This is a genomic window from Phyllobacterium sp. 628, assembly GCF_014189505.1.
In the GTDB taxonomy this organism is placed as follows: domain Bacteria; phylum Pseudomonadota; class Alphaproteobacteria; order Rhizobiales; family Rhizobiaceae; genus Phyllobacterium.
Map to the genome: position 1 here is coordinate 403,700 of NZ_CP050302.1, position 46,892 is coordinate 450,591.

At 56.4% G+C, this 46,892-nt stretch carries 32 protein-coding genes, 3 tRNA genes, 3 rRNA genes and 1 riboswitch; of the genes, 16 read left to right on the forward strand and 22 right to left on the reverse strand.

All coding sequences use genetic code 11. The features are described from left to right. Window positions 1-97 precede the first annotated feature (97 nt). From HB779_RS22475 to HB779_RS22485, 3 genes are all read left to right on the forward strand, one after another. A complete protein-coding gene (locus HB779_RS22475) occupies window positions 98-763 on the forward strand; it encodes a TetR family transcriptional regulator (RefSeq protein WP_188346418.1) in 666 nt (221 codons plus the stop codon). A gap of 158 nt (window positions 764-921) precedes the next feature. Next, window positions 922-1,101 (forward strand): hypothetical protein, encoded by a 180-nt coding sequence (locus HB779_RS22480; protein ID WP_188346183.1) that lies wholly within the window; start codon window positions 922-924, stop codon window positions 1,099-1,101. A 5-nt stretch (window positions 1,102-1,106) separates the two neighbouring features. Continuing rightward, window positions 1,107-1,403 (forward strand): YkgJ family cysteine cluster protein, encoded by a 297-nt coding sequence (locus HB779_RS22485; RefSeq protein ID WP_188346184.1) that lies wholly within the window; start codon window positions 1,107-1,109, stop codon window positions 1,401-1,403. A 13-nt stretch (window positions 1,404-1,416) separates the two neighbouring features. On the opposite strand, the gene HB779_RS22490 is transcribed toward HB779_RS22485, so the two are convergent. Then, complete coding sequence (locus tag HB779_RS22490) at window positions 1,417-2,490, reverse strand: tartrate dehydrogenase (protein ID WP_305848993.1); 1,074 nt, start codon at window positions 2,488-2,490, stop codon at window positions 1,417-1,419. 258 nt (window positions 2,491-2,748) lie between these two features. On the opposite strand from HB779_RS22490, the gene HB779_RS22495 reads away from it, so the two are divergent. Then, the gene (locus tag HB779_RS22495) at window positions 2,749-3,039 is read left to right on the forward strand and encodes a hypothetical protein (RefSeq protein WP_188346185.1); all 291 of its coding nucleotides are present in this window, start codon (window positions 2,749-2,751) and stop codon (window positions 3,037-3,039) included. Window positions 3,040-3,059: 20 nt separating this feature from the next. Here HB779_RS22495 and HB779_RS22500 read toward each other — a convergent pair whose 3' ends face one another. The 6 genes from HB779_RS22500 to HB779_RS22525 all read right to left on the reverse strand — a co-directional run bounded on the left by HB779_RS22500 (window position 3,060) and on the right by HB779_RS22525 (window position 12,645). Then, a complete protein-coding gene (locus HB779_RS22500; RefSeq protein ID WP_188346186.1) occupies window positions 3,060-4,349 on the reverse strand; it encodes an Hsp70 family protein in 1,290 nt (429 codons plus the stop codon). 213 nt (window positions 4,350-4,562) lie between these two features. Then, window positions 4,563-5,771, reverse strand: a complete 1,209-nt coding sequence (locus tag HB779_RS22505; protein WP_244642787.1) for a hypothetical protein — start codon at window positions 5,769-5,771, stop codon at window positions 4,563-4,565. Window positions 5,772-5,951: 180 nt separating this feature from the next. Then, a complete protein-coding gene (locus tag HB779_RS22510) occupies window positions 5,952-8,441 on the reverse strand; it encodes a DNA translocase FtsK (RefSeq protein WP_244642852.1) in 2,490 nt (829 codons plus the stop codon). A gap of 526 nt (window positions 8,442-8,967) precedes the next feature. Further along, window positions 8,968-10,185 carry a PLP-dependent aminotransferase family protein gene (locus tag HB779_RS22515; RefSeq protein ID WP_188346188.1) on the reverse strand — a complete coding sequence of 406 codons (1,218 nt, stop codon included), beginning with the start codon at window positions 10,183-10,185 and terminating at the stop codon, window positions 8,968-8,970. A gap of 143 nt (window positions 10,186-10,328) precedes the next feature. After that, a complete protein-coding gene (locus HB779_RS22520; RefSeq protein WP_244642855.1) occupies window positions 10,329-10,910 on the reverse strand; it encodes a hypothetical protein in 582 nt (193 codons plus the stop codon). 280 nt (window positions 10,911-11,190) lie between these two features. Further along, a complete protein-coding gene (locus tag HB779_RS22525; protein WP_371823949.1) occupies window positions 11,191-12,645 on the reverse strand; it encodes an MFS transporter in 1,455 nt (484 codons plus the stop codon). 383 nt (window positions 12,646-13,028) lie between these two features. On the opposite strand from HB779_RS22525, the gene HB779_RS22530 reads away from it, so the two are divergent. Next, on the forward strand, window positions 13,029-13,802 hold the full coding sequence (locus HB779_RS22530) for an SDR family oxidoreductase (protein ID WP_188346191.1): 774 nt from the start codon (window positions 13,029-13,031) through the stop codon (window positions 13,800-13,802). A 50-nt stretch (window positions 13,803-13,852) separates the two neighbouring features. On the opposite strand, the gene HB779_RS22535 is transcribed toward HB779_RS22530, so the two are convergent. After that, window positions 13,853-15,058: a S9 family peptidase gene (locus tag HB779_RS22535; RefSeq protein WP_188346192.1), complete on the reverse strand. Its 1,206-nt coding sequence runs from the start codon at window positions 15,056-15,058 to the stop codon at window positions 13,853-13,855. Between the two features lie 242 nt (window positions 15,059-15,300). Between HB779_RS22535 and HB779_RS22540 the strand changes: the two genes are divergently transcribed. Then, window positions 15,301-15,954 (forward strand): helix-turn-helix domain-containing protein, encoded by a 654-nt coding sequence (locus HB779_RS22540; RefSeq protein WP_188346193.1) that lies wholly within the window; start codon window positions 15,301-15,303, stop codon window positions 15,952-15,954. 335 nt (window positions 15,955-16,289) lie between these two features. On the opposite strand, the gene HB779_RS22545 is transcribed toward HB779_RS22540, so the two are convergent. Next, complete coding sequence (locus HB779_RS22545; protein WP_188346194.1) at window positions 16,290-17,579, reverse strand: amidohydrolase family protein; 1,290 nt, start codon at window positions 17,577-17,579, stop codon at window positions 16,290-16,292. A 208-nt stretch (window positions 17,580-17,787) separates the two neighbouring features. Here HB779_RS22545 and HB779_RS22550 point away from each other — a divergent pair, with 208 nt between their 5' ends. Then, on the forward strand, window positions 17,788-18,852 hold the full coding sequence (locus HB779_RS22550) for a nucleotidyltransferase domain-containing protein (RefSeq protein WP_188346195.1): 1,065 nt from the start codon (window positions 17,788-17,790) through the stop codon (window positions 18,850-18,852). Between the two features lie 41 nt (window positions 18,853-18,893). Here HB779_RS22550 and gcvP read toward each other — a convergent pair whose 3' ends face one another. The 4 genes from gcvP to HB779_RS22570 form a co-directional block, all read right to left on the reverse strand. Continuing rightward, the gene (gcvP, locus tag HB779_RS22555; protein WP_188346421.1) at window positions 18,894-21,692 is read right to left on the reverse strand and encodes an aminomethyl-transferring glycine dehydrogenase; all 2,799 of its coding nucleotides are present in this window, start codon (window positions 21,690-21,692) and stop codon (window positions 18,894-18,896) included. Between the two features lie 10 nt (window positions 21,693-21,702). Next, window positions 21,703-22,071, reverse strand: coding sequence for a glycine cleavage system protein GcvH (gcvH, locus tag HB779_RS22560; protein WP_188346196.1), 369 nt, complete (start codon window positions 22,069-22,071; stop codon window positions 21,703-21,705). Window positions 22,072-22,076: 5 nt separating this feature from the next. Next, entirely contained in the window at window positions 22,077-23,180 is a 1,104-nt protein-coding gene (gene gcvT / locus HB779_RS22565) for a glycine cleavage system aminomethyltransferase GcvT (protein ID WP_188346197.1), read from the reverse strand. A 150-nt stretch (window positions 23,181-23,330) separates the two neighbouring features. Beyond that, window positions 23,331-23,427, reverse strand: a riboswitch (glycine riboswitch). Between the two features lie 130 nt (window positions 23,428-23,557). Further along, on the reverse strand, window positions 23,558-24,751 hold the full coding sequence (locus tag HB779_RS22570; RefSeq protein WP_188346198.1) for an adenylate/guanylate cyclase domain-containing protein: 1,194 nt from the start codon (window positions 24,749-24,751) through the stop codon (window positions 23,558-23,560). A 480-nt stretch (window positions 24,752-25,231) separates the two neighbouring features. Between HB779_RS22570 and HB779_RS22575 the strand changes: the two genes are divergently transcribed. The 8 genes from HB779_RS22575 to HB779_RS22610 all read left to right on the forward strand — a co-directional run bounded on the left by HB779_RS22575 (window position 25,232) and on the right by HB779_RS22610 (window position 34,467). Further along, window positions 25,232-26,236, forward strand: coding sequence for an LLM class flavin-dependent oxidoreductase (locus HB779_RS22575; protein ID WP_188346199.1), 1,005 nt, complete (start codon window positions 25,232-25,234; stop codon window positions 26,234-26,236). 16 nt (window positions 26,237-26,252) lie between these two features. Next, window positions 26,253-27,605 carry an LLM class flavin-dependent oxidoreductase gene (locus HB779_RS22580; protein WP_188346200.1) on the forward strand — a complete coding sequence of 451 codons (1,353 nt, stop codon included), beginning with the start codon at window positions 26,253-26,255 and terminating at the stop codon, window positions 27,603-27,605. Further along, on the forward strand, window positions 27,605-28,798 hold the full coding sequence (locus HB779_RS22585; protein ID WP_188346201.1) for a M20 aminoacylase family protein: 1,194 nt from the start codon (window positions 27,605-27,607) through the stop codon (window positions 28,796-28,798). The genes HB779_RS22580 and HB779_RS22585 overlap by 1 nt, the downstream gene beginning before the upstream one ends. An 18-nt stretch (window positions 28,799-28,816) precedes the next feature. Then, the gene (locus HB779_RS22590; protein WP_188346202.1) at window positions 28,817-29,368 is read left to right on the forward strand and encodes a GNAT family N-acetyltransferase; all 552 of its coding nucleotides are present in this window, start codon (window positions 28,817-28,819) and stop codon (window positions 29,366-29,368) included. A 253-nt stretch (window positions 29,369-29,621) separates the two neighbouring features. Continuing rightward, window positions 29,622-31,427 (forward strand): amino acid ABC transporter permease/ATP-binding protein, encoded by a 1,806-nt coding sequence (locus HB779_RS25665; RefSeq protein ID WP_188346203.1) that lies wholly within the window; start codon window positions 29,622-29,624, stop codon window positions 31,425-31,427. Window positions 31,428-31,478: 51 nt separating this feature from the next. Continuing rightward, a complete protein-coding gene (locus HB779_RS22600; protein WP_188346204.1) occupies window positions 31,479-32,414 on the forward strand; it encodes an ABC transporter substrate-binding protein in 936 nt (311 codons plus the stop codon). A 35-nt stretch (window positions 32,415-32,449) separates the two neighbouring features. Next, on the forward strand, window positions 32,450-33,493 hold the full coding sequence (locus tag HB779_RS22605; RefSeq protein ID WP_188346205.1) for an LLM class flavin-dependent oxidoreductase: 1,044 nt from the start codon (window positions 32,450-32,452) through the stop codon (window positions 33,491-33,493). A gap of 38 nt (window positions 33,494-33,531) precedes the next feature. Next, on the forward strand, window positions 33,532-34,467 hold the full coding sequence (locus HB779_RS22610; RefSeq protein WP_188346206.1) for an ABC transporter substrate-binding protein: 936 nt from the start codon (window positions 33,532-33,534) through the stop codon (window positions 34,465-34,467). Between the two features lie 55 nt (window positions 34,468-34,522). Here the strand turns inward: HB779_RS22610 and HB779_RS22615 are convergent, their stop codons facing one another. From HB779_RS22615 to HB779_RS22625, 3 genes are read right to left on the reverse strand one after another with little or no spacing between them, the layout of a single operon-like run. Beyond that, window positions 34,523-36,922, reverse strand: coding sequence for an aldehyde dehydrogenase family protein (locus tag HB779_RS22615; protein ID WP_188346207.1), 2,400 nt, complete (start codon window positions 36,920-36,922; stop codon window positions 34,523-34,525). An 11-nt stretch (window positions 36,923-36,933) separates the two neighbouring features. After that, window positions 36,934-37,923, reverse strand: a complete 990-nt coding sequence (gene deoC / locus HB779_RS22620) for a deoxyribose-phosphate aldolase (RefSeq protein WP_244642827.1) — start codon at window positions 37,921-37,923, stop codon at window positions 36,934-36,936. A 52-nt stretch (window positions 37,924-37,975) separates the two neighbouring features. Then, a complete protein-coding gene (locus HB779_RS22625; protein WP_188346209.1) occupies window positions 37,976-38,971 on the reverse strand; it encodes a sugar-binding transcriptional regulator in 996 nt (331 codons plus the stop codon). A gap of 189 nt (window positions 38,972-39,160) precedes the next feature. Between HB779_RS22625 and HB779_RS22630 the strand changes: the two genes are divergently transcribed. Further along, a complete protein-coding gene (locus HB779_RS22630; protein WP_188346210.1) occupies window positions 39,161-40,093 on the forward strand; it encodes a threonine/serine dehydratase in 933 nt (310 codons plus the stop codon). Between the two features lie 116 nt (window positions 40,094-40,209). Here the strand turns inward: HB779_RS22630 and HB779_RS22635 are convergent. The 6 genes from HB779_RS22635 to HB779_RS22660 form a co-directional block, all read right to left on the reverse strand. Beyond that, window positions 40,210-40,286, reverse strand: a tRNA-Met gene (locus tag HB779_RS22635). 301 nt (window positions 40,287-40,587) lie between these two features. Next, window positions 40,588-40,702 (reverse strand): 5S ribosomal RNA (rrf, locus tag HB779_RS22640). Window positions 40,703-40,918: 216 nt separating this feature from the next. Further along, window positions 40,919-43,894: ribosomal RNA gene (locus tag HB779_RS22645) — 23S ribosomal RNA — on the reverse strand. A 419-nt stretch (window positions 43,895-44,313) separates the two neighbouring features. Continuing rightward, a tRNA-Ala gene (locus HB779_RS22650) sits at window positions 44,314-44,389 on the reverse strand. A gap of 109 nt (window positions 44,390-44,498) precedes the next feature. Then, a tRNA-Ile gene (locus tag HB779_RS22655) sits at window positions 44,499-44,575 on the reverse strand. Between the two features lie 290 nt (window positions 44,576-44,865). Further along, window positions 44,866-46,350 (reverse strand): 16S ribosomal RNA (locus HB779_RS22660). Together the 16S, 23S and 5S rRNA genes with 3 tRNA genes alongside form the textbook arrangement of a ribosomal RNA operon. Window positions 46,351-46,892 lie beyond the last annotated feature (542 nt).

Sequence of the window (46,892 nt, forward strand, 5' to 3'; positions counted from 1 at the left end):
TGGGTTATCGAACCAGCGGTACGACAAGCCGCAGCGCGACACCTGGCAGACGATGTTCCGGCACCCCAGGAGGGACCACCCGAGGGAAGGAAACGTGATGCGCAGGACAAAGGCGGAAGCCGGAGAAACGCGGGAAGCCATACTGGATTCCGCGGAGACAGTTTTTTTGGAACACGGTGTCAATCAATCGACACTTAACCAAATTGCCGAACATGCCGGCGTGACGCGCGGCGCAATCTATTTTCATTTCAAGGATAAGCTTCAGCTCTATCAGGACGTGGTGGAGCGGGTGCGGCTGCCACAGGATGATTTGCTGGCAAAAGCATTCCATTGCGAGAACAGCGACCCGCTTGATGTGGCGCTCGATGCGGGAATTTTTTGCCTCGAAAATTTCGCCGGTGATCAGCGCAAGCAGCGCGTCTTCACCATCATCACCCAGCGCTGCGAGTATGTCGGCGAGATGGCGCAAGTTCTGCAGCGCCTGAGCGCGCTTAATGAGGAAGTGCAGCAGATGCTGTTGCGGCTGACCAGGCTTGCGCGCAAGCGCGGCGTGCTTTCGCCGCAATGGGAGCCTGAAATTGCAGCGCGCGCGCTGCAAAGCACAATGAGCGGCCTTTTGTTCGAATGGATGCGGCTGGAAAAATCCTTTGATCTGGTCGCAGCCGGAAGTCAGACGATGACAGCCATTGTCGACTCCCTCCGCAAAAAGGCGATCCCGGTCCAAGTGCCGGTTGTCAGGCTGAAAAAGCAGCTGGTGGCGTAATTATAGATCGAAGGTTTGATACCATTTCAGCCAGATTTATGCGTTCGCGACCTAGTATCAAAGCACTGTACAGGATAAACAACAGCTCCCTTCCTGCGCTGTCGGCCTGCCCTTGCACTCCGTGTCGCTCATCAGGGCGAAAACGAGAGGATTGAACCATGGCGATCAAATTCACCACCAAGGAAGAGACCAGCACGGGTCCAGCGGCTGCCAAGAAGGCCGAGCCTGCCAAGCGCGAACCGGCTGCAGTTGACCTCAATGCCGATGGTGACACATCCGACAAAGACCTTTTCAATGCGGCACCCAAACTCCCGCCGCGCAAGCGCAAGGGCAAATAAGCCGCATGGCAGAATCCGGCGAAGTTTTCGATTGCCAGACCTGTGGTGCCTGCTGCTGCTATTCCTCGCAATGGCCGCGGTTTTCCACCGAGGATGACGAGCAACTCGCAAAGATTCCTGCCAAATATGTGGCCAGCGACGAAAGCGGCATGCGTTGCATTGGTGTTCGGTGCTCGGCACTGACAGGCGAGATTGGTAAATTCACAGCCTGCGGGATTTATGACGTGCGCCCGGATGTTTGCCATGCCTGCATGCCGGGGGACCCGGAATGCCTTATGGCCCGGGCCGCGCATAATCTTTGAGATTCCCCCTGATCTAGATTTCCGCTGCAACCGCGCGACCACACACTTCCGTGCTCGCCGTCCCGCCGAGATCGACCGTGCGTCCGGCCGGGCTGAGCAGCACGCGCTCCATCGCCGCTACGATGTGGCTGGCCGCATCGGAATGCCCAAGATGATCGAGCATCATGGCCGCCGACCAGATCTGACCAAGTGGATTGGCGATACCTTTCCCGGCAATATCGGGCGCCGAGCCATGCACGGGTTCAAACAGGGATGGAAACTCGCCCGTCGGATTGATATTGCCCGATGGTGCGATGCCGATTGTTCCGGTGCAAGCCGGACCGAGATCAGAGAGAATATCGCCGAACAGATTGGACGCCACCACCACATCGAAACGATCGGGGTTGAGCACGAAATGCGCCACCAGCGCATCGATATGGTACTTATCGCGGCGAATGTCCGGATAGTTGGCACCCATCGTCTCCACGCGTTCATCCCAATAGGGCATGGTAATTGATATGCCGTTGGATTTCGTTGCCGATGTCAGGTGTTTTTTGTCACGCTTTCGGGCAAGGTCAAAGGCATAGCGCAGGATGCGATCTATGCCGGTGCGGGTCATGATCGTTTCCTGAATCACAACCTCCCGCTCCGTCCCGGCAAAAGCCCGCCCGCCCATGGAGGAATATTCACCCTCGGTATTTTCGCGCACCACATAGAAATCGATGTCACCTGGCTTGCGGCCAACCAGAGGGCAGGGGACACCCGGCATCAACCGGACGGGGCGCAGGTTCACATATTGATCGAAAGCCCGGCGAAACTGGATCAGCGAGCCCCACAGCGAAATATGGTCAGGCACAAGCTCCGGCCAGCCAACGGCACCAAAGAAAATCGCATCATAGCGCGAAAGCGTTTCGAACCAGTCATCGGGGAGCATTTTCTTGTGCTTGACGTAATAATCGCAGGAGGCAAAATCGTGCCACTCGAGCTTAAGCCCGATGCCAAAACGCGCCGCTACCGCTTCCAGCACCCTGATGCCTTCTGGAACGACTTCCTTGCCAATTCCGTCACCGGGAATGACCGCAATACGGTAGGAATTCTGCAATACCATCGGACGCTCCATCCCTGTCGTTATACAAAAGCATAACACGCGGGCAGGGTCCGCATAGCCTGACACGGCGAATTATTAACGGCTTGATGTTTTCGCGAGCCCGGCAATCCATAGCGATTAAGACTTATCAAAAAGAAGTGATTCCGAAGTGTCCTTGCCGGACAAAAACTTGACCTTATTTGATCTGTAATTCGCTCAGCCTACGAATCCATTTATGCACCGACACTTTTTTAAAAATGCCACATCCGGAGATTTATCATGCCCGATATCGATCGAGAACCGGACTACGTGAAAGACCGCACTGAAGGCCCGCAGAACCTCGGTCGGATCTATCTGCTCAGCCTATCGCTTTGTGCCGGACTGGTTGCGACCACCGCCTTTGAGGCACAGTCGGAATGGCCGGATATAATGTCCGTGACATCATCCGTCACCAAGGCTCAAATGAACCAGCGCATCAATGACAAGTCATCCATCACATTCTGCAGCGATGGCGAAAAACCCGCGCATGACATCCGCAAGGCGTCACTCTGGCGCGAGTTCGATATTTGAATTCTGCGGCCTGAACTTTCTCAGGCAGTCCACTGGCCGATATCGTCGTGCTCGCCAATCAGCGCGAGACCATGGGCGATAGACAGCAATTCGCCGCCGCTCTCGATGCGGTCATGCGGGAAACGCTGGGTGAAGATACGCCGCACTGCCGGAACGAAGGATGTGCCACCGGTCAGGAATACCTTGTCGATATCACCGGCTGCTGTGTTGGTTTTTTCCAGCACGTCATCGAGTGCACCTTCAATGCGAGTGAGATCGCCGGCAATCCACCCCTCGAATTCGCTGCGCTTGATCATCGTGCGCCCACCGCGTCCCAGCGGTGAAAAATTGAATTCCGCTTCTTCGGCTGTGGAGAGCGCCAGCTTTGTTGCCGATACCGCCTGATAGAGCGGATAGCCCTCGTCGTGATCGACAAGATCAACAAACATCTCCAGCTTTTCCGGCTCCAAACTGGCGCGCACCAGCTTCTTCAGCTCGGAGAATTCCCGCGTCGTCTTGAAGATCGAAAGCTGGTTCCAGCGGCTGAAATTGGCGTAATAGGAAGACGGCACTTCAAGCGTTTTATCAAAACTCTTGAAAAAGCTCCCCTTTCCAATCTGCGGCGCTACAATGGCATCAACCATGCGGGAGTCAAAATGATCCCCGGCAATGCCAACACCGGAATGGCCGATCGGCGTAGCGCTGAGCTTGCCACCAATAGTTTCAAAACGGATCAACGAATAATCGGTGGTGCCCCCGCCGAAATCCGCCACCAGTACAGTCGCATCCGCTTTCAGATTTTGGGCGAAATAGAATGCCGCCGCGACAGGCTCATAGACATAATGAATTTCGGGGAAACCGAAACGCGTGAGGGCTTCATTGTAACGCGCGGTGGCCAAATCCGGATCGGGATTTGCACCGGCGAAATGCACAGGCCGGCCAGTCACCACGCGCTTGATGTCGGCAGGCCAGCCATCCCCGGCATAAGTCTTGAGGCGGCGCACAAAGATTTCCATCAAATCTTCAAACGAATGGCGCTTGGCATAAATCAGTGTGCCCTGGAACAGAGCGCTGGCGGCAAAGGTCTTGATGGATTGCAGGAAGCGGCAATCGCCGGGATTGTCGATGAACTGGCGGATCGCCGCATGTCCGGCTTCGACCTTGAGCGCCGATGCGCCGACAATCGGATCCTTCATGAACGACAGAGCCGTACGCATGCTATCGGCCGTTCCAGTTGCATTGGTGAAGGCCAGCGAGCGCGTCACCGATCCATCCGCCAATGCCAGAACCGTATTGGTTGTGCCAAAGTCGAAACCCAGCGCCTGAGCCATGTGCCGCGCTCCTTATGTCATCAATGTCAGAAATCGGGACAAGCCCGCGAACGGGCCACGCACCGTCCAAAATCAGGGACGCGCCTCATGACATGGCTGCGCGGCCGATGCAAGACCAGCCGCGCGATTTAGTGGAATGGTCCTGTAAAAGGAAGCGCCGATCAATGGGTGCCGACCTTCTTGATGTCATCGGCTTTTAAAATGAACGGCCTGCTACTGGCTCGATCCCAGAACTACATCTCTCCAGCCATCGATCAAACGTGAATTCTCGGCTATAACGCGGCATGCCTTGACGCTCTCTTTCTGGCAGTAAGCCAACACTTCTTGTCGTGCTTCCTCGATTGTCCGAGCGCCGTAATGCCAATACATAACCTTGGTCTCATCGGCTATTGCCAAGGCTTTTTCGGTCGTATTTTTAATGTAAAGCTCGGCATTCGCACGGCCACTCGCCGTGAGACTGGAAAGGAGCGGTGCCAATTCATCTTCATTCATCGCGGGGAGGTGATTACGCCGCAAGAAATCATCAAGCCGTGGTTTGATAAGCACCGTTGCCTCTGACTTGAACAATGTATGTCCATTCTTTTCGAAAGGCGGCAATCCGGCGAAATCGACTTGACCACCCTGCGAGCGGTACCCAGCCAACATGCGTTGAACGAGCTTGGGGCCGAAATACGGATCATTTTCCGCATAGACCCAAAGTGTGGGTGTCGGGTTGTTTCTACCAAAATTGGTGAAATTTCGCACAAGATCATTCTGATACAACGAGCAGTTTGAAGCCGGTACAATCACCGTGTTGGAATGATAAACACCGCCAGATAGATTGATGACCGCGGTCAAAGGCCTGTTCGAGCGTCCCGCAAGATCGAGCATTGATGCCCCACCAATGGATATGCCGAGGCCCAACGTTACGGATGGGTCAACGTCCTCGCGGGCATGCAATGCATTCAATGCTGCTTCAAGCTGATTTCCGCGCGTATCGAGAAATTTTGAAACGGTGGGTTTTGAGCAATTGCCTCCATTTTCGACAAAGGTTCCAGTAGAATGACCGTATCCAAGCCATACGACAGAGGCAGCAATATAACCTCGATGCGCAAAGTCATGGGCGATCGATGCCAACCAATCGGCGTGCATCTTTGACGGGGTAGATCCGGCCGACCCGTTAACAATAAGGACAAGTGGAAACTTTTCCCCGTCGACTGGTCGCACGATCAACGTTTCCATCTGTTCTGTTTTGGAACCCATGCGAATAGGTAGGGAAAGCTTTTCTTCTCTAACCGAAATATCCGCCATGCCTTGTTCGGCAAAACAGATCAGGCCAAAAGAAACGAGCAGAAATTGCCAGAAGAATTTCATTCCACCATCACCCTGAAGCAGCCCGTTTTCGTTGATTTCGACACGATCAGCATGATCGTTGAGACGCAATCTCGAAGGCCTTATCCATCAAATATAACGGCAGATTTGTGATTGTGTCATTACATTCTCGCAGCAATTCCAGAGAAGAACAGCGAGCCATTAATGGATTTTATGGGAGCTGTCATCGCCCGTTCAATTCTCAACAGAAATGAACAACGGCGACCACAATAACCAAACGATCAATCTGGATCAGTCCGGCATATCACCGTTGCTGTGCGGGGCATTGTCCCGGCTGTGCGACAGGATCTCCCGCTTGCCAACGTGGTTGGACGGTCCGACAAGCCCTTCCTTTTCCATCCGCTCCACCAGCGAAGCAGCGCGGTTATAGCCAATGCCAAGCCGGCGCTGGATATAGGAGGTTGAGCACTTCTTGTCGCGCAGCACAACTTTGACCGCCTGATCGTAGAGTTCGTTGCCGTCTTCAGACGCCATTGCACTCTTGTCGAATACGGCACCGCCGGTGTCCGCCTCCGGTTCTTCATCTTCGGTCTCGTCAGCCGTAACCGTATCGAGATAATCCGGACGGCCCTGTGCCTTCAGATGGGCGACAACGCGTTCGACTTCCTCATCGGAAACGAATGGCCCATGCACGCGGGAGATGCGCCCGCCGCCGACCATATGCAGCATGTCACCTTGACCCAGCAGCTGCTCGGCACCCTGTTCACCCAGAATGGTGCGGCTGTCGATCTTCGACGTCACCTGAAACGAGATACGGGTGGGGAAGTTCGCCTTGATCGTACCGGTGATGACATCGACCGATGGACGCTGAGTTGCCATGATCAGATGGATACCGGCAGCACGCGCCATCTGCGCCAGCCGCTGAATGGCGCCTTCGATGTCCTTGCCGGCCACCATCATCAGGTCGGCCATCTCGTCGACAATAACGACGATGTAGGGCATCGGCGTCAGGTCCATGACTTCCTGTTCATAGATGGCTTCGCCAGTTCCCTTGTCGAAGCCGGTCTGAACGGTGCTCATCACCGTCTCGCCTTTTTCCTTGGCAAGGGCAGCGCGGGCATTGAACCCGTCAATGTTGCGCACGCCGAGTTTCGACATCTTACGGTAGCGGTCTTCCATCTCGCGGACCGCCCATTTCAGCGCCATCACAGCCTTCTTCGGATCTGTCACGACAGGCGTCAGCAGGTGCGGGATGCCGTCATAGATCGACAATTCCAGCATCTTCGGATCGACCATGATCAGGCGGCACTCCTCGGGGGTAAGCCGGTAGAGCAGCGACAGGATCATTGTGTTGATCGCTACGGATTTGCCCGAACCGGTAGTTCCGGCAACGAGCAGATGGGGCATTTTCGCCAGTTCGGCAATGACAGGTTCGCCGCCAATGGTCTTGCCGAGGCACAGTGCCAGCTTGAGTTTCGTGCTCTCAAAATCAGTCGAAGCAATCATCTCGCGGAAATACACGGTCTCACGGGTCTGGTTCGGCAGCTCGATGCCGATAACATTGCGTCCGGGGACCACGGCAACACGGGCCGACAAGGCCGACATCGAACGCGCGATATCGTCAGCAAGACCAATGACGCGGGATGATTTGATGCCAGGTGCAGGCTCAAACTCGTAGAGTGTAACGACCGGACCCGGCCGTACGTGAATGATCTCGCCGCGGATGCCGAAATCTTCGAGCACGGCCTCAAGAAGCCCGGCATTCTGTTCTAGCGCTTCCTGCGTGATCACCACTTCAGTGCGTTCCGCCGGCTCCTGCAACAGCGACAAAGGCGGGCGTTCATAGGTCTCGCCGTAGGATTGAACCGGCTGCGCCATAAGGCGCCGCGTCGGGACCAGCGACTGTTCCTTGCGCACCGTCACCTGCAGCCGCGAGGGCTTGTCCTCGACGGCGGTGTCGGGCTTCGGTGTTTCGGCAACAGCAACGTTTTCGGCCTGCTCACGCACACTGACAACAGCTGGCGTTACCACGGGCTTTGCCGCGACAGGCGCCGCAACAACCGGTGCCGGTACAGCTCTGATCTCGGCAAGCGGCGTGGGTTCGAGTACAATCGGCGCTGGTTTCGGCACCGCCACGGGAGCAGAAACAAATGCGACTGGCACAGGCGAGGGTACGGGTGCTTCCGTCATCGCAATGGACGCTGCGAACTGGCCTGGCTGGCGCAGTTCGACAACCCGGAACAACGCAGTGATCGCATCCGGCGCTATCTTGCGCACGGTCTTTGGAGTTGCAACGGTTTGAACCGGGACGAGACCACCGCCGAATTCCATTGATTCCCAGAATGCATAATCCGAGAGATGATCAACAGGGGTGTAGGTGCCGGCAGTTATCTGAATACCGGACGGAGCACTGACAGCAGCGGATGTGCCGGTGACAACCGGCGCGGCATAGCTTGCCGGGAACATCGTTCCGCGAAGCAAACTGGTTTCAATCTCCGTGTGCATTTTCTGTATCGGCGTTTCCGGCACAACGGCTTTCTTTTCTGCGACGGGCGCACCCATACGGGCTTTCACCACTGGCGGAGCAGGCGGTGCGGCCGGGGTCTTGACCGATACGGCCAATTTGTCCGGCTTGGAGACGGCGGGTGCAATCTCATTTTCGGTTTCGCCGCGATCCTTGCGCAGGACAGCATCCGGCGTGCGGGTAAACCGCACATTGGCGGAAAGAGAAAACATGCGCTTCGAGATTGGTGCCGTCGGATCTGTATCCGGCTCAAGCATCACAGGTGTACGCACCTGCGGACGCTTTGCAGCGGCAGATGGCTCAGTCGCAACCGGAGCTTCCATCGAACGCCGTGTCGAGATGCCTTCATAGGGCGAGGCTGCGGGCTGAAGCGGGCTGTTTTGCACAGGCTGGCTCTGGACAGGCGGGAGCATGGGCTCCGATTGGCGTGGATTTGCCGCCAAAGGCACCTGGACCGGCACTGGCGATTCGTCAAAATCGCCAAATTCTTCCGCATAATCATCTGATTTCATTGAGAAATTTGTTCTTGGAATACGCATGATACCTGCAAGCGGAATGGTGTGATTGTGCTCTTGGACGTACCCAATTGAATAGAAAATGAAGGTTAACAAGTTGCTACGGATGGCTGCAAACATGCCGCCTTTTGCCTGTCTGCTGACAATCATTCTGCGGGTGTTGCGAAACCAGCGCAGACCTTGCGGACAAGCGGCGTGAAATAACTTGTCTAAACGCAAACGGGAGCCTGTTTTGAAACCAGGCTCCCGTCAGAATAAATTTATTGGTTCAGGCCATTTCATCAGCAATGAGTTTGCCGAGGCGGGAAATGCCGGTTTCAATCGCTTCCTTGTTCGGCAGCGAGTAATTCAGCCGAATCGTATTCTTGCCGGATCCATCCGCGTGGAAAGCCGCGCCGGGGACAAAGGCCACCCGTACTGTCTTCAGCGCCTGCGCGAGCAGCGCTGCTCCATCCATGCCTTCAGGCAGCGTCACCCAGACAAACATGCCGCCTTCCGGCTTGGTCCATGTCACACCCGCAGGCATGAAGCGGGCGAGGGCATCCAGCATATAATCGCGGCGCTGGCGGTAGCTGCCGCGGACTTTCTCGACCTGCTTGGTAAAATCGCGCTCGGCGACATGATGAATGGCCATCTGGTTGATCGTCGGGCTGTGCAGATCCGCCGCCTGTTTGATCAGAACCAGCTTGGCAACCACTGGCTGCGCCGCGCAAATCCAGCCGACCCGCAGGCCCGGCGTCAGCGTCTTGGAGAAACTGCCGGAATAGATCACGCGTGTGTTGTTGATGTCACCGGAGCGTTCGCAGTCGAGCGCCAGCATCGAGGCCGTCGGCTCGCCATCAAACCGCAGCGCCTGATAGGCGGCATCCTCAATCAGCGGAATATCAAGCTCATGCGCCAGTTCAATCAGACGGATACGGCCATCGTGGCTGACCGTTTCGCCGGTCGGGTTGCTGAAATCAGCGGTCAGATAGGCCATCTGAACCTCGCCACCCGCCGCTTCGGCCGCCTCGCGATAGGCAGCCGGTGTCATGTTGCCCTGTTCAGGGTTAAGCCGGTCATAGCGGGGCTCATAGGCGTTGAATGCCTGCAAGGCGCCGAGATAGGTCGGCCATGTCGTCAAAACCGTATCGCCCGGCGAGATGAACAGCTTGCCGAGATAGTCAAGCGCCTGCTGCGAACCGGTGGTGATGATGATGTTATCGATGCTGCAGGCAACACCAAGTCCCGCCATGTGCTGGACCAGCCACTCGCGCAGTGGACGATAGCCTTCGCTGACGGAATATTGCAACGCCGCATCGGCGTTCTTGGTCAGAACCGCGTCGTAAGCTGCCTTGATGGCGTCTTTGGGAAACAGCGCAGGGTCTGGAATACCACCGGCAAAAGAAATTATGTCAGGCTGATCGAGCAGCTTCAGCAGCTCACGTATTTCCGACGCACGCATATTTTTGGTACGTGTAGCGTAAAGAGCATCCCAATCGCCCATTGTCTTTCCTCCGCGATTATTTTGTTGGCGGCATAGCACCGTAAAATACCCGATATGTCAACAATGCTGACATATCGGGCCATGCTATTTTTCAAGACAGCTCTTTGGGGACCGATGCGATGCTTTAAAGGCGAAATGCCGCGTCACATGGGTGGAACGACGCCATTTGTACCCACAACAACACGGCTCGACGAAATGGTGCCGTCTTTGGCTTTTTCCGATGGAACGAAGACGACTGCGCCGGGCGTCAGGTCAGCAGTTGTTGCCGGAGCGAACGTGACAATGGGCGTGCCGTCGGTGATGGAAATTTTCTTTTCCTTGCCCTGATATTTGACCGTTACCGTGCGGCCATCAACCGATTTGACCGCATCGGCAACGGTGGCATTGGTCATGGAGCTGTTGGGCTTCAGATCCCAGGCATAGCTGCCTTCACCCGTGCCTTTCATGGCCGCCGGGAAAAGCACAACTTCCAGCGCGCCGTCGCCGCCATCGGCTTTGGGAAGCGACGCAATGCCAACGAAATCGCCAGGCTTGATGTCATCCACGGACGCCTTGGCAACGCTGGATACCTGCCAGCCCTCCTTGAGCGCAACGGTGGCGGTTTCGCCCTCCCTTGTCTTGACCGTCAATGTCGTTCCATCAAGTGAGCCAACCGTTCCACGCACCCTTATGCGCTGGACCCCGTCCGCCGCTGTTTGCGCCTGTACCGGAAGTGACACCACCATCGCGCCCAGCGCTATGGCAACGGCCAGCGACGTCCGTTTAAAAGCACGTTTGAACTGCATCTGCGTGTTCCTTTGTTTGATAACACTGGCGCAACGATCCATGCGAACGAGCGCATCCCATCACGTACCGGCTGCAATACCAGGACGCGTCAGCTTTAAACCAACCGTATTGTGACGAACCTTCGACGCATGGTCATGACCTTGCCGACCAGTGGCCCCAATCTTTACCGGATGGGAACCGGATCAACCAATCAAGTTGCGGTGAGGCATAGTTGTACGCTCACCGCTTGTGACCGCTGATATCTGCCCCTGCAGACTGCGAAAACCGGATGTTCCAGATGGTTGCTGTCAGTGAAATCGCCGTCACAACCAGAAATGCCGCCGAGAAATCGGTAATGACAGGCGTGGCGTGGTCGCGCGCCAGCATGGAACCGGACAATGCCAATGCACCGGTGCAAATTCCGAGGGACAACATGAGCTGCTGGAAAGTTGTATAAAAGCTGGTGGCGGAACTCATACGCTCGCGCCCGATCTCATCATAGGCAACGGTGTTATACGCCGTGAACTGGAACGACATGAAGAAACCGCAGCACATCAGGATAGCGAAGATCAACGGCAGCGGCCAATCCGGCCGAAACGCCGCGCACACCGCATAACCGAATGTTGCGATCAGACCATTGACGATCAGGCTGGCGCGGAAGCCGAAGCGCCGGAGAATTTTCGGCGCAACAGTTTTCATCAGCATCGAGCCCAGCGCTGTCGCCACCATGATGCCGCCAGCACGAGCGGCCGATAGGCCAAAGCCGAGTTGCAGCATGAGCGGCAGCAGAAAGGGCTGCGCGCCTTGCGTAATACGGGTCAACGAACCGGCAATCACCGATGTACTGAAGCTACTGACGCGCATAAGCGAAAAATCCAGAATAGGCGAGGGGTGGCGCTTGGCATGGGCGAGATAGCCGAGCCCGAATACGACACCAACGATGACAAGAATGCCCGCCAGCATGCCTTCATCAGGACGGCTTGCCATTTCAAAGCCAAACAGCAGCGAGCCCAGTGAAATGCCTGACAGAACCAGCCCGAGAAAATCAAACGGACCATCCGCTTCACCTTTGAATTCCGCGATGAAGCGTCTCACCAGAATAAAACCCAGACAGCCGATGGGCACATTGATATAGAAAATCCAGCGCCAGTCGAAATAGGTTACGATCAGACCACCGACAGGCGGACCGAGAATGGGGCCAACGAGGGCAGGGACCAGCAGCCACGACGTGGCAGCCACCAGATCCTTGCGCGCCACACTGCGCAAAAGCACCAGACGGCCGACCGGCAGCATCATGGCGCCGCCAAGGCCCTGGATCATCCGGGCGAAAACGAGAAAGCGCAAATCCGGCGCCTGCGCGCACAGGATCGAACCGAAGACGAACACAATGATCGCCAAACTGAAGACCGTCCGCGAACCAAAGCGGTCGGCGATCTTGCCGCTCGCGGGAATGAAAATGGCAAGACTCAGGAGATAGGATGTCAGCGCGAGGCTCATCGCCGGCGGATTGACACCGAAATCGCGCGCCATGGTGGGCAGGGCCGTGGCAAGCACCGTGGCATCCAGTTGTTCCATGAACATGGCGCTGGCGATGATAACGGCAATGGTGCGGAAGTTGGGACCTGTGGTTTGATTTTCAGGCGCTTGGGTCATAATTGGCCCAGCCGGAGAGGCCGGGTAAGTTTGGTCCGACATGGTCGGGTTCGCTCTCGGTAGCGCGTACATATCGGAAAGAAAATGACGCGGATTGGCAAACGGTGGTTGGCCGTGGGGAAACGACGACCGATATAAACCTGTGATTGCGCGATATCCATATACATTCTCGTGATATTTTGTACCGGTTACAAAATAATTCCCGCTGAATACACCGATTTTGCCGCGCCTACCGAGAGCCACGCGGACCGCAGGCTAGTTCCCTCCGCCGAAGCCGCCAACGCGATATTCCTCTTGGTTATTGCATAGATAACCAAATGTCATTTCCTCGGCACATCCGTATGTGGCTATTGAACGGTTCGTTGACGGCGTTCACGTTTAGAACCGTATTTCTTATTTTGTCTATTGCAGAGAGGAGAATTGAAATGGTTGACCACAGCATCAACGGAAAGATCGTGCTTATCGGCGGCGGCGCCAAAAACCTCGGCGGTCTGATTGCCAGGGACATGGCCGCACAGGGCGCAAAGGCCGTCGCCATTCACTATAACAGTGCCGCAACACAGGCGGCTGCGGAAGAGACTGTTGCCGCAGTCAAGGCCGCTGGTGCCGATGCGATTGCCTTTCAGAGTGATCTGACGACGGCTGCTGCCGTTGAAAAACTGTTTGAAGATACGAAGGCGAAATTCGGCGCCATCGATATCGCGATCAATACAACCGGCAAGGTATTGAAGAAGCCGTTTGTCGAGATCACCGAGGCCGAATATGACGAGATGTTCGCGGTCAACTCCAAAGCGGCATTCTTCTTCATCAAGGAAGCTGGCAAACACCTTAGCGACAATGGCAAACTGGTGACATTGGTCACATCACTGCTTGGCGCATTTACGCCCTTCTATGCGGCCTATGCGGGTGCGAAAGCACCGATCGAACATTTTACCCGGGCGGCTTCAAAGGAATATGGCGCACGCGGCATTTCCGTCAGCGCCATCGGGCCCGGCCCAATGGACACACCGTTCTTCTATCCGGCTGAAGGGGCGGATGCGGTGGCTTACCATAAGTCCGCCGCAGCGCTTTCAGCGTTCAGCAAGACGGGACTTACGGATATTCAGGACATCATTCCGTTCATCCGCTTTCTCGTTTCCGACGGCTGGTGGATTACCGGCCAGACCATTCTGATCAATGGCGGTTATACGACCAAATAAGAACAGAAAGTCCGGGGCCGAATGGGTCCCGGGCTTTCTTCCAATAGTGCTCAAGCGAGGGCTGGTACGCGAATACGTGCGACGCCCTGATCGATACCGAGCTTTCCGGCCAGCCAGTCACAGATAAATTCCTGACCCAGCGTCGGATTGTCGACCTGACAATGGGCAGCACCGGTTTCTGCGGGATCAAACAGCTTGAGTTCCGCAGCAACCCCATGCGCTTTGGCGTAATCGTAGGTGTCTGTTGCCGTTTTCAATCCGAGCCAGTCTTCCGTGCCCTGCAACACCAGATAAGGCATGCTGATCTTGTCGATCACGCCTTTCAGGCTGAACGCCTTTGCTTTCTCGATTACACCGTCAGGGGTCGCAGCGCCGAATACCCATTTCAGGTGCTGCCAGATCAGCCGGTCCGGCGTCGCAAGCCAGCTCGCAAACAATGACGACATATCGAACATGACGGAATCGGACACAGCAGCCACGAGCCGCTTCTCAAAGGATGCAGCGCGCGCTGCATATACACCGCCGACGCTGGCGCCATACAGCGCAATTTTTGCCGGATCGACATCCGAGCGCGTCAAGAGATAATCGATGCACGCGCCAACCGGCACTTCCGTATCCGGACGATTGACGATCTTCTGCCGCCGCAGCGTTCCACCCTGGCCCGGCATATCTACCAGCAGTAATGACATACCGCGCGTCAACGCATGTTTGGGCATTTCGTGCAGCAATTCGTCCTTGTATTCGTCCAGACCACCAAACGCGATCACCACTGGCGAGCGAACGCCATTGTCAGAGCAGGGCAGAAAGTATGCATCAAGATGCGCGCCGTTTTCGTACGGAATTGCGATGACCTCACCCGCCGGGTGCAGCCCGGCAAGATAGTGATGCGAGCAGCGCTCGACGCTGTCGAACGTATCGATGCGCCGCAGATCGTCATGGGCCAGATAGAACTCGGATGACCGGTAGTAGTTTGCAGCGCGCAACCAGTTGCTGGATGCTGTGCGAAAAAGCTGGCGGGCGAAAGCTTCTTCTGCGCGGCGTTCGCTGTTTTTGGCAAACACCTGCCATTCGCGGTACCAGCTTTCCGTATCGCCGGGTGTCATTCGCGACGCAGCCGCAAAGCATTCGCCGATCAGGCTCGCGCCCTCCTGCGCACCGCCGAGCGTGCGGGCGAACTGGAAACTCAGCTCGGACTCTCCGGGCCACTGGACCCATCCTTCCTTCTGATAACGCCCATACGAAGCTTGTGCCGACATGATGTCTTCCTTTCACACATATGTAAAAATGCGGACGTGCGAGAACCGGGTCATCCACGCCGCTCGACAGTGAGCAGCTAGTCTGCTCCTGCCGATGCAGCCTAGCCAACTTTTGTCACTTCCACAAATAATTTCTTATTTTCCCATTTATCATATTGATATTTATAATTATATCCATTACATATATGTAATATTTTACGGTCTTAACCATCGATTTAACCCTCAGGCAAGGAGCAATTCCGATGAACAGCAAATCGCGTGTGGCGTCGATTCTCGCAGCACTTCCCATCCGGAAGACCGCGAAAAGTCCGCCGTCACGCATACCGGCGGATGAGATCGGCCAGCGTCTTCGGCAGTTGCGCAAATCCAGGGATTTTTCGCTGGCGGATGCAGCCCACCTGACGGGCGTGCCGGAAGCCACGCTGTCGCGGATTGAAACGAACAAGATGTCGCCAACGTTCGGTATGCTCTACAAGATCGTCGAAGGGCTTGGCTTCGACTGGCAGGACATGCTGGCGAAACCGTCAAGAGCGCCGTCGTCCGTCAACGTGTCCCGCCTTGATGATATCGCCTTCACGCGCCTCGCCGATATTCCCTACAGTTACGCATTGCTGCATCAAGGCAATACGGGGGGACTTACACCGCTGCTGATGCGGGTGCATGCCACCAGTGTGGAAGATGCCGGCGGACTTGCCGGACATGCCGGCATGGAATTCTGCTACGTGCTCTCAGGCACGCTGGAGTTGAGTTTTGACGGGAAAGAGGGGGTTACGCTTAAGGCCGGAGAAAGCTCTCTGTTCAGCAGTTCCACGCCACACGCGTACACGACGCCCCAGCCAGATGAAACCGAGATTCTCATTGTCCTGATGGGCCGGGATCCAACGATACGATTTTGAGCTTTGAGCCGATCCACGGAATGTGTTCATTGAGTAAGGTGCCTGATGAGGGGCTAACCCATAGTGAAACACTCAAAAGTTGCACTTCATCCTTGAACCCACCCTGCTACAGGCCAAAAATCACATAATCTATCTTATGGAACTGCAGGGATGAATATGACTGCATTAAAATCGTGCGTGGTTCGACAAGCTCACCATGAGGGAGATGGAGGATTGCAGGGAGCCATATTCTGCACGGTTCCGATTAACTTTGCAGCCAAACCATCTCCCTCATGGTGAGCTTGTCGAACCACGCACAATGATCATGCCAATCTTGATCACAACTGAACTACAATCTAGCCAAGTTTAGGCGCATAGGCTGCCGCATCGACCCAATCCGGACGACCGGCCAAAGTGAGTGCACTCACGCGTTTCGGCGTCCGCGCAATCACCTTGCCTGACTTGATCACCACAAACCGGGTTGCTTTGAGCCGGATAGCTTCGATCGTATCGGCGGCCTGCAACAGCACCATATCCGCCTTGCAGCCGACGTCGAGACCGTAGCCCTCCAGATTGAGGATTTTGGCGGGCTCGGTCGTGACCGCTGCAAAGCATTGACGCATGGCATCACGGCTCGTCATCTGCGCCACATGCAGTCCCATGCTGGCAACATCGAGCATGTCGCCCTGACCCAGCGAATACCACGGATCCATCACGCAATCATGCCCGAACGCCACGGTGATGCCGTGCGCGAGAAGTTCCGGTACGCGTGTCATGCCCCGGCGCTTCGGATAGGTATCATGCCGCCCCTGAATACTGATATTGATCAGCGGGTTGGCGATGGCCGCAACACCCGCCTCGGCTATCAGCGGCAGCAATTTGCTGACATAGTAATTGTCCATCGAATGCATGGACGTGAGGTGTGAACCTGTTGAGCGTCCGCCAAGGCCGAGGCGTTGGGTTTCATAGGCCAGCGTTTCGATATGACGTGACAGGGGATCGTCGGTTTCATCGCAGTGCAGATCAATCATCAGGCCGCGCTCTGCCGCGATCTCGCACAGTGCCTTAACACTTGCTGCGCCATCAGCCATGGTCCGCTCGAAATGCGGGATACCACCAACCACATCAACGCCGAGATCCAGCGCACGGTTGAGGAGATCAACGGCACCGGGATAACGGTAATAGCCATCCTGCGGGAAAGCCACGAGCTGCAGATCGATATAGGGCGCGACCTGTTTCTTCACTTCCAGCAGTGCTTCCACACCGAGCAGCCGTTCGTCGCAAACATCCACATGCGTGCGGATGGCAAGCAGGCCCTGTGTGACCGCCAAATCGCAATAGCGCAGCGCGCGCTCAATGACGGCATCATGGGTCAGCAGCGGTTTAAGCTCACCCCATATCTGAATGCCGTCGAGCAAACGGCCGCTCTCGTTGAGGCGCGGCTGGCCGAGCGACAGCGTGGCATCCATGTGGAAATGACTATCGACAAACGGCGGCGAAACCAGCAACCCTCCGGCATCAATCGTCTCGCCCGCCTCGCCCCCAAGATTAGCTTCCACCGCAGCGATACGGCCGGATTTCACGCCGATATCCACGCCGGTGCGGCCATCGGGCAAGGTCGCGTTGGTGACTTTGAGATCAAACATAAGGCTTCCTCAACATGATAGGCGTTGCGCTTTTTCATGGCATAACATGGTAGGTAGTCTAACGTAAACGGCTGCAAATACGGGGATTATCCCTTTTTCGTTAGGTTTCCGCTACGAAAGGGATAAACTTTTTAGAATCAGCTATCTATTCCCGGTAACAAGCGATATTATCCCTTTTTAGATCGAAAAAGCACTATTAAGGGATAATATGAGCAAATTCAGAGAATTATCCTCAGAGCAGATTCGCCAGCTGATTGATACGGAGCAGGCTTATGACGTTTATCAAAACAGCCTGAAAGAGTATGAACAGCGCTTTTCCGGATCGATGTCGTGGAAGAAAAGCGGCAATGACAAGGACTATCTGTATAAAAAGACTGGCGGCATCTGGAAATCGCTAGGTCCGCGTTCTGCCGGAACAGAGGCCATATTCGGTCAGTTCCATACGGGCCGCGAGGGGTCGAAGACACGGGTTTCCCGACTGGCAAAACGTCTCGACGAGCTTGCCCCGGTCAACCGGGCCATGACGCTCGGGCGCGTGCCGCTGCTGACGGCGCGGATTGTCCGTGCGCTCGGCAAGTCCGGCCTGATCGGCACGGCGGTCGATGTCGTCGGCACCAATGCCTTGTTCGTCTATGAACGGATGGCCGGGGTTCACATTGCCGGCGGCCTGCTGTCAACGCAGGACGTCGATCTGCTGCTCGACTCGCGTTTCAGCCTGCGGCTGATCAGCAAGGATTTCTCGCACAAGGGCCTGATGGGGCTTTTGCAGAAGATCGACCATTCCTTTGCACCCATGGCAAAGAATGGCTATCGCGCCGCCAATCGCGACGGCTTTCTGGTTCATCTGATCAAGCCCACGCCAAAGAACCGTATGTCTACTCGCGAAAAGACGCGCTTTAGCACCGATGCCGACGATCTGCAGGCTATCGAGATCGAAGGCCTGTCATGGCTGGTCAACAGCCCGAAAGTCTCGGCTGTGGTGATCGATGAAAAAGGCTATCCGCTGGATTATTCCTGCCCGGATCCACGCGCCTTTGCCTTGCACAAGCTGTGGTTGTCCCGGCGCGCCGACCGGGATGCGGCCAAACGCGTTCGTGACGAATTGCAGGCGAAGATCGTTGCCGGACTGATCCGGACAAGGCTACCGCATCTGTCGTTCGAAGCGAACGACCTGCAGGCACTTCCCGTCGCATTGCGGCAGCTTGCGCCTGAACTGGGGCCAATCCCCGATGATGACGCGGATGAGGAGTTGAGCCTGACACCCAACTGGTAGAAAAAAGCCCCTTCCGGATGATCCCGGAAGGGGCTTTTGTTTTAGCTGTAGGCCTGCATGGGCGGGCACGAGCAGACCAGATTGCGGTCACCCGCCACATTGTCGATACGCGATACCGGCGGCCAGTATTTCGGGTTCTCCTCGCTCTCGCCTGCGGGAAGGCTGGCTTCCCGGCGGGTATAAGGATGTGCCCAATCATCGGCCAGAACATCGCCCGACGTATGCGGTGCGTTGACCAGCGGATTGTCCTCGCGCGGCCAGACACCGCTAGCAACCTTTTCCGCTTCTCCGGCAATCAGGATCATCGCATCGCAGAACCGGTCGATCTCCCGCTTGGATTCCGACTCCGTCGGCTCAACCATCAGCGTTCCGGCAATCGGCCAGGACATGGTCGGTGCGTGGAAACCGTAGTCGATCAGGCGCTTGGCAATGTCCTCGACGCTAATCCCGGCGCTATCTTTCAGAACACGGGTATCGAGAATGCATTCATGCGCCACACGGCCGTTCTGGCCCTTGAACAGAACCGGATAATAGTCCTTCAGGCGTTCAGCAATGTAGTTGGCATTGAGAATGGCCATTTCCGTTGCACGCTTGAGCCCTGCTCCGCCCATCATGCGGATATACATCCATGTGATGGGAAGAATGGAAGCACTGCCGAAGGGAGCCGCTGAAACCGCATGCTGCGATCCCTTGGCCACATGGCCCGGCAGGAACGGAATAAGATGTTTCTTCACGCCGATCGGACCAACACCCGGACCGCCGCCGCCATGCGGAATGCAGAAGGTCTTGTGCAGGTTCATGTGACAGACGTCAGCACCAATATCGCCCGGACGGGCAAGCCCGACCAGCGCATTGAGGTTGGCACCGTCGAAATAAACCTGACCGCCATGTTGATGGATGACCGCACAGATATCCTTGACGCCTTCTTCGAACACGCCGTGGGTCGATGGGTAGGTGATCATCAGCGCAGCGAGATTGGCGCTGTGCAGCTCCGCCTTGGCTTTCAGATCATCAAGATCGATATCGCCAGCCTCTTCGCAGGCAACCACGACAACGCGCATGCCGGCCATATGGGCACTGGCCGGATTGGTGCCGTGTGCCGATTCCGGAATGAGGCAGATATCGCGATGCGCATCGCCCCGGTCGAGATGATAGCGGCGGATGGCCAGAAGCCCGGCATATTCACCTTGGCTGCCGGCATTGGGCTGCAACGAAACAGCATCAAAGCCGGTGATTTCTGAAAGCCAATTGTCCAGATCATCAATCATCGACTTGTAGCCAAGCGCATGATTAGCCGGTGCAAAGGGATGCACATTGGCAACGCTCTGCCAGCTGACCGGCAGCATTTCTGCAGCGGCATTGAGCTTCATCGTGCACGATCCAAGCGGGATCATCGCGCGGTCAAGCGCCAGATCCTTGTCGGCCAGACGGCGCAGGAACCGCATCATTTCGGTTTCGGAACGCTGCTGATGGAACACAGCCTGGGTCATGAAACCTTCAGCCTGCCGTTCGCCAGGCAAAGTTGCGTTGGCTTCAGCCGGTAAACTCGCACCAAACAGCGCAACCAGCGCCTTCAGATCATCTTCCGACGTTGTTTCATCGACCGTAACGCCAAGACGATCCTGATCGATGATCCGCAGCAGCCGTCCGCCCTCTTCCGCCTTGGCAGCAATCGATGCAGCCTTGCCGGGAACAGTAACCGTCACCGTGTCGAAGAAATGCGATCCGGCAATGGTAAAGCCAGCGCCTGTCAGTGCCGCAGCAAGGCGGGCAGCCTGTGTGTGGACGCCGCGTGCGATTGCCTGCAGCCCCTGCGGTCCGTGCCAGATGGCATAGGATACCGCCATGTTGGCGAGCAGCGCCTGTGCTGTGCAGATGTTGGATGTCGCCTTGTCACGGCGGATATGCTGTTCGCGGGTCTGCAGGGCAAGGCGGTAACCTGCTCGGCCCTTGCTATCGACCGACTGACCAACCAGACGCCCCGGAATAAGCCGCGTCAATGTTTCGCTGACCGCCAGATAGGCCGCATGCGGGCCGCCGTAACCGATCGGCACACCAAAGCGCTGCATGGAACCGGCAGCGATATCAACGCCTGCCTTGGCGGGCGGGGTGGTGATTGTCAGCGCCAGCGGATCGGCAACCGCCACAACCAGCGCTCCGGCAGCCTTGGCGGCCTGAATGACCGCGCTGTGATCGCCATAGACGCCGAATGTATCCGGCCATGGAACAAGCACTGCAGCGACAGTCGCGTCGATTGCGCCTTCATCCACGCTCATGCCAAGCGGTTCGGCACGGGTTTTCACCACGTCGACCGTCTGCGGATGCAGAGCACCGGCAAGCACGACACGGGTACGCTTTTCGCGGTGGTGGCGATAGGCAATGCCTACTGCTTCAGCGACAGCTGTTGCTTCGTCGAGCAGCGAGGCCGACGCAACCGGCAGACCCGTCAGTTCCGTCACCAGCGTCTGGAAATGGAACAGCAACTCAAGGCGGCCCTGACTGATCTCCGACTGGTACGGCGTATAAGCCGTGTACCAGGCCGGGTTCTCGAAAAGATTACGCAGGATGACCGCAGGCACGTGCGTGCCGTGATAACCCTGACCGATAAAGCTCTTGTGGGTCTTGTTCTGGCCCATCTTGGCAGCGAGTTCCGCCAGAGCTTCTGACTCGTTGACCGCTTCGGGAATATCCAGTGGGCGTTCGAGCCGGATCGACTTCGGCACAGCCTGCGCAATCAGGGTCTCAAGCGATGGGATGCCGAGCGCTGCCAGCATGGCGCGCGAGCCCTGAATGCTCGGGCCGATATGGCGGTCGGCGAATGGGAATATGGTGTCTTTCATCATCATGCCTTCAGCCAATGATTGCTTTATAGCCGGCTTCGTCGAGAAGGCCGGTCAGCTGGTCCGGATTGGAAAACTTCATCTTCCACAGCCAGCCATCGCTTGCGGCGGCCGAATTGACCAGCGATGGATCACTTGCGGTCGCGTCGTTGATTTCGGTCACTTCGCCATCAATGGGTGCATAAACGTCCGATGCAGCCTTGACGGATTCAACCACAACGGTGGCATCGCCCTTGGACAGCGACTGGCCGACGTCCGGCAACTGGACAAAAACCAGATCGCCGAGCTGATCCTGCGCATGGTCGGTAATGCCGACTGTCGCAATGTCATTCTCGACGCGGATCCATTCGTGATCTTCGGTAAAGTAAGTGGTTGCCATCTCTATTATCCTTTGAAGTAGCGATGTGGAGTGAAGGGGAGTGAATGAACTTCGACCGGAATGCGGTTACCCCGCACCTCGGCGAAAACCTTGGAACCAACAGCTGAAAGCGCCTTGGGCACATAACCCATGGCAACGGGGAAACCAGCGGACGGGCCAAAACTGCCAGAGGTGACCAGACCAACCTTGTTGCCGTCTTCGTCGAAAAGTTCAGCGTCGGTGCGCACTGGCTGACGGCCTTCGGGCTTCAGACCAACGCGCTTCTTGTCCGAACCGCTTGCGATCTTTGCGAGCAGCGCATCGGCGCCGATAAAGCCTGCGGTTTCGCGCACTGGTTTGGTTATGGCCCAAAGCAATCCGGCATCGACCGGGTTATAATCCGGCGTGATGTCATGGCCATGCAGGCAAAGCCCGGCTTCCAGACGCAGGCTGTCGCGGGCGGCAAGCCCAACCCAGGCAACACGTTCATCGGCAAACAGTTTTTCCAACAGCACGCGAGCATCGGCTTCCGGCAGACCGATTTCGAAACCATCCTCGCCGGTATAACCGGACCGGCTCATGAACCAGCCGCGCTTGGGTTCAAATCCGTGCATGAAGGCCAGATCCGTTCCGGCAATGCCAGCCTTGCGCAGGACATCGACTGCCTGCGGGCCCTGAATGGCAAGAAACACGCGGTCCAACGCATCTACCTTGCAATCGAAATCCTTGGCGACACCACGCAGATGGGCCTCATCAGCCGCAGCATTTCCGGCATTGGCAACGACCATGAAATGTTCATCGCCAAGCCGCGTGATGATCAGATCGTCAAGAATGCCCGCTTTGTCATTGAGAAAGAAGGTGTATTTGGATTGCCCTGCCTGCAGCGCTGCCGCGTCCAATGGGCAGGCGCGTGACAGGAGCGCCGCCGCGCCGGGTCCGGCAACATCGAACAGCTGCATATGCGAAATGTCGAAAAGTCCGGCATTTTCGCGAGTGTGCAGGTGTTCCTTCATCACCCCCAAGGGATAGGTGATTGGCATCGACCACCCAGCGAACCCGCCGAAGCGCGCAGTCGCGGCCTTGTGCAGATCATCAAGCGGCAATTGTTTCAGATTTTCTTCAGTGCCCATTTTTACTCCAGAGACGTGCAAAGACCTCCGCGATATCGCGGAACATTTCTTTGCCCCTCTGTCGGAAGCCTGAGAGACTCGCACAGCCAAGACCCTTGACTGAACTTACACCTTCGGCGCGGAGTTTCCCCCGACTTTCCAGAGTTGCCTTCCCGGTTTGCGGTTCCTGGTACCTGAGAGATTTCGGGCGATTTCCCCTTCGGTGGCCTGCCCATTTCTGTGCACGACACTCTCCCGCAAACTGACAGGGCCGAAGCCCTCGACAAGCCGGACCATAGCGCACCGGCCTTGCCCTGTCATCGTGCAATCGGCTGTTTTGCCGTTTTATGGACAGAAATTGTCTGATTGAGAATACTAAGCCGAATGCCCAGTCACCGTCACCGCGTCAGGGCAATCACACCCAGCGCCTGCCCCCTGCCCTTCACCCCATGCAATCCAAGGTGTTGAGCCTTGATATTATTGGACAAATTCATGCGTTGCGCCAGATCGCTGGAGATCAAAACCGGCGCTTCCAAGGTGCGGCAAAGGCTTTCCAGCCGCGCGGTCGTATTCACCGTGTCACCGAAATAGGTGATCTTGTGATGGTCGACGCCAATTTCTGCAGTGATAACAGGCCCGCCATGCAAGGCGGCGCGCAAGCGCGGAACCTGTCCGAATCGCTCCAGCCATTGAGTGGCGTTGGCTTCGATGCCATCGAGAATATCGAAGACACAGCGCACGCAGCTCGCATCCTTGATCCCGCGTTCGATCGGCCAGGTGATGATGGCGGAATCGCCGACATAATCGTCAATGGCGCCGCGATGACGCCGTACCGGCTCAGCAAATTCCGCAAACAGCGCGCTGAGAAACTGCTGTGCGCGCAGATCGCCGTGTTGTTCGGCAAAGGATGTGGAGCCGACAAGATCAATGAACAGGAAGACACGCTCTTCGGCGACCGGCTGGCGATAGCGGCCAATGACAAGGCTGGTAAAAATATCGCGGCCGAGCAATTCGCGAACGCGCAGAAAGAACGTCAAAAGCGCGGTTACCACAAGCGTGTAGAGGAGCACGTTGGGTGGAAGAACAACGGAATCCACGAATGATGTGGTCACCATGCCAAGGCTCCACAAAGCAAGACCGCAAACGGCAAATCCGACATTGATCAGCACGTAATAGATCGTCAGTCCCACCAGGATGAAGCTGAAAGTGGGTAGTGAATTCAACCAGAAATGCAGTTTCGGAAAAATCACGCCCCGTTCAAAGGCCAGCAAGGGCGTACAGATGCAAAGAGCGAAGATGGCGCCGATAAACGGTGAGCCACCGTAGATAACGATACTGTAGAAAACGCCGCTTGCCGCAACGGCGCTGAGGATTACGATCCAGAAACCAAAGGAATTGCGCGTCTTGATCCATGCATGCAGCTTGGGCAAGGCAGAGCTCCGCTCGAAAGCCAGCACGGGAATGCAGACGCCCACGGCAACGATGGCGCCCATAAAGGACGAGCCTTCATAGAACAGCGGACTGGACAGGAAACCACCGGCGGCGACCACAGCAAGAACAATCAACCAGAAGCCGAGTGAATTCCTGCGCATGATTGCTTGCCCTCATTACCAAATGTTGCACCCCATAATCCAAGCGGCCGCAACTTCACCGGGGACACTTTCAAAGTATCCTATCTCAAGATGCAGATCATTATCGAATGTGGTTGATTCAAGACGCCAGCAATGGTCGATACAACTTTGTACAACCAGTTTGCAGGGGCACAGATCACAAACGACAGCAATCGTCCTCTACTCTGAGACCTAAGCGAAGGCCCAGCCTAGCAAGCAAAACGTACTTAAGTCATTGGAAGAAAATACATTATTCACCAAATCCGCCTCTGTCACATCCGAAGCCTATCCCGGAAAGCACCGTTTCCGACGAAGAATATTAATACAGTTTGCCTGCCATTTTTTAGCAAAGCGTTCTTTGACGGGACCTGAAATTCGATAAAATCTGATCGCCTCTGAAAACGGAGTTCGTATCGCCCGGCGCGATACCCGGCTTCAATCACATGGAGGCCATACCCCAAAATGGGCTATGCACTGAGTTTACTCGACAAAAGTCCGATCTATGATGGCGAAACGGCAAGCGTGGCGCTGAAGCGCAGTGTTGCACTGGCGCGCCAGGCCGAACAGTGGGGTTTTCACCGCTTCTGGGTGGCAGAACACCATGATGCGCCGACGCTGGCAAGCTCATCGCCGGAGGTGCTGATCGCCTTTCTGCTGGCGAATACAAGCCGTATCCGTGTTGGTTCCGGCGGCGTCATGCTGCAGCATTACAGCCCCTACAAAGTGGCGGAAAATTTCAATGTTCTGGCGGCCTTAGGGCCTGACCGTGTCGATCTCGGGGTGGGCAAAGCGCCGGGCGGTTTGCCATTTTCCACCCGCGCCTTGCAAGGCACCGTTCCACGATCAGAGAAGCAGGACTTTGCCGCTCAGCTTGCGCAGCTCAGTGCCTTTCTTGACAAGGGATTGCCAGAGGCTGATCCGCTGACCGGCGTGCAGGCAACACCGCGCCCCGCCGTGGCAGCAAGCCGCTTCCTGCTTGGCGCCAGTGTTGACAGCGCGATCCTCGCTGCCTCGCAGGGCTGGGACTTTGTCTTTGCCAGCCATCTCAACGGCGATGAAACAATCCTGCAACAGACACTCGATGCCTACAGGGAAAAAGCGCCGGATCGCGCGCCGCTTCTCGCCGTCGGGATCGTCGCGGCTGAAACCGATGCGGAAGCCGACAGGCTGACCGGCAATATCCAGCACTACAAAGTGCATGTGGAGAATGGTCCGAGCGTGACAGTCGGCAGCGTCGAGCAGGCCGAAGAATATGCACGACAGGCCGGTGCCGCCAATTACCGCATCGAGAAGAAAACGCCCAATGTCATCCGTGGCTCGGCCCGCACGGTCACCACTCAGCTCGAGCGGCTGCATGACCGCTATGGCATCGGTGAATTCATTATCGATACCCCCATCAATGACGCCGCGAAGCGCCTCCGGTCCATCGAACTTCTGGCCCAGGCCCAGTTCGCCGCCGCGGTATGATCAAGGAGATTTCAAAATGACCAAGCGACCCATTCCGTTCGGCGTGATGCTGCAAGGTGCAGGCGGCCATATGAATTCGTGGAAACATCCCAGTTCGCCAGCAGATGCCAGCGTCAATTTCGATTTCTTCGTTCGAAGCGCCCGCAAGGCGGAAGATGCAGGCATTGCCTTTGCCTTCGTTGCCGACGGGCTCTACATCAACGAAAAATCCATTCCGCACTTCCTCAACCGTTTTGAGCCGATTGCCATTCTGTCGGCGCTCGCCGCAACGACATCCAAACTTGGACTGGTTGGCACGGTCTCGACCTCCTACAGCGATCCTTTCACCGTTGCGCGGCAGTTCGGCTCAATCGACAAGATCAGCAACGGCCGTGCGGGCTGGAACGCCGTGACATCGCCGCTGGAAGGTTCGGCCAAGAATTACGGCCGCGATCACCCGGACCATGCACTGCGCTATGAAATTGCCGATGAACATCTCGAAGTGGTCAAGGGCCTGTGGGACTCATGGGATGACGATGCCTTTGTGCGCGACCGCAAGACCGGCCAGTTCTTCGACAGGACCAAGCTACACCGGCTGAACCATCACGGCCGTTTCTTCAATTCGGAAGGTCCGCTGAACATCAGCCGCTCCGAACAGGGACAGCCCGTTATTTTTCAGGCCGGATCGTCCGATGACGGCATTGATCTGGCGGGCAAGCACGCGGATGGCGTGTTCACCAACCACGTGCCGATCGAGGAGGCGCAGACCTTCTACCGCCGCGTCAAGCAGAGTGCCGTTGAACACGGCCGCAAGCCGGAAGATGTGCTGATCTTCCCCGGTATCGCGCCTATCGTGGGGGCGACGGATGAGGAAGCTGAAGCCAAGTATCGAGAAATCCGCGATCTCGTGACCATTGACGAAGCACTGGCCTATCTCGGCCGCTTTTTCGACCATCATGATTTCAGTGCCTATCCCGTTGATGAGCCCTTTCCGGAGCTTGGCGATATCGGCAAGAACAATTTCCGCTCGACCACGGATCGCATCAAGCGCAACGCCAAGGAGAAGGGCCAGACCTTGCGCGAGGTGGCGCTTGAGATCACCACGCCGCGCAATGCCTTCACCGGCACGCCGGAAAAGATTGCCGATGAACTCATCCACTGGGTCGATAGCGAGGCAGCCGATGGCTTTATCCTCGGCTTCCAGATTCTTTCTCAAGGCCTTGATGATTTTACCCGCGACGTTCTCCCGCTGCTGGAGCAGCGCGGCTATCACAACAAGGTCCTGCCCGGTACAACCCTGCGCGAAAATATAGGCCTGCCCTTCCGCGTGAGCCGCTATGCCAAGGAGAAACAAGGCACCAGGGAACGCGTTGCCGAGACCGTGTTTTGATGGGACAGCAGGCAGACAATACAGGGGCAACAATCGCCGCATATCTCGACGAGATGGTGGCGCTTCGCCGCGACCTGCACCGGCATCCCGAGCTTGGCTATGACGAGCACCGCACCAGCGAAATCGTCGCGGACAAGCTCGCTGCCTGGGGTTATCAGGTGACGAAAGGTGTTGGCAAAACCGGTGTTGTCGGAACCCTGCAGAACGGCAATGGTCCAAAGCGGCTCGGTATCCGCGCCGACATGGATGCCTTGCCCATCGCCGAAGCAACCGGCCTGCCCTATGCCAGCAACACGCCCGGGAAAATGCATGCCTGCGGCCATGACGGGCACACGACAATCCTGCTCACCAGTGCGCGCTATCTCGCCGAGACGCGGGATTTCTCCGGAACGCTGAATGTCATTTTCCAGCCTGCGGAAGAAGGTGGCGCGGGCGCACGCCGCATGATCCGCGATGGTCTGTTTACGCGCTTTCCCTGCGATACGGTGTTCGGACTGCATAACTGGCCGGGTGTACCCACCGGGCAGTTTGGCTTCATCAGCGGTCCGGCTATGGCTTCGGTCGACAAGGTAACGGTGCGTATCATCGGCAAAGGCGGACATGGCGCACGGCCGCAGGAAACTGTCGATCCTGTGGTTGCCAGTGCCTCCTTCATCATGGCGCTGCAAAGCATCGTTTCGCGCAATATCGACCCGCTCGATGCCGCCGTGATCACGGTCGGCACCATCCACGCGGGCATTGCGCCCAATGTCATTCCTGACAGCGTGGAATTGGAACTGACGGTGCGCACCTTCCGCAAAGATGTGCAAGAGAACATCAAAGCGCGAATCCAAACATTGGCAAAGGCTCAAGCCGAAAGCTATGGCGCTGTCGCCGAAGTCGATTACCCGAGCGGCTACCCCGTTCTGGTCAACCATGCGGATGAGACGGAGTTTGCCCGGCAGGTCGCACTCGATCATTTCGGCACGGCGCGTGTGGAACAGGAATTCCGGCCAATTTCCGCCAGTGAAGATTTCGCCTTCATGCTGCAGGAAATCCCCGGCAGCTATCTCTTCATCGGCAATGGCGACAGCGCACCGCTGCACAGCCCGCTCTACAATTTCAACGACGAGATATTGCCATCGGCCGCCCGTTACTGGGTGAAGCTGACCGAAACCTATCTTGCCAAAAATCCTTCCGACAAACCCATCTGACGAGAACGCGAGACAGCCATGACCGATGTCTTTGTTTATACCACACCCAATGACGCACGCTCGCAGCCGCTGATCGAAGCGCTGATTATCGAATACGAAACCCGCTATGGCGATTTTTATGGCGAGCCGGCACGCAATGAACTGAGCCGCTACCCGGCAGAATTGTTTGCCGCACCGGACGGCGCTTTTCTGCTGCTGATCCGTGATGGCGAGACCATCGGCGGCGGCGCGTTCAAACGTTACGATGAACATACTGCCGAGCTCAAACGCATCTGGACCCACGCTGACCTGCGCCAGCAGGGACTTGCACGCAAGGTCGTGGTCGAACTCGAAGAACAGGCGGCACGTCAGGGTTACACACGCATTTATCTGACCACCGGCTTTCGCCAACCGGAGGCAAAAGAACTGTATCTGCGTTCCGGCTATACAGCGCTTTTCGATGTGAACGCCGCTCCAGAAACCTATCGTCATCTGGCCTTTGAAAAGGACATCAGCCATCTGACGGAGCGGTTCGCGGAGTTAGCCGCTACGGCTTCGCTCGAACACAACCTGATACGTCAAGCAGGTTGAAAATACAGTCGGTGCGCGGGCAAAACTGCCCGAAATGCACCAGCGTCACGATTGCCGCAACCGTGGGATTTCATGCTCAAGAAATCCGGTTCTTTGCAACAAAGGTTCTCAAGCCACCCCGAATTCGCAGTCTGCCGTCTTTGACTGTTCTCTTTAAACACTACTAAATCAGTCGAGTAAAATGGCATCCCATGCAAGTCTTTCCGGCATGGGAGATCTCGACTGAAAAGTGTTGCATAGGGGAATTGAAAGCATGGCGATAACAGCAGACTATACGGGCGCGCATTCCGTGCAGCAGCCCGCCTCCGCTGCACCTGAAGACTACACGCATTACCGGATTGTAAAGGCAAAATACCCGGCGCGTTTCTTCGGAACATTGTTTGCGGCGCTCATCATTGTTGTCACGCTGCAATCAATTCTGACCAATCCGAAATGGGGCTGGAATGTTTTTGCCGAGTGGTTCTTCTCGGCTCCCGTGCTGGCGGGGCTTGGCCGGACGCTACTGCTGACTGCCCTTGCTACAGTATTGGGCTTTGCCCTCGGCACTGCACTCGCCCTCGCCCGCGTGTCCAAGTCGCCGCTGCTGTCGGGTCTGTCCTGGGCCTATATCTGGCTGCTTCGCTCCATACCGCTGATCGTGCTGCTGCTCATCCTCAACAATCTCGGTTATCTCTACGCAACCGTACGGCTTGGTATTCCCTATACGGATATCCTCTTTGCCGAATATCCGACCATTTCGATCCTCAGCCCCTTCGCGGCGGCACTGATCGGGCTCAGCCTCAATCAGGCGGCCTTCTCCTCGGAGATCATTCGTGGCGGCATTCTGTCCGTTGATCAGGGACAGCTGGAAGCGGCAGCGGCACTCGGGCTTTCCCGCCGGCGTCAGGCATTCCGCATCATCCTGCCACAGGCCATGCGCACCATTCTCCCCACCGGTTTCAACGAAATCATTGGCTTGGCCAAGGGCACATCCATGGTTTACGTGCTCGCCCTGCCGGAGCTTTTTTACACGGTTCAGGTCATTTACCGCCGTAATCTTGAAGTCGTTCCGCTGCTGATGGTGGCGACCGTCTGGTATCTGATCATCATGACCTTCCTGTCAGTTGCTCAACACTATATCGAGCGGCATTATTCCAAGGGTGCCCTGCGCAATCCTCCTGCCCCGATCCTGCGCAAACTCTTTCGCCGCCTGTTCGGTGCCCCGATCCTCGCTCGCCCGCAGCCAGTCACTGTTGCTTCCCTACAGAATTTCACTCAGCGCGCAACCGATCGCAGCATACCGCTGGCCAAATGGCGGGCACCCGGCTCGGTGAAAATTCAGGGCGTATCGAAAAGCTTTGGCCTTCTTAAAGTGCTCGACGATATCCGCCTCGACATCAAGGCAGGCAGCGTCACCGCTATTCTCGGCCCGTCCGGATCGGGCAAGTCCACACTGCTGCGCACCATCAATCATCTCGAACGTGTCGATGACGGTTTCATCACCGTCGACAATGAACTCGTCGGCTATCGCAAGAGCGGCAGGACACTTTATGAGCTGAAGGAAAAAGACATCCTCAAGCGCCGCGCCGATATCGGCATGGTGTTCCAGAGCTTCAACCTGTTCCCGCATCTGACCGTGCTGGAAAATATTATCGAAGCCCCGGTTTCGCTCGGCCATCTGACCCGTCCGGAAGCGATCAGTCTTGCGCGTGAACTTCTCGCCCGCGTCGGTCTTAGCGACAAGATCAATGCCTATCCGCGCCAGCTTTCCGGCGGTCAGCAGCAACGCGTGGCCATTGCCCGGGCGCTAGCCCTGCGCCCGAAAGTCCTGCTGTTTGATGAGCCGACATCGGCGCTTGATCCTGAACTGGTGGGCGAAGTTCTGGATGTCATCAAGGAACTGGCGCGCTCCGGCACCACGCTGATCATCGTCACCCATGAGATCGGTTTTGCCCGCGAAGTCGCCGACACTGTGATCTTCATGGATGCCGGCAAGATCGTTGAAACCGGATCACCCGAACAGGTTCTGAACCGGCCGAAGAACGCGCGCACCGGCGAGTTTCTGGCAAAGGTTCTGTAGCAGAAAACCAATCCATCCCATTGATATTGAGCTAGTATTAGGAAACTGCGAATGACATTTCGATCGAGCCTTGCCTCTTTCACTTTGGCCGTCCTCATCGCCACCGCAGCCGGGCTGGCCATGAGCCACGCCGAAGGTTTTGACTTGAGTCCCGACCAGAGCAACCGGGTACGGGCCGACAAAAACGACAAGGTCATTGCCTCCATTCCGGCGAGCTTCAAATTCGTCAAGGACGGCACCTTGACTATCGGCATCAGTGTCGCGCATCCGCCGCTCAGCACCTATGCCACCGATGCACAGACTGTTGTCGGTTACGATCCGGACTTTGCCCAGCTGATTGCCGATGTGCTCGGCCGCAAGCTGGAACTGCTTCCCATCGCCTGGGCTGACTGGCCGCTGGGCCTCCAGTCCGGCAAGTTCGATGCGGTCATTTCCAATGTTGGTGTTACCGAGCAGCGCAAGGAGAAGTTTGATTTCTCCACTTACCGGCTCGGTCTGCACGGCTTCTACGTCAAGACGGATAGTCCAATCACCTCGATCAAGGAGCCGAAGGATATAGCCGGGCTGAAGATTATCACCGGGTCTGGAACCATTCAGGAAAAGATCCTGCTGGAATGGGACAAGCAGAATGTTGCCAAAGGGCTGAAGTCGGTTGAATTGCAATATTACGATGATGATGCAGTCAGTGCTCTGGCAATCCAATCGGGCCGTGCGGATGCGGAATTCAATCCCAACGCACCGCAGGCCTACAGGGCAGCAACAGATGGCAAGATCAAGCTGGTCGGAACCGTCAACGCCGGTTGGCCAATGATCGCTGACGTGGCGATCACCACTCGCAAGGGCAGCGGCATTGCCGACAGCCTGACCGCAGCCATCAATGAGCTGATTGCCGATGGCAAATACACGCAGTCGCTGGATCGCTGGAAGCTTGGCCCGGAAGCACTGGACAAATCGCGCACTAATCCGCCCGGCTTGCCAAAGATCTGATCTGCTTTCAGCCATAACCACGCAAGGTTCGTTCGATGACACATCCCTCCATCAACCATATCGGTTTCCTGACGCCGGGAAATTATCGCGATGATGATCCGCATGAAGGACTGGAGAACACACTCCGGCTGCTTGAGTACGGCGAGACATTGGGCTTTGACAGTGGCTGGGTGCGGCAACGGCATCTGGAACACGGCATATCCTCGGCCGGAGTTTTTCTGGCAGCCGCCACCCAGCGCACCAGCCGTATTCAGCTGGGAACCGCCGTTATCCAGATTGGTTATGAAAGCCCCTACCGGCTGGCCGAGGACCTTTCCACTGTCGACGTGCTGTCGCGCGGTCGTCTCAATATCGGTTTGAGCGCGGGCACACCGGCCCATGCGGAGCTGTTGGGACCACTGGTCTTCGACGGCAACTGGAAGGACCATGATCTGTCGCATGAACGGGTGATCCGGTTTGCCAACAATCTGCGCGGCGAATTTCTCGCTGATCCCGAAACATTTATTGCCACACCGGGCGGGCCGCAACGCCCGCGCCTGCAGCCGCATGCTGCGGGGCTGGCCGACAGGATCTGGTATGGCGGCGGATCGCTGCGCTCCGTGGGATGGGCCGGCAAAAACGGCTTCAACCTGATGATCGGCAATGTCACCGCAGGTGAGAACACCGATGATTTCTATGAAGCGCAGTCACGCCAGCTCGACGCCTATCACGAGAACCTCGGCAATATTTCCCGGCGTGTATCGCTGGGCCGCGTCATCGTGCCAACCGACAGTGCCGACGCAGCCACCCGAAAGAAATATACCGACTATGCCGCCGGACGCTATCAGCGAACGCTGAAACCGCAAGGCGACCGCCGTACCCTGTTTCCGCAGGATCTCGTAGGCACCTCGGAGCAGATTCTGGAGCACCTGTTCAAAGATCCCATCCTCGCGCGCGTCGGGGAATTGCGGCTCGAACTTCCCTACGAATTCCAGCAGCACGAATATGAACAAATCCTGTCTGACTTTGTCACCCATATCGCTCCCGAACTCGGATGGAACAGTCCGCCGGTGCGCATCAGTGCGGGGGCACGGCGCTAAATATCAACACTCAACAAACCATGCTTAAGGGGTTATCCATGACATACAGACCAAGACTAGTATCCTTCATTGCGGGTGCGCTGCTTGCCGCGACTGCCAGCGTTGCTTTTGCCGCCGGAGATGGTTTCGATCTCAGCCCGGACCAGAAAGACCGGGTGTGCGCGGAAAAGAACGAAAAGGCAATTGAAGCCGTATCCAAACATTTCAAATTCGTCAGTGACGGCAAGCTGACCATCGGGCTGCATCCGTCCAACCCGCCATTGAGCACCTACGCCAATGATGCCACGACCGTCGTTGGGTTTGACGTCGATCTGGCGCAGCTGGTGGCTGACAGTCTCGGGCGTGAGCTCGTGCTGGTGCCTGTGGCCTGGGCAGATTGGCCGCTTGGCCTCGAATCCGGCAAGTTCGACGCGGTCATTTCCAATGTGACCGTCACCGAACAACGCAAGGAAAAGTTCGATTTCTCCACCTATCGCAAGGATGAGCTTGGCTATTACGTCAAGGCGGACAGCGCCATCAAGGCGATCAAGGATCCCAAGGATATTGCCGGGTTGAAGGTCATCACCGATGCGGGCACCAATCAGGAGAAAATCCTGCTGGCCTGGGATAAGGAGAATGTCGACAAGGGCCTGAAACCGATCGAAGTGCAATACTACGATGATGATGCGGTGAAATATCTGGCGATTGAATCCGGCCGTGCTGATGTGGTGTTCAGCGTCAACGCAACACAGGCTTACAAGGCTGCGGTCAACGGCAAGACCAAGCTGGTGGGCACTGTCAGCGGCGGCTGGCCGATCACTGCCGAAGTTGCCGTGACTACCCGCAAAGGCAGCGGTGCGGCGGAAGGCATCACGACAGCGCTCAATGCAGTGATTGCTGACGGCAAATACAAGAAGGTGCTGGAGCGCTGGAACCTTGGTTCGGAAGCCATCGACAAGGCCTCGACCAATCCTCCCGGCCTGCCCAAGAGCTAAGACCGGATAACTATAAAAACCCCGCATCAGCGTGCGCCGATGCGGGGTTTTTGTTTTACTCGCCGTAAGGTACCCAGATATTCTTCACCTGAACAGCGCGGCGCAGATAGTCCTTACCTTGTCCCTGTTGGGTGTTCAGCCAGTCACGCTGACGGCCATTATTGACCCATGTAGCCTTCAGATTGCCGCATGAGGCCTTCTCAACCATGGCGCTGCCGTCTTTCGTACCGGCATACCACAGCGCGTCGACCTCATCGTGCTCGGCCAGTGTCTTGGCCAGAACGTCGCGTTCACCCGTGACAATATTGACCACGCCGCCCGGAACATCGGATGTATCGAGGACCTGATAGAGATTGGCCGCCAGCAGTGGATGCCTGGACGAAGGAACTGCCACAACCCGGTTACCCATGGCGATTGCCGGCAGCACGAGCGAGATGAAGGACAGCAACGGCTGATCATCCGGGCAGACAATACCGACAACGCCCCAGGGTTCATTCATTGCGAGCGTAACGTGGCGCGACTTGGTTGAATGCACCGCGCCATCATATTTGTCGGACTGAGCCGCATAGTAGAAAACCCGCCGCAATGCCGCAGCAAATTCTTCCGCTGCCGCCTTGGGTGAAACACCGGTGCTTTCCACCAGCAGCGCTTCGAACTCGGCCTGCCGGGCACTGAGATTTTCACCGAGGTAATACAGCACCTGCGCGCGGTTATGTGCCGTGACACCGCCCCATGAACCGGCTTTTGCCGCAGCTTCCACCGCATTGCGGATATCTTTGCGGTTGCCGATACCTGCCTGACCGATGATCTGACCGCCCTTGCCAATGACGGAATAACTATACCCGCCATCCGGCCTTGCCTGCTTGCCGCCAATATAGTTTTTGATGGTCCGGTCAATCAAACCTGCAGAGGCAATCTTCGCCTCGCCGTCCGGTGCAGCCGAGGGCTTGAATGCTGTTTCGGCCTTGCCTGCAGGCAAACGCTTTTCCCAGTCGGCGGTGAGATATTCGTAAAGGCCCTCGCGTCCGCCCTCACGGCCATAGCCGCTTTCACGGTATCCACCGAAACCGGCACCGGCGTCGAGCAGGTTGGTCGAGTTGATCCAGACGACGCCTGCCTTGACCCGTGCCGCCATATCGAGCGCCAGATTGATGTTTTCCGACCAGATCGAAGCTGCCAAGCCGTACTTGGTGTTATTGGCCAGCGCGATGGCTTCATCCGGGGTGCGGAAAGTCGTTGCGGTGGCAACCGGCCCGAAAATCTCGACTTCGCAGACGGTCGAGGCTGGTTCTACATCGGTGAAAAAGCCTGGTGCAAAGAACGCTCCCTTGGCAGGCAGCTTGACCGGCGCCTGCCAGAGCGTGCCGCCCTCGGCTTTGCCCTGTTCGACGAGGGATGTGATACGCTTCAACTGACCCTTGGAGACGATAGCGCCGACATCCATGGTCTTGTCGAGCGGATCGCCGACCCGCAATGTTTCCATGCGCTTACGCAACTTGGTATAAAAATGCTCGGCAATGCCTTCCTGCACAAGAATGCGCGAACCGGCACAGCAGACCTCGCCCTGATTGAACCAGATGGCATCGACCACGCCTTCTATAGCGCCATCAAGATCGGCATCTTCAAAGACGATGAACGGCGACTTGCCGCCCAGTTCCAGCGACAGTTTCTTTTCCGAACCGGCAATCTGTTCGCGGATGATGCGGCCAACTTCGGTCGAGCCGGTGAAAGCTACCTTGTCGATACCATCGTGACCGCAGATCGCTGCACCGGTCGCGCCATCGCCATGCACGATATTGACCACGCCCGCAGGTAGACCAATCTCATGACAAATCTCGGCAAAAGCAATGGCGGTGAGCGGTGTCAGTTCTGCCGGTTTGAGCACCACGGTGTTGCCCGCAGCGAGCGCCGGGGCAATCTTCCACGACAGCATCAGCAGCGGGAAATTCCATGGGATTACCTGTCCGCAGACACCGACCGGCGAGAAGCCTTCGAATTCTGTCTCCACCATCTCGGCCCAGCCGGCATGGTGGTAGAAATGCCGGGCGACCAGTGGAATATCGATATCGCGGGTTTCGCGGATCGGCTTGCCATTGTCCATGGTTTCCAGCACGGAGAAAAAGCGTTCGCGCTTCTGAATGTGACGGGCAATCGCATAGAGATATTTGGCGCGTTCATGCCCGGATAATTTTGACCACTTGCCAAACGCCGAGCGCGCGGCCTTCACAGCTGCATCCACATCCGCGTCAGTGCCGTGAGCGACCTTCGCCAGTATGGTATCATTGGCCGGATTGATCACAGCAAACGTGTCATGGCCTTCGACGCTGGTGAACTTGCCATTGATGAAATGGCCAAATCCCGTAGCGTTGGCATCAAGCCAATTCTGGACGTCGGTGTTGCTTTCCGGTGCGGGGCCATATTCCATGGTGCGAAGAATATCCTTGATCTGTCCCATGTCTTTCTTCCTCAAGCAAGCGCGTGGCGCGAAGATGCGGCGTAGCGGCCTGTCACATAATGTTCGAGCTGCCGTTCGATATCACCCAGCATTGAGCTGGCTCCAAGCCGGAACAGGTCCGGCTGCATCCATGGCAGTCCCAACTCTTCCTTCATCAGGATCAGCCAGTTCATGGCATCCTTGGCGGTCTTCATGCCGCCTGCAGGCTTGAAACCCACGATTTGACCGGAGAGCTCGCCGTAATCACGCAGTGCACGCAGCATGATCAAACTGACAGGCAGCGTTGCATTGACATCTTCCTTACCGGTTGAGGTCTTGATGAAATCCGCTCCGGCCTGCATGGCAACCATGGAGGCGCGATAGACATTGCGCAGCGTGTTCAAATCGCCTGTCGCCAGAATAGCCTTCATATGCGCATCGCCGGAGGCCTCACGCATCTGGGCAATCTCGTCATAGAGGGCCGGCCAGTTCTGGGTCAGAACGTGCTCGCGCGTAATGACGATATCGATCTCTTTGGCACCCTCGCCCACGGCATAGTGGATTTCCGCCAGCCGCTGGGGCAGCGGGGTCAGGCCAGCCGGGAAACCGGTGGCAACAGACGCAACGGGAATGCCTGAGCCTTCCAATGCCTTGACTGCATGCTGGACCATTGTCGGATAGACGCAAACGGCACCCGTTGTGATATTTGCATCGGCAAGGCCGAGCGCTTCGAGAATGTCATCGCGCACCGGCTTTTTCGCCTTGGCGCACAAACGCCGGACACGGCCAGCCGTATCGTCACCAGCAAGGGTTGTCAGATCGATGCAGGTGATCGCCTTAACCAGCCAAGCCGCCTGATATTCCTTCTTCACGGTGCGCCGCGTGGTCAGGGTCGCCGCACGGCGTTCCGTCGCCGAGCGGTTGACCGCAATATCCTCGAACCAATCCGGCAGGAGGTTTGTGCCCGTGTTGCGCGCATGGGAATGCGGTGCCAGCACATCGGTTTTCCTGGCGATCGTCATATCCTGTGTGTTCATTCCCGTTCCTTCCTGTAATTCATATGGCCCATCGGCATCACGCACCGCTGGCGAGGCCAAGGGCATACTGCGCCGTATCTTCATCGGTAATGATGACCGAGATATATCCGGCTTTCAGTGCCGCGGCAGCAACCGCGTGCTTGTCTTCACCGGCGGCAACACCAATCGAAAGCTGCTTGTCCCGGAGATGATCAAGCTTCATGCCGACTGTGCGCGCATTGATGGCCTCGTCAATGATTTGGCCATCCGTACCGACAAACCGCCCGAGTATATCACCCACTGCGCCCGCGTCCTTCAGCCGGTCGATATCGGCTTCCTCGAGATAACCGTTGCTCAGATGCACCGATTGGTGATTGATGCCGCCCATACCGAAGCAAACGACTTGGCTTTCTATCGCAAGCTTCAACACCCGCGCGATAATCGGATCGTCTTCGAGCACCTCCCGCGTGCTGCTTTTGCCAACGATCGCCGGCACCGGCAAGAGGCTTGCCATGCCGCTGCCGGCCCTTGCGAACTCTTCGGCAACCGAACCCAGATGCGTTGATGTCGAATGGAGATGCGTGGCGCCATTGACCAGAACGACATGCACGCCCGGATTCCAGTTGTTCGGCAGAAAGCGTGCGACGGCCGACATGGTACGGCCCCAGGAAACGCCGATCAGCTCGGGTTTCGGATTGAGCCCGGCCAGATAGGCTGCTGCCGCCTGGGCAACGCGCTCCATCAACAGGAGCGAATCGATTGCATTGCCTGCGGGTACGACGATCGCATCCTTGAGACCGAAAGCCTGTTGCAACTGCAACTCAAGATCGGTCCGGCGCAATGAACGCGGCAGGATCTCGATGCGGACAATGCCCAGTTCCTTGGCTTCGGTCAAAAGCCGCCCGACCTGCCAGCGCGTCAGTCCAAGCTCCGTCGCAATGTCGCCCTGAGTTTGCTCAAGGTCATAATAAAGCTTGGCAGCACGCACCATCAGGTGCTCGCGCTGCTCGTCCGAAGGAAGCCTGATCGAAGGGTGAAGACGAACTTCATTCATGCCCGGTTGCCGCCCCATTCATTACGATACCAACAAATGTTGATATCTTGCTCTTTTGTGATTTTCTAACATTCTGATGGGCACAAGTCAATGCGGACAGATTGAGCCACATAACAATCGGAGTTGCGCTCTTGCCTTCTGCCTAATCGCCGCTCTAGTCTCTGCATTCCTTCCCCCGCGAGACATCCCATGCCCATTACACCTGAAGAGATTGCCGAGACTGAACGGCTAATCCGCCCGCATATACGCCGCACGCCGGTTTTATCCGTGAATATGAGCGAATTTGGTCGCGACGCGCTTCCCGTGGAGCTCAAACTGGAATGCCTGCAGCACTCCGGTTCGTTCAAGGCACGCGGCGCCTTTACCAATCTCCTGACAAGACCGGTCCCATCAGCCGGTGTCGCCGCCGCGTCCGGTGGCAATCATGGTGCGGCTGTGGCCTATGCGGCCATGCGGCTTGGCGCAGCAGCGACCATCTTCGTTCCGACAGTCACCTCGCCCGCAAAAGCCGAACTCATTCGCAGTTATGGCGCGCATATCGTCATCGGCGGTGAACGCTATGCCGATGCTTTGGCAGCGAGCGAGACATTTGTGCGGGAATCCGGAGCCATGGCCATTCATGCCTTCGATCAGCCGGAAACGTTGCGTGGACAAGGCACACTCGGCCAGGAAATCGAGACTGATCTTCCCGCCATTACCACGCTTCTGGTTGCGGTTGGCGGCGGCGGGCTTATTGGTGGTATCGCGGCTTGGTTTGCGGGTCGCATCAAGATTGTCGCCGTTGAACCTGACGGAGCTCCGACATTGCATGACGCGTTGAAGGCGGGAAAGCCCGTGGACGCCCCGGCCGGAAGTATAGCAGCCGATTCGCTTGCGCCGAAACGCGTCGGAGAACTGATGTTTCCGATTGCCCAAGATTTCGTTCAGGAATCCGTGCTGGTTACGGATGCTGCCATCCGCGCCGCACAGACCGCCCTTTGGGAAAAGGTGCGGATCGTTGCCGAACCCGGCGGCGCAACGGCTTTTGCCGCACTCCTGTCGGGAGCATATGCTCCGGCTCCAAACGAGCGTGTCGCCGTGCTCGTTTGCGGAGCCAATACGACAGCCGTCAAATTCGAGTAGTTTAACACTAACCATACCCTTAAACGGCAAAAACCCCGCGGTGGCGGGGTTTTGTGTATTTGGCTCTGCATTTCATGAGGCGTTTGGGAAGCTGGTTGATTGTCCGGGAGTTTGGTTGGTTGCGGGGACAGGATTTGAACCTGTGACCTTCAGGTTATGAGCCTGACGAGCTACCGGGCTGCTCCACCCCGCGCCACCATATCCGGCCTGTGCCGGTTTGCAGCCCGGATATTTCCGTTTGTCCGTCCTCGAAGCTGAAGGGCTTCTGCGGTCGGACGGGGATGCTGCTCCACCCCGCGCCACCAAGCGGCGATTGCCGCTTTTTCTGTCTTTCGACAGGAAGTTTTTGCCTTGCGGCGCTGTGCTTTTGGTTTTCCGGTTTTGTAAGGCTTATCTTACTTTAGCTGGTCTGCAAAAGCAAAAGGCCGCTTTGGGGGCGGCCTGATTGGGTTGTATGGAATTGGTTATGTGTGATTTCATGTTGCGCTTTGCAGACCTGGCAGCGACCTACTCTCCCGCGTCTTGAGACGAAGTACCATTGGCGCTGGAACGTTTCACGGCCGAGTTCGGAATGGGATCGGGTGCAGCCGCTCCGCTGTAACCACCAGGTCAGCAAAGAGCAACGATGAAAGAGAAGCTGGTTTTGTTGTCGTTTCGATATGGACAATTATCGCGGCGTTGTGTGTTTCCCCTGAGATTTCAGGAGAAGCACCCCTCAGACCGCTAGGTCGTCCGAAGGCCCTCGCGGAGCATAGGGTCGAAGACCCGCTCATGCGTGAGCGCCTTTAATTATCTGACTTTGTCAGATGGATATAAGTAATGAGAATGATCAAGCCAATCGAGCTATTAGTACCGGTAAGCTTCATGCGTTGCCGCACTTCCACACCCGGCCTATCAACGTGGTGGTCTTCCACGGCTCTGATAGGGAATACTCGTTTTCAGGTGGGTTTCCCGCTTAGATGCCTTCAGCGGTTATCCCGTCCGTATATAGCTACCCTGCTATGCGGCTGGCGCCACAACAGGTCCACCAGAGATACGTCCATCCCGGTCCTCTCGTACTAGGGACAGATCCTGTCAATATTCCTACACCCACGGCAGATAGGGACCGAACTGTCTCACGACGTTCTGAACCCAACTCACGTACCGCTTTAAATGGCGAACAGCCATACCCTTGGGACCTGCTCCAGCCCCAGGATGCGATGAGTCGACATCGAGGTGCCAAACAACCCCGTCGATATGGACTCTTGGGGGTCATCAGCCTGTTATCCCCGGCGTACCTTTTATCCGTTGAGCGATGGCCCTTCCACGCGGGACCACCGGATCACTATGACCGACTTTCGTCTCTGCTCGACTTGTCAGTCTCGCAGTCAGGCGGGCTTATGCCATTGCACTCGACGACCGATTTCCGACCGGTCTGAGCCCACCATCGCGCGCCTCCGTTACTCTTTAGGAGGCGACCGCCCCAGTCAAACTACCCACCATACACTGTCCCGGATCCGGATAACGGACCGCGGTTAGACATCCATATAGGTAAGGGTGGTATTTCAAGGATGACTCCACCATGGCTGGCGCCACGGCTTCAAAGTCTACCACCTATCCTACACATGCCGACACGAATGCCAGTGTAAAGCTATAGTAAAGGTGCACGGGGTCTTTCCGTCTAACCGCAGGAACCCCGCATCTTCACGGGGAATTCAATTTCACTGAGTCTGCGTTGGAGACAGCGGGGAAGTCGTTACGCCATTCGTGCAGGTCGGAACTTACCCGACAAGGAATTTCGCTACCTTAGGACCGTTATAGTTACGGCCGCCGTTTACTGGGGCTTCGATTCAAAGCTTGCACCTCTCCTCTTAACCTTCCAGCACCGGGCAGGCGTCAGACCCTATACGTCGTCTTGCGACTTCGCAGAGCCCTGTGTTTTTGGTAAACAGTCGCTACCCCCTGGTCTGTGCCACCCTCACATACTTGCGTACATAAGGGTCACGCTTCTTCCGAAGTTACGCGTGCAATTTGCCGAGTTCCTTCAACGCAGTTCTCTCAAGCGCCTTGGTATTCTCTACCAGTCCACCAGTGTCGGTTTAGGGTACGGTCTATACGCGGGAGCTATTTCCTGGAACCGCTTCGAAGCCCTTCCAATCCAATAAGGAAGAACAACATACGCGATCCGTCACTACCCGCAGGCCCACGAATATTAACGTGGTTCCCATCGACTACGCCTTTCGGCCTCGCCTTAGGGGCCGGCTAACCCTGCTCAGATTAACTTTAAGCAGGAACCCTTGGACTTTCGGCGAGGGAGTCTCTCACTCCCTTTATCGTTACTCATGTCAGCATTCTCACTTCTGATACCTCCAAGAGCCCTCACGGGTCTCTCTTCAACGGCTTACAGAACGCTCCGCTACCACTCCCGGGAACCCGAAGGTTTCCAAGAATCCACAGCTTCGGTGTATGGCTTTAGCCCCGGTACATTTTCGGCGCAAAGACCCTTATTTAGACCAGTGAGCTGTTACGCTTTCTTTAAATGATGGCTGCTTCTAAGCCAACATCCTGGTTGTTTTGGGATCCTCACATCCTTTCCCACTTAGCCATAACTTAGGGACCTTAGATGGTGGTCAGGGTTGTTGCCCTCTTCACGACGGACGTTAGCACCCGCCGTGTGTCTGCCGATTAGTACTCTTCGGTATTCGGAGTTTGGTTAGGTTTGGTAAATCGGTGAGATCCCCTAGCCCATCCAGTGCTCTACCCCCGAAGGTATTCGATCGACGCTCTACCTAAATAGATTTCGCGGAGAACCAGCTATCTCCAAGTTTGATTGGCCTTTCACCCCTAGCCACAAGTCATCCCAATCTATTGCAACAGATGCGGGTTCGGTCCTCCAGTAAGTGTTACCTTACCTTCAACCTGCTCATGGCTAGATCACTTGGTTTCGGGTCTAATCCAACGAACTGAACGCCCTGTTCAGACTCGCTTTCGCTACGCCTACACCTACCGGTTTAAGCTTGCTCGTCAGACTAAGTCGCTGACCCATTATACAAAAGGTACGCTGTCACCCAGAACAAATCTTGGGCTCCAACTGTTTGTAGGCATTCGGTTTCAGGATCTCTTTCACTCCCCTTGTCGGGGTGCTTTTCACCTTTCCCTCACGGTACTGGTTCGCTATCGGTCATGCACGAGTACTTAGGCTTGGAGAGTGGTCTCCCCATGTTCAGACAGGATTTCACGTGTCCCGCCCTACTCAAGGACTTTTGTTCGCATTACGTGTACGGGACTATCACCCACTTCGGTCACCCTTTCCAAGGTGTTCCACTTGTCTCACAAAAGCCACTGGCCTGGTCCGCGTTCGCTCGCCACTACTTGCGGAGTCTCGTTTGATGTCCTTTCCTCCGGGTACTTAGATGTTTCAGTTCCCCGGGTTCGCTTCTAACCCCTATGTATTCGAAAGTTAGATACCTTATATTGATATCTAGAAAGTTGAAGTGTTCTCGCTAGTTGTAAGCGCTCACGCACGTACGCCCGTTCCGGGCTGTGCTCCGCGAGGCGGCCAAAAGTGGCCGGCGCGCAGTCGCGCTTGCGAAGCTTCGCTTCGTTCCATCCCCTCAAACCAATGAGGAAGAAGAAACAAGCTTGCGCTTCGCACAAGGTCCAACAGTTCAAATTTTCTAGATATCTAAGGTGGGTTTCCCCATTCGGAAATCGTCGGATCAAAGGGTATTCGCACCTCCCCGACGCTTATCGCAGCGTATCACGTCCTTCATCGCCTGTGCATGCCAAGGCATCCACCAAATGCCCTTAAGACACTTGATCATTCTCATTGCCAATATCCATCCTTGCCTTCACGAGCAATCTGTCTCCGTGGGGGGATACCAACGGACAACAAAACACTCAGCAACAATCGATTTGACAAAAAAGACCAGCTTCTCGAGATAAATTCGATGGCTCTGCGGTTAAGCGGCCAATCATAAGTATGGGGATTAATGAGCGCCCCATACGACATTATCCAGCGTTCACGGCCCGAAGGGCCTGCACTAAGCGCGCAGCAAGCTGCGACGACCTAGCGGTCTGTATTTGGAATACAAACCTGAACATCCGGAATAATCCGAACTTATCTTCTCTTCACAATTTCATACAGAACAGGCAACCGTCAGACCGAAGTCTAACAAGCTACAAACTTGGTTCTTCTCTCACATGATATTTGCCTTCGCATCGTCCATCTCCAAAACCTTTGGTGGAGGCGGACGGGATCGAACCGACGACCCCCTGCTTGCAAAGCAGGTGCTCTCCCAGCTGAGCTACGCCCCCGTAAAGGTAATCGAAGCAAAGCTTCGCAAGGCCAATCGGCCGTCGCGGCTTATGCCGCGTGCCCGCGCAGCACAGGTCCGAAGGACCGTATGTGCGTAAGCGATGGAAGTGGTGGGCCTGGGAGGACTTGAACCTCCGACCTCACGCTTATCAAGCGCGCGCTCTAACCAACTGAGCTACAAGCCCGAAAGCTATACTGGCTTTAAAGCGCCAATACAGCGCGCTAGCGCGTCGCGGCTCGTGCCGCGCCCCCGCGGAGCGCCAGCCCTGAAAGGGCGGTACGGCGCGCGAGCGCGTATCATGTGGAAGAAAGAGAAACGTAGGCGGCAGTCCCTGCATTGTATGCGCGACTGTCAGGCTGACTGGCCTGCAGTCTTTGTTCTAATAGAATGTCTATACTTGGTTCCGCTAGCTTATCCAAAAAGTCTTGCAACTTTTTGGGCAGCGGAACGGCCGTGATGAGCCATTCTCCTTAGAAAGGAGGTGATCCAGCCGCAGGTTCCCCTACGGCTACCTTGTTACGACTTCACCCCAGTCGCTGACCCTACCGTGGTTGCCTGCCTCCTTGCGGTTAGCACAGCACCTTCGGGTAAAACCAACTCCCATGGTGTGACGGGCGGTGTGTACAAGGCCCGGGAACGTATTCACCGTGGCATTCTGATCCACGATTACTAGCGATTCCAACTTCATGCACTCGAGTTGCAGAGTGCAATCCGAACTGAGATGGCTTTTGGAGATTAGCTCGACCTCGCGGTCTCGCTGCCCACTGTCACCACCATTGTAGCACGTGTGTAGCCCAGCCCGTAAGGGCCATGAGGACTTGACGTCATCCCCACCTTCCTCTCGGCTTATCACCGGCAGTCCCCTTAGAGTGCCCAACTGAATGATGGCAACTAAGGGCGAGGGTTGCGCTCGTTGCGGGACTTAACCCAACATCTCACGACACGAGCTGACGACAGCCATGCAGCACCTGTCACCGATCCAGCCTAACTGAAGGATACCATCTCTGGTAACCGCGATCGGGATGTCAAGGGCTGGTAAGGTTCTGCGCGTTGCTTCGAATTAAACCACATGCTCCACCGCTTGTGCGGGCCCCCGTCAATTCCTTTGAGTTTTAATCTTGCGACCGTACTCCCCAGGCGGAGAGCTTAATGCGTTTGCTGCGCCACCGAACAGTATACTGCCCGACGGCTAGCTCTCATAGTTTACGGCGTGGACTACCAGGGTATCTAATCCTGTTTGCTCCCCACGCTTTCGCACCTCAGCGTCAGTATCGAGCCAGTGAGCCGCCTTCGCCACTGGTGTTCCTCCGAATATCTACGAATTTCACCTCTACACTCGGAATTCCACTCACCTCTCTCGAACTCAAGACTACCAGTATCAAAGGCAGTTCCGGGGTTGAGCCCCGGGATTTCACCTCTGACTTAATAGTCCGCCTACGTGCGCTTTACGCCCAGTAAATCCGAACAACGCTAGCCCCCTTCGTATTACCGCGGCTGCTGGCACGAAGTTAGCCGGGGCTTCTTCTCCGGATACCGTCATTATCTTCTCCGGTGAAAGTGCTTTACAACCCTAGGGCCTTCATCACACACGCGGCATGGCTGGATCAGGCTTGCGCCCATTGTCCAATATTCCCCACTGCTGCCTCCCGTAGGAGTCTGGGCCGTGTCTCAGTCCCAGTGTGGCTGATCATCCTCTCAGACCAGCTATGGATCGTCGCCTTGGTAGGCCTTTACCCCACCAACTAGCTAATCCAACGCGGGCTCATCCATCTCCGATAAATCTTTCCCCCGAAGGGCGTATACGGTATTAGCACAAGTTTCCCTGAGTTATTCCGTAGAGATGGGTAGATTCCCACGCGTTACTCACCCGTCTGCCGCTCCCCTTGCGGGGCGCTCGACTTGCATGTGTTAAGCCTGCCGCCAGCGTTCGTTCTGAGCCAGGATCAAACTCTCAAGTTGAAAATTTGATATTGGCTATATTGGTCACGCTTGGATCAAAGCCGAAGCCTCAATCCGTTTGAATCGACGAGAACATATATACACCTTACATCCAGTCACTTCCCTAACTTGCAGGTTACCCTGCTCGTCACAAAAGCGCCTGAACGCATGTAACATCTTCTCTCGAAACGTGTCCGCCAAAGTATCTGTTGAACATCTTGCGATGTTCCGCAGGACCCTGCCGCCCACGTTTCTCTTTCTTCTGTATTCAATTTTCAAAGAACAGACCACGACCCTAAAGCCACCGTCAACCACCGGAACCAGCCGGCACAAGCTCAACCTCTTCGATCAACAATCCGGCATCTGTGCCAAACCGCCAACCCCCTCAAGGTCTGACCCGAAAGACCACCAGCTAAACCAGCGATCCCTTAAACAAACCGTCACTTGCGTAACAATCCGAAAACCTAAAACGAAAGCTTTCTTTAGGGCGCATTCAGCAACCGCCAGCGGCGCCCCGCCCTCGTTGTGTCGGTATATAGACCCCCCACTCCAAAACTGTCAAC

Coding starts and splice junctions, on each gene's coding strand:
- HB779_RS22475 (WP_188346418.1), top strand. CDS start 98: ATGCGCAGGACAAAGGCGGAAGCCGGAGAAACGCGGGAAGCCATACTG.
- HB779_RS22480 (WP_188346183.1), top strand. CDS start 922: ATGGCGATCAAATTCACCACCAAGGAAGAGACCAGCACGGGTCCAGCG.
- HB779_RS22485 (WP_188346184.1), top strand. CDS start 1,107: ATGGCAGAATCCGGCGAAGTTTTCGATTGCCAGACCTGTGGTGCCTGC.
- HB779_RS22490 (WP_305848993.1), bottom strand. CDS start 2,490: ATGGTATTGCAGAATTCCTACCGTATTGCGGTCATTCCCGGTGACGGA.
- HB779_RS22495 (WP_188346185.1), top strand. CDS start 2,749: ATGCCCGATATCGATCGAGAACCGGACTACGTGAAAGACCGCACTGAA.
- HB779_RS22500 (WP_188346186.1), bottom strand. CDS start 4,349: ATGGCTCAGGCGCTGGGTTTCGACTTTGGCACAACCAATACGGTTCTG.
- HB779_RS22510 (WP_244642852.1), bottom strand. CDS start 8,441: ATGCTTGAGCCGGATACAGATCCGACGGCACCAATCTCGAAGCGCATG.
- HB779_RS22515 (WP_188346188.1), bottom strand. CDS start 10,185: ATGGGCGATTGGGATGCTCTTTACGCTACACGTACCAAAAATATGCGT.
- HB779_RS22520 (WP_244642855.1), bottom strand. CDS start 10,910: ATGGTGGTGTCACTTCCGGTACAGGCGCAAACAGCGGCGGACGGGGTC.
- HB779_RS22525 (WP_371823949.1), bottom strand. CDS start 12,645: ATGTCGGACCAAACTTACCCGGCCTCTCCGGCTGGGCCAATTATGACC.
- HB779_RS22530 (WP_188346191.1), top strand. CDS start 13,029: ATGGTTGACCACAGCATCAACGGAAAGATCGTGCTTATCGGCGGCGGC.
- HB779_RS22535 (WP_188346192.1), bottom strand. CDS start 15,058: ATGTCGGCACAAGCTTCGTATGGGCGTTATCAGAAGGAAGGATGGGTC.
- HB779_RS22540 (WP_188346193.1), top strand. CDS start 15,301: ATGAACAGCAAATCGCGTGTGGCGTCGATTCTCGCAGCACTTCCCATC.
- HB779_RS22545 (WP_188346194.1), bottom strand. CDS start 17,579: ATGTTTGATCTCAAAGTCACCAACGCGACCTTGCCCGATGGCCGCACC.
- HB779_RS22550 (WP_188346195.1), top strand. CDS start 17,788: ATGAGCAAATTCAGAGAATTATCCTCAGAGCAGATTCGCCAGCTGATT.
- gcvP (WP_188346421.1), bottom strand. CDS start 21,692: ATGAAAGACACCATATTCCCATTCGCCGACCGCCATATCGGCCCGAGC.
- gcvH (WP_188346196.1), bottom strand. CDS start 22,071: ATGGCAACCACTTACTTTACCGAAGATCACGAATGGATCCGCGTCGAG.
- gcvT (WP_188346197.1), bottom strand. CDS start 23,180: ATGGGCACTGAAGAAAATCTGAAACAATTGCCGCTTGATGATCTGCAC.
- HB779_RS22570 (WP_188346198.1), bottom strand. CDS start 24,751: ATGCGCAGGAATTCACTCGGCTTCTGGTTGATTGTTCTTGCTGTGGTC.
- HB779_RS22575 (WP_188346199.1), top strand. CDS start 25,232: ATGGGCTATGCACTGAGTTTACTCGACAAAAGTCCGATCTATGATGGC.
- HB779_RS22580 (WP_188346200.1), top strand. CDS start 26,253: ATGACCAAGCGACCCATTCCGTTCGGCGTGATGCTGCAAGGTGCAGGC.
- HB779_RS22585 (WP_188346201.1), top strand. CDS start 27,605: ATGGGACAGCAGGCAGACAATACAGGGGCAACAATCGCCGCATATCTC.
- HB779_RS22590 (WP_188346202.1), top strand. CDS start 28,817: ATGACCGATGTCTTTGTTTATACCACACCCAATGACGCACGCTCGCAG.
- HB779_RS25665 (WP_188346203.1), top strand. CDS start 29,622: ATGGCGATAACAGCAGACTATACGGGCGCGCATTCCGTGCAGCAGCCC.
- HB779_RS22600 (WP_188346204.1), top strand. CDS start 31,479: ATGACATTTCGATCGAGCCTTGCCTCTTTCACTTTGGCCGTCCTCATC.
- HB779_RS22605 (WP_188346205.1), top strand. CDS start 32,450: ATGACACATCCCTCCATCAACCATATCGGTTTCCTGACGCCGGGAAAT.
- HB779_RS22610 (WP_188346206.1), top strand. CDS start 33,532: ATGACATACAGACCAAGACTAGTATCCTTCATTGCGGGTGCGCTGCTT.
- HB779_RS22615 (WP_188346207.1), bottom strand. CDS start 36,922: ATGGGACAGATCAAGGATATTCTTCGCACCATGGAATATGGCCCCGCA.
- deoC (WP_244642827.1), bottom strand. CDS start 37,923: ATGACGATCGCCAGGAAAACCGATGTGCTGGCACCGCATTCCCATGCG.
- HB779_RS22625 (WP_188346209.1), bottom strand. CDS start 38,971: ATGAATGAAGTTCGTCTTCACCCTTCGATCAGGCTTCCTTCGGACGAG.
- HB779_RS22630 (WP_188346210.1), top strand. CDS start 39,161: ATGCCCATTACACCTGAAGAGATTGCCGAGACTGAACGGCTAATCCGC.